Source organism: Streptomyces sp. NPDC050147 (assembly GCF_040660195.1).
In the GTDB taxonomy this organism is placed as follows: Bacteria; Actinomycetota; Actinomycetes; order Streptomycetales; family Streptomycetaceae; genus Streptomyces.
Map to the genome: position 1 here is coordinate 1 of NZ_JBFALJ010000035.1, position 56753 is coordinate 56753.

51 protein-coding genes and 6 pseudogenes (1 of these 57 running past the window's edge) are annotated in these 56753 nt (G+C 68.9%); 23 read left to right on the forward strand and 34 right to left on the reverse strand.

What is annotated here, in order from left to right; translation table 11 throughout:
• Positions 1–266: 266 nt before the first annotated feature.
• A complete protein-coding gene (locus AB0I94_RS37470) occupies positions 267–686 on the reverse strand; it encodes an FKBP-type peptidyl-prolyl cis-trans isomerase (protein ID WP_363314271.1) in 420 nt (139 codons plus the stop codon).
• 452 nt (positions 687–1138) lie between these two features.
• Here AB0I94_RS37470 and AB0I94_RS37475 point away from each other — a divergent pair, with 452 nt between their 5' ends.
• A complete protein-coding gene (locus tag AB0I94_RS37475; protein ID WP_363314272.1) occupies positions 1139–1561 on the forward strand; it encodes an RICIN domain-containing protein in 423 nt (140 codons plus the stop codon).
• 121 nt (positions 1562–1682) lie between these two features.
• Here the strand turns inward: AB0I94_RS37475 and AB0I94_RS37480 are convergent, their stop codons facing one another.
• The 3 genes from AB0I94_RS37480 to AB0I94_RS37490 all read right to left on the reverse strand — a co-directional run bounded on the left by AB0I94_RS37480 (position 1683) and on the right by AB0I94_RS37490 (position 4071).
• Complete coding sequence (locus AB0I94_RS37480; protein WP_363314353.1) at positions 1683–2342, reverse strand: NAD(P)-binding domain-containing protein; 660 nt, start codon at positions 2340–2342, stop codon at positions 1683–1685.
• A gap of 117 nt (positions 2343–2459) precedes the next feature.
• On the reverse strand, positions 2460–3398 hold the full coding sequence (locus tag AB0I94_RS37485; protein WP_363314273.1) for an SDR family oxidoreductase: 939 nt from the start codon (positions 3396–3398) through the stop codon (positions 2460–2462).
• Between the two features lie 52 nt (positions 3399–3450).
• Positions 3451–4071: an NAD(P)-binding domain-containing protein gene (locus AB0I94_RS37490; RefSeq protein WP_363314274.1), complete on the reverse strand. Its 621-nt coding sequence runs from the start codon at positions 4069–4071 to the stop codon at positions 3451–3453.
• A gap of 282 nt (positions 4072–4353) precedes the next feature.
• Here AB0I94_RS37490 and AB0I94_RS37495 point away from each other — a divergent pair, with 282 nt between their 5' ends.
• Positions 4354–5265, forward strand: a complete 912-nt coding sequence (locus tag AB0I94_RS37495) for a LysR substrate-binding domain-containing protein (protein WP_363314275.1) — start codon at positions 4354–4356, stop codon at positions 5263–5265.
• A gap of 251 nt (positions 5266–5516) precedes the next feature.
• Here AB0I94_RS37495 and AB0I94_RS37500 read toward each other — a convergent pair whose 3' ends face one another.
• Together AB0I94_RS37500 and AB0I94_RS37505 are read right to left on the reverse strand one after the other, a co-directional pair.
• On the reverse strand, positions 5517–6254 hold the full coding sequence (locus AB0I94_RS37500) for a dienelactone hydrolase family protein (protein WP_363314276.1): 738 nt from the start codon (positions 6252–6254) through the stop codon (positions 5517–5519).
• Between the two features lie 464 nt (positions 6255–6718).
• The gene (locus tag AB0I94_RS37505) at positions 6719–7330 is read right to left on the reverse strand and encodes a helix-turn-helix domain-containing protein (RefSeq protein ID WP_363314277.1); all 612 of its coding nucleotides are present in this window, start codon (positions 7328–7330) and stop codon (positions 6719–6721) included.
• A gap of 144 nt (positions 7331–7474) precedes the next feature.
• Between AB0I94_RS37505 and AB0I94_RS37510 the strand changes: the two genes are divergently transcribed.
• Positions 7475–8209, forward strand: coding sequence for an SDR family oxidoreductase (locus tag AB0I94_RS37510; protein WP_363314278.1), 735 nt, complete (start codon positions 7475–7477; stop codon positions 8207–8209).
• A gap of 43 nt (positions 8210–8252) precedes the next feature.
• Positions 8253–8876, forward strand: coding sequence for an NAD(P)-binding domain-containing protein (locus AB0I94_RS37515; protein WP_363314279.1), 624 nt, complete (start codon positions 8253–8255; stop codon positions 8874–8876).
• 357 nt (positions 8877–9233) lie between these two features.
• Here the strand turns inward: AB0I94_RS37515 and AB0I94_RS37520 are convergent, their stop codons facing one another.
• Together AB0I94_RS37520 and AB0I94_RS37525 are read right to left on the reverse strand one after the other, a co-directional pair.
• Positions 9234–10100 carry an LLM class flavin-dependent oxidoreductase gene (locus tag AB0I94_RS37520; protein ID WP_363314280.1) on the reverse strand — a complete coding sequence of 289 codons (867 nt, stop codon included), beginning with the start codon at positions 10098–10100 and terminating at the stop codon, positions 9234–9236.
• 264 nt (positions 10101–10364) lie between these two features.
• Positions 10365–11204: a patatin-like phospholipase family protein gene (locus AB0I94_RS37525; protein WP_363314281.1), complete on the reverse strand. Its 840-nt coding sequence runs from the start codon at positions 11202–11204 to the stop codon at positions 10365–10367.
• Between the two features lie 207 nt (positions 11205–11411).
• Between AB0I94_RS37525 and AB0I94_RS37530 the strand changes: the two genes are divergently transcribed.
• Positions 11412–11699, forward strand: a complete 288-nt coding sequence (locus AB0I94_RS37530; protein ID WP_363314282.1) for a LuxR C-terminal-related transcriptional regulator — start codon at positions 11412–11414, stop codon at positions 11697–11699.
• A 455-nt stretch (positions 11700–12154) separates the two neighbouring features.
• The gene (locus tag AB0I94_RS37535; RefSeq protein WP_363314283.1) at positions 12155–12817 is read left to right on the forward strand and encodes a hypothetical protein; all 663 of its coding nucleotides are present in this window, start codon (positions 12155–12157) and stop codon (positions 12815–12817) included.
• Between the two features lie 304 nt (positions 12818–13121).
• Here the strand turns inward: AB0I94_RS37535 and AB0I94_RS37540 are convergent, their stop codons facing one another.
• The gene (locus AB0I94_RS37540) at positions 13122–13994 is read right to left on the reverse strand and encodes a hypothetical protein (RefSeq protein WP_363314284.1); all 873 of its coding nucleotides are present in this window, start codon (positions 13992–13994) and stop codon (positions 13122–13124) included.
• Between the two features lie 132 nt (positions 13995–14126).
• A complete protein-coding gene (locus AB0I94_RS37545) occupies positions 14127–14630 on the reverse strand; it encodes an SRPBCC family protein (protein WP_363314285.1) in 504 nt (167 codons plus the stop codon).
• A gap of 64 nt (positions 14631–14694) precedes the next feature.
• Here AB0I94_RS37545 and AB0I94_RS37550 point away from each other — a divergent pair, with 64 nt between their 5' ends.
• Entirely contained in the window at positions 14695–15306 is a 612-nt protein-coding gene (locus tag AB0I94_RS37550) for a TetR/AcrR family transcriptional regulator (RefSeq protein ID WP_363314286.1), read from the forward strand.
• A 165-nt stretch (positions 15307–15471) separates the two neighbouring features.
• Here the strand turns inward: AB0I94_RS37550 and yicI are convergent, their stop codons facing one another.
• Positions 15472–17709 carry an alpha-xylosidase gene (yicI, locus tag AB0I94_RS37555; RefSeq protein ID WP_363314287.1) on the reverse strand — a complete coding sequence of 746 codons (2238 nt, stop codon included), beginning with the start codon at positions 17707–17709 and terminating at the stop codon, positions 15472–15474.
• A gap of 340 nt (positions 17710–18049) precedes the next feature.
• On the opposite strand from yicI, the gene xylA reads away from it, so the two are divergent.
• The 5 genes from xylA (at position 18050) to AB0I94_RS37580 (ending at position 23845) form a co-directional block, all read left to right on the forward strand.
• Positions 18050–19219 carry a xylose isomerase gene (xylA, locus tag AB0I94_RS37560; protein WP_363314354.1) on the forward strand — a complete coding sequence of 390 codons (1170 nt, stop codon included), beginning with the start codon at positions 18050–18052 and terminating at the stop codon, positions 19217–19219.
• Between the two features lie 202 nt (positions 19220–19421).
• Complete coding sequence (locus AB0I94_RS37565) at positions 19422–20609, forward strand: sugar ABC transporter substrate-binding protein (RefSeq protein ID WP_363314355.1); 1188 nt, start codon at positions 19422–19424, stop codon at positions 20607–20609.
• Between the two features lie 10 nt (positions 20610–20619).
• Positions 20620–21576 carry a sugar ABC transporter permease gene (locus AB0I94_RS37570; RefSeq protein WP_363314288.1) on the forward strand — a complete coding sequence of 319 codons (957 nt, stop codon included), beginning with the start codon at positions 20620–20622 and terminating at the stop codon, positions 21574–21576.
• A gap of 5 nt (positions 21577–21581) precedes the next feature.
• Complete coding sequence (locus tag AB0I94_RS37575) at positions 21582–22439, forward strand: carbohydrate ABC transporter permease (RefSeq protein ID WP_363314289.1); 858 nt, start codon at positions 21582–21584, stop codon at positions 22437–22439.
• Between the two features lie 26 nt (positions 22440–22465).
• Positions 22466–23845 (forward strand): GH1 family beta-glucosidase, encoded by a 1380-nt coding sequence (locus tag AB0I94_RS37580; protein ID WP_363314290.1) that lies wholly within the window; start codon positions 22466–22468, stop codon positions 23843–23845.
• A gap of 60 nt (positions 23846–23905) precedes the next feature.
• Here the strand turns inward: AB0I94_RS37580 and AB0I94_RS37585 are convergent, their stop codons facing one another.
• Both AB0I94_RS37585 and AB0I94_RS37590 read right to left on the reverse strand, forming a co-directional pair.
• Positions 23906–25150: an ROK family transcriptional regulator gene (locus AB0I94_RS37585; RefSeq protein ID WP_363314291.1), complete on the reverse strand. Its 1245-nt coding sequence runs from the start codon at positions 25148–25150 to the stop codon at positions 23906–23908.
• Between the two features lie 250 nt (positions 25151–25400).
• Positions 25401–26516: an AI-2E family transporter gene (locus AB0I94_RS37590; protein ID WP_363314292.1), complete on the reverse strand. Its 1116-nt coding sequence runs from the start codon at positions 26514–26516 to the stop codon at positions 25401–25403.
• A gap of 179 nt (positions 26517–26695) precedes the next feature.
• Here AB0I94_RS37590 and AB0I94_RS37595 point away from each other — a divergent pair, with 179 nt between their 5' ends.
• Complete coding sequence (locus AB0I94_RS37595; protein WP_363314293.1) at positions 26696–27196, forward strand: DUF2975 domain-containing protein; 501 nt, start codon at positions 26696–26698, stop codon at positions 27194–27196.
• On the forward strand, positions 27196–27447 hold the full coding sequence (locus AB0I94_RS37600) for a helix-turn-helix transcriptional regulator (RefSeq protein WP_363314294.1): 252 nt from the start codon (positions 27196–27198) through the stop codon (positions 27445–27447). Before AB0I94_RS37595 ends, AB0I94_RS37600 begins: the two co-directional genes overlap by 1 nt.
• Before the next feature lie 43 nt (positions 27448–27490).
• On the opposite strand, the pseudogene AB0I94_RS37605 reads toward AB0I94_RS37600, so the two are convergent.
• From AB0I94_RS37605 to ureA, 4 genes and pseudogenes are all read right to left on the reverse strand, one after another.
• Positions 27491–27904 (reverse strand): annotated as a pseudogene (locus tag AB0I94_RS37605) (lipase family protein); the annotation flags it as partial.
• 402 nt (positions 27905–28306) lie between these two features.
• Positions 28307–29569: a M20 family metallopeptidase gene (locus AB0I94_RS37610; protein ID WP_363314295.1), complete on the reverse strand. Its 1263-nt coding sequence runs from the start codon at positions 29567–29569 to the stop codon at positions 28307–28309.
• A complete protein-coding gene (locus AB0I94_RS37615; protein WP_363314296.1) occupies positions 29566–30123 on the reverse strand; it encodes a hypothetical protein in 558 nt (185 codons plus the stop codon). Before AB0I94_RS37615 ends, AB0I94_RS37610 begins: the two co-directional genes overlap by 4 nt.
• Positions 30124–30125: 2 nt before the next feature.
• Positions 30126–30371, reverse strand: a pseudogene (gene ureA, locus AB0I94_RS37620) (urease subunit gamma); the annotation flags it as partial.
• Positions 30372–30732: 361 nt separating this feature from the next.
• On the opposite strand from ureA, the pseudogene AB0I94_RS37625 reads away from it, so the two are divergent.
• Positions 30733–31329: pseudogene (locus tag AB0I94_RS37625) on the forward strand (amidohydrolase family protein); the annotation flags it as partial.
• A gap of 216 nt (positions 31330–31545) precedes the next feature.
• Here the strand turns inward: AB0I94_RS37625 and AB0I94_RS37630 are convergent.
• Positions 31546–32332 (reverse strand): annotated as a pseudogene (locus tag AB0I94_RS37630) (SAM-dependent methyltransferase).
• A 498-nt stretch (positions 32333–32830) separates the two neighbouring features.
• Positions 32831–33586, reverse strand: a complete 756-nt coding sequence (locus tag AB0I94_RS37635) for an SDR family oxidoreductase (protein WP_363314297.1) — start codon at positions 33584–33586, stop codon at positions 32831–32833.
• Between the two features lie 128 nt (positions 33587–33714).
• On the opposite strand from AB0I94_RS37635, the gene AB0I94_RS37640 reads away from it, so the two are divergent.
• From AB0I94_RS37640 to AB0I94_RS37655, 4 genes are all read left to right on the forward strand, one after another.
• The gene (locus AB0I94_RS37640; RefSeq protein ID WP_363314298.1) at positions 33715–34149 is read left to right on the forward strand and encodes an Rrf2 family transcriptional regulator; all 435 of its coding nucleotides are present in this window, start codon (positions 33715–33717) and stop codon (positions 34147–34149) included.
• Between the two features lie 441 nt (positions 34150–34590).
• Entirely contained in the window at positions 34591–36108 is a 1518-nt protein-coding gene (locus AB0I94_RS37645; protein ID WP_363314299.1) for a hypothetical protein, read from the forward strand.
• Positions 36109–36123: 15 nt separating this feature from the next.
• Positions 36124–37251, forward strand: coding sequence for a hypothetical protein (locus tag AB0I94_RS37650; protein ID WP_363314300.1), 1128 nt, complete (start codon positions 36124–36126; stop codon positions 37249–37251).
• Between the two features lie 4 nt (positions 37252–37255).
• Positions 37256–37885 carry a TetR/AcrR family transcriptional regulator gene (locus tag AB0I94_RS37655; protein ID WP_363314301.1) on the forward strand — a complete coding sequence of 210 codons (630 nt, stop codon included), beginning with the start codon at positions 37256–37258 and terminating at the stop codon, positions 37883–37885.
• Here AB0I94_RS37655 and AB0I94_RS37660 read toward each other — a convergent pair.
• Positions 37872–38048 (reverse strand): hypothetical protein, encoded by a 177-nt coding sequence (locus AB0I94_RS37660; protein WP_363314302.1) that lies wholly within the window; start codon positions 38046–38048, stop codon positions 37872–37874. The two genes, AB0I94_RS37655 and AB0I94_RS37660, sit on opposite strands and share 14 nt — an antisense overlap.
• Positions 38049–38344: 296 nt before the next feature.
• Here AB0I94_RS37660 and AB0I94_RS37665 point away from each other — a divergent pair, with 296 nt between their 5' ends.
• From AB0I94_RS37665 to AB0I94_RS37675, 3 genes and pseudogenes are all read left to right on the forward strand, one after another.
• The gene (locus AB0I94_RS37665) at positions 38345–39568 is read left to right on the forward strand and encodes an acetylhydrolase (RefSeq protein WP_363314303.1); all 1224 of its coding nucleotides are present in this window, start codon (positions 38345–38347) and stop codon (positions 39566–39568) included.
• A 965-nt stretch (positions 39569–40533) separates the two neighbouring features.
• The gene (locus AB0I94_RS37670; RefSeq protein ID WP_363314304.1) at positions 40534–41694 is read left to right on the forward strand and encodes an alkaline phosphatase PhoX; all 1161 of its coding nucleotides are present in this window, start codon (positions 40534–40536) and stop codon (positions 41692–41694) included.
• Positions 41695–41751: 57 nt separating this feature from the next.
• Positions 41752–42141 (forward strand): annotated as a pseudogene (locus AB0I94_RS37675) (DUF488 domain-containing protein); the annotation flags it as partial.
• A 332-nt stretch (positions 42142–42473) separates the two neighbouring features.
• Here AB0I94_RS37675 and AB0I94_RS37680 read toward each other — a convergent pair.
• The 12 genes and pseudogenes from AB0I94_RS37680 to AB0I94_RS37735 all read right to left on the reverse strand — a co-directional run bounded on the left by AB0I94_RS37680 (position 42474) and on the right by AB0I94_RS37735 (position 53850).
• Complete coding sequence (locus AB0I94_RS37680; RefSeq protein ID WP_363314305.1) at positions 42474–42869, reverse strand: DUF2267 domain-containing protein; 396 nt, start codon at positions 42867–42869, stop codon at positions 42474–42476.
• A gap of 90 nt (positions 42870–42959) precedes the next feature.
• Complete coding sequence (locus AB0I94_RS37685) at positions 42960–43391, reverse strand: Hsp20/alpha crystallin family protein (protein ID WP_363314306.1); 432 nt, start codon at positions 43389–43391, stop codon at positions 42960–42962.
• A 299-nt stretch (positions 43392–43690) separates the two neighbouring features.
• A complete protein-coding gene (locus tag AB0I94_RS37690; RefSeq protein ID WP_363314307.1) occupies positions 43691–44239 on the reverse strand; it encodes a phosphatase PAP2 family protein in 549 nt (182 codons plus the stop codon).
• 70 nt (positions 44240–44309) lie between these two features.
• Positions 44310–44498: pseudogene (locus AB0I94_RS37695) on the reverse strand (ribonuclease BN); the annotation flags it as partial.
• Between the two features lie 22 nt (positions 44499–44520).
• Complete coding sequence (locus AB0I94_RS37700; protein WP_363314308.1) at positions 44521–45396, reverse strand: ABC transporter permease subunit; 876 nt, start codon at positions 45394–45396, stop codon at positions 44521–44523.
• Complete coding sequence (locus AB0I94_RS37705) at positions 45393–46067, reverse strand: amino acid ABC transporter permease (protein ID WP_363314356.1); 675 nt, start codon at positions 46065–46067, stop codon at positions 45393–45395. Before AB0I94_RS37705 ends, AB0I94_RS37700 begins: the two co-directional genes overlap by 4 nt.
• A gap of 46 nt (positions 46068–46113) precedes the next feature.
• Positions 46114–46938, reverse strand: a complete 825-nt coding sequence (locus tag AB0I94_RS37710; RefSeq protein WP_363314309.1) for a glutamate ABC transporter substrate-binding protein — start codon at positions 46936–46938, stop codon at positions 46114–46116.
• Positions 46939–47357: 419 nt separating this feature from the next.
• Positions 47358–48992: an ABC transporter substrate-binding protein gene (locus AB0I94_RS37715; RefSeq protein WP_363314310.1), complete on the reverse strand. Its 1635-nt coding sequence runs from the start codon at positions 48990–48992 to the stop codon at positions 47358–47360.
• Positions 48979–51033: an ATP-binding protein gene (locus tag AB0I94_RS37720; RefSeq protein WP_363314311.1), complete on the reverse strand. Its 2055-nt coding sequence runs from the start codon at positions 51031–51033 to the stop codon at positions 48979–48981. Before AB0I94_RS37720 ends, AB0I94_RS37715 begins: the two co-directional genes overlap by 14 nt.
• Before the next feature lie 25 nt (positions 51034–51058).
• Entirely contained in the window at positions 51059–51925 is an 867-nt protein-coding gene (locus AB0I94_RS37725; protein ID WP_363314312.1) for a hypothetical protein, read from the reverse strand.
• Positions 51926–52566: 641 nt separating this feature from the next.
• Positions 52567–53013, reverse strand: coding sequence for a hypothetical protein (locus tag AB0I94_RS37730; RefSeq protein ID WP_363314313.1), 447 nt, complete (start codon positions 53011–53013; stop codon positions 52567–52569).
• Positions 53014–53313: 300 nt separating this feature from the next.
• Positions 53314–53850, reverse strand: coding sequence for a dihydrofolate reductase family protein (locus AB0I94_RS37735; RefSeq protein ID WP_363314314.1), 537 nt, complete (start codon positions 53848–53850; stop codon positions 53314–53316).
• Positions 53851–53896: 46 nt separating this feature from the next.
• On the opposite strand from AB0I94_RS37735, the gene AB0I94_RS37740 reads away from it, so the two are divergent.
• Complete coding sequence (locus AB0I94_RS37740; protein WP_363314315.1) at positions 53897–54391, forward strand: hypothetical protein; 495 nt, start codon at positions 53897–53899, stop codon at positions 54389–54391.
• Between the two features lie 372 nt (positions 54392–54763).
• Here the strand turns inward: AB0I94_RS37740 and AB0I94_RS37745 are convergent, their stop codons facing one another.
• Positions 54764–55882 (reverse strand): acyl-CoA desaturase, encoded by a 1119-nt coding sequence (locus AB0I94_RS37745; protein WP_363314316.1) that lies wholly within the window; start codon positions 55880–55882, stop codon positions 54764–54766.
• Positions 55883–55889: 7 nt separating this feature from the next.
• Positions 55890–56753 carry the 3' portion of a ferredoxin reductase gene (locus AB0I94_RS37750; protein WP_363314317.1) on the reverse strand. 192 nt of this gene lie beyond the right edge of the window, so 864 of the gene's 1056 nt are visible here — the last part of the coding sequence; its start codon lies beyond the right edge, outside the window; its stop codon occupies positions 55890–55892.

A 56753-nucleotide genomic window follows, 5' to 3' on the forward strand; every position in this document is an offset into this window, starting at 1 on the left:
CTCCGCCAGATCCAGTACCGCAGCAACCTCATCGACGGATGCCTCGCCGAAACCGGCCTCATCTTGACGACATCACGCCAACAAGGTCAGTAGTGGGGAATGCACGGCGCAGGCGCCTGCGAAGAGACGGCCGGTTGAGCGGGCAGCGGCGCGGGGGGCGCCGGCTACCGGCGCCCCTCCACCTCTTCCGCGGTGCTCGAAGGGGCCCCGAGCAGCTGACCGGGGTTGCGCACACCGGACAGCCAGGACCGCCAGGAGCGCCACGTTCAGGCCGAGCCAGTCGAGCCGGGCCGCGCTGCGGCGGTCCCGTCCACGACCGAGAGCAGGTCCACGACGAAGATCAGCGTCGAGCCCGGGGGGATCAACGCAGAGGGTGACTGCCTGCCATAACCGAGACGCGGGGGGACGATGATCTCGCGTCGGCCGCCGACCTTCATGCCCCGCACTCCCCGGTCCCAGCCCTTGATGGCCCTGCCACCGCCGACGGCGAACTTGAACGGCCGATCCTGCTCCCAGGAGGAGTCGAACTCCCTTCCGGACGCGAAAGTGACTCCTACGTAGTGAACGCGGACGACCGTGCCTGGCCGGGCTTCGGCTCCGTCCCCCACCACGAGGTCCCGGATCGTCAGCTCGGAGGGCGCGTCACCCTCTGGAACCTTGATGGTGGGCTTCGTCAGTTCGCTCATCACGGTCCCATCGTTCGCCACCGGAGTCCCTCTCACGGGCCGCCCGGCCACATGGACATTCCATGCGCCAGGCGATCACGCTACCGGCAATGCCCGTGCTCCGAGGTGACCCCGATGTCACTTCCAGGGGAGACGCCGGCCCGGCGGGCAGGCCGGCCTGCTGGCCGCGTTCCGGCCAGAGGGTGACCCGGCCCGGTGGCCGACGGCTGGATCGCAGGGCCGGGCGCCGTCTTGACGGGTGGCCTGCCGTGCAGACGAGCAAGGATCGGCGATTCGGCCCCCTTTACCGCAATGATGGCGTGATTGAACCGCTATTTCCCTTGATTACCGGCCACGTTGCATAAGGAATGGATGACCGTAAGTGCCTGTTACGGGACGAGTGGGAGGCATTTAGGGTGAAGGTGCTCGATCGGAACGGACATCCGCATACCCGCCCTCATCTGGAGAATTCCATGGCACTTCTGCCCGACGGCGAGTACCTGATCAAGAACCCCGAGACGGACCTCTACATCGACCTGTTCAACGGCAGCCCCGAGCAGAACACCCCGATTGTGGGTCTCCCGCTGACCAAGGAGCCCAACCAGAAGTGGAAGATCACCACCTCCAACGGCATCAACGAGTTCATCATCAAGAGCTCGGTGAGCGGCGAGGCCTTCCTGGGTCTGAGCGTCATCAGGATCTTCCCGCCGAGGATCGCGGCCGAGCCGATCCCCGTCCGCTGGTCGATCGAGCCGGTGGGCGATGGCCAGTACCGGGTCGCGTTCCCGTTCGCGGACGGTGTGGTCTCCCTGCCCGAGGGCCGTCCGGGCACCCAGCTGTTCAACGAGCCGTTCCACGGCAGCCCGATGCAGTTCTGGCAGTTCATCCAGGCCTGACCGGCTTGATCGACCCTTGAGGTATGGCGCGGGCACGCCCCCAACCGGGCGGCGTGACCGCGCCGTTCGCCTGCGCCGACCGACGCGTGCTGATCCTGCCGATATGCGCCACGCCACTCGGTTACCGCGTCGCGGTGGCCAGCGCCGTGCGGATGGCGTCCTCGCCGGCCGGTTGACCCATCTCGTTCGAGGTCGGCCCGTACGGAGTCCCCCACACCGGCGTGTCCGTCGCCTGCCGCCAGCTATGGGCCAGCGATCCCGCGTCCACCACGCTGTACCCGATGGATTCGATGAATTCGGTCACCGCCGCCTTCGCCGGAGCGGAGTCTCCGGCGATCGGCAGGTAGGAACGGTCGGCCGTCCCCGCGGGGCGGGCGAGGGACAGCAGGTGCTTGAAGAAGATGTTGTTGAACGCTTTCACGAGCAGGGCGTCCGGGAGGTAACGCAGCAGCAGCTCGCTCGACGTGAGCGACTTGCTGTCGAGTTCGGGGATATGCCCGTCACGCTGGGGGCCGTAGTTGCACGTGTCGATGACCGTCTTCCCTGCCAGCGGCGCGGCGGGCAAGTCGGGGAAGGCGTTGACCGGCACCGTGACCACGATGATGTCACCGGCCGCCGCGGCCTCCCCGCTCGTCGCCGCGGATGCCCGCGGCCCCAGTTCCGCGACCGCGTCCGCGAGCGTTTCGGGACCGCGCGAGTTGCTGAGCACGACCTGGTGCCCGGCCGCGACGGCGAGCCGCGCGAGGGTACTGCCGATGTATCCGCTTCCGATGAATCCCACAGTCGTCATATTCTCAGCGTCCTCGAGCAGAGCTGAACCCTTGCCATTCGCCGGGCTCGTTGCGATTCGCGTCCCTGTTGTGATTCGGGCCCCTGTTGCAATCGAGGGTCCCTGCCGTCAGCCGGCGGGGAAGTAATGGCCGTTGTCCAGATCGGCGAGCAGGCCGGGCTGAGCGGGTTCCCAGCCGAGGGTTTGCCGAGTGATGAGATTGGACGCCGGGTAGTTCTGCGTGACTATGTTCGCGAGGAACCCGAAGTATCCCGGCACCATCAGTACGTCCGCGGGAATACTCACGACGGGCAGGCCCAGACGGCCGCCCATGGCCTCGGCGATCTCGCGGAACGGGATGGCCCCGTCCCCGACCGCGTGCCAGTACTTGCCGGCCGGGCCCTTCTCCAGCGCCAAGCGGAACAAGGAGCCGACATCGCGGGTGTGCACGGCGTTCCACAGGTTCGCGCCGTCTCCGGGGTAGCCGACGACGCCCTTCTCCTTCGCGAGCGCGATCAGCGTGGGGAGGAAGCCGGTACGGTCGCTCGTGCTGTGCGCGATGTTGGCAATCCGCACGACCGAAGACCGCACTCCCTGCTCGGCGAGGCCGATCACGGCGGTTTCCACGACGTTACGAGCCCGCAGGGTGCCCTTGTACGCATCGCCGCCGGGAAGGGCCGGGTCCTCCTCGGTGGCCGGCCGGCCCAGGTGCTGACCGGGCGAGCCAATGCTCCCGGCTGCGACCAGCGGCTTTCCGGTTCCCGCCAGTGCCTCGCCGTACGCGAGTACGACCGAGAGCTCCGCGGCGGCCACGGCGTCGATCCCGCCGGACGGAAGCAGGTCTTGCCTGTGCGCGACGTGGATGACGCCGTCGGAGTCCGCGGCCGCCTCCTTGAGCCCGTCGAGATCCTGGAGGTCGCCGCGGCGCACCTTCGCGCCGAGCGCGGACAGCGCCGCCGCGGCCGTGTCCGATCGGGCCAGGCCGGTGACCTCGTGCCCGGCGGCGATGAGCTCGGGGACGATGTTCGAACCGGAATGGCCGGTCCCGCCAGTGACGAAAACGCGCATGTTACTGGTCCTTGTGATTGATGTGGCGCGAGAAGTGGTGGTGTGGACGCGCTCAGGCAGAAGTGTTGACGCCGAGGGTGAAGTTGAAGCTCCCCGCGCCATAGCGGCCCAGGCCGATCATCACCAGGCCCGTTCCCTCCAGCCAGCGCGCCATTCCCAGGGGGCCGGTGTCCATCGGCCGCAGCCCGAGGCTCTTGATGAATGCCGACACAGTCGCCTTGGCCTCGGCGTCGTCGCCGGCGATGAGCACGTCCAGCGGGTTGCCCTGCGCCAGCATGTGACCGAAGACGGTGTTGAAGGCCTTCACGACGTGCGCGCCTGCGGGGGCGACCTTGGCGATCTCCTGCGCGCCGGAACTGCCGTCGGGGGTGACAAGGCTCTGGGAATCGGGGGAGACGGGGTTGGTGACGTCGATGATGACCTTGCCGTGCAGTGCGTCCCCGTACTCGCTCACCACCGCCGCCGCGCCGGCGTACGGCACGGCGAGAATCACGATGTCCCCGGTCGGGGCGGCGCCGGCCGCTCCGACAGTGGCGCCGCCGAGCGCGGCCGCCCATTCCTTGGCCTTGGCCGGGTCACGGCCGATGATCTCCACTGCGTTGCCGCCGGCGAGTGCCCGCTCGGCCAGGGCGCCGGCCATGTTCCCCAAGCCGATAATGCTGATGCTGCTCATTGGTGTGCCTGCTCTCTGGTGCTGAATAGGACGCCGTGCCTACCCCGTCGTTGTCACGGTCGCGTCGTCGGCGCCGTCGAATGACGCGACGGACGGCGCTCAATTCCGGATGTGCTCATTCTGGGCCTGAGCCCTGCCATCAAGTTCCGATGTCGAATTCGCGTGCCGAATTACTGCGGCCCCGCTGGGTACCAATTCAGGTTGTCATCGGCCGGAGTTGGTGTCCAAGACCTCTTTTAGCCGTGGTGATACCTTGCAGGCATCACCGGACCGGGAGGCGCCATGGATCTGGACCTGCGCAAACTGCGTTACTTCGTTGCCGTGGCCGACCAGTTGCACTTCAGCCGCGCCGCCGATGAGCTACATATCGCGCAGCCGGTGCTCAGCCGGCAGATCCGCGCACTCGAGCAGGATCTCGGCGCCTCGCTGTTCACCAGGGATCGCCACGGCGTAGCGCTGACCGACGCGGGCCGACAACTGCTGGCCGACGCCGGCCCGTTGCTCGCCTCGACCCATGCGGTCCGCCGCCGGGTGACCGCGGCCGCCCGCGGCGACCGGCGGCTGATGGTCGGTTTCCGGGCCGGCATCCCGGTCATCCCGGCGGCGCGGGCGTTCGAGGGCCGGCACCCGGACGTGGTCGTGGACGTGCAGCGGATCGAAGGGGACGACCAGGCTGCGATGCTGCTCGACGGCCGCATCGACGTCGGCTATGTACGGCTGCCCATCGACGAGGCCGGTCTGCGCGTCACTCCGCTGTACACCGAGCCGCGGGTAGCGGTACTGCCCGCCGGACACCGGTTGGCCGGCAAGGAGGAGCTCACCGAGGCCGACTTGGCCGGCGAACCGCTGGTCTGGCACGGTGACCCGAGCACGCAGCCCACCAAGCGCCCGCACCCTGATGCCGGGTACCCGGTGCGCGGGGTGGACGAGACGCTCGAGCATGTCGCGGCCGGACGGGGCATCTCCTTCCTGGCCCGTTCGGCGTCCGTGTTCTTCTCGCATCCAGACGTCGTCTATGTGCCCATCCCGGAACTGGCGCCCGACCAGGTGTGCCTCGCGGTGGCGGCATCGCACACCTCGCTGGTAGTGGATGACTTCGTCACCGCGGCTCAGTCGACGGCCGAGATCACGGCAGAGTGTGGGAACTATGAGATGTGGCAGCGTGGAGGCGAGGCCGCCGCAAGGCACGCTTGAGCAGTTCGGCCCGACCCCGGTCATCATGCGCTGAAGAGTGAAAGGGCCTGAGTGGCCTGAACGGCCATACGAAATGGTGCTGTTGCGGCTGACCTCTGAGCACTCCGAGGCGATGCTCACCCCCGCCTCGATCACGCTCAGGACCCGCAGACTCACCCGGCCCGCCGTCCAGCCCAACCCATCCCTGCTCCGATGCTTGCCGGGTCAGTGCATGACACCGGCCAAGCCTGGTGCCGGCATGTTTGCCCGGGTCATGCCCCCAGATCCTCCGTCACGGGCAGGCACTCGGCGAGCAGGTCGACGACGTCGCGCCAGGCTCGCTGCGCGTGCTGTGGGTGGTAGCCGACGCCGGGGACAGTGGGGTGGTCGACCGGCGGATGGTGGAAGGCGTGCAAGGCGCCGCCGTAGACCGTGAGGCGCCAGTCGACGCCCGCGTCCTGCATCTCAGTGGTGAACGCGTCCCGTTGCGCGGGCGGCATGATCGGGTCTTCCGACCCGACCCCGGCCCACACCGGGCAGCGAATGCGTGCTGCCTCGCCCGGTCGACCCGTGGTAGTTGCGTTGACTGTGCCGATCGCACGCAGGTTGGCGCCGTCGCGCCCGAGTTCCAGCCCGACGGCGCCCCCGGTGCCGTAGCCGACGGCGGCGATCCGGTCGGGGTCGGTCCGCGGTTCGGTGCGCAACACGTCGAGCGCCGCATGGCCGATGCCCCGCATCCGGTCGGGATCAGCGAGCAGTGGCATGCAACGGGCCAGCATCTCTTGGGGGTCGCTCAAATAGCGCCCGCCGTGAAGGTCGAAGGCCAGCGCTACATACCCCAGCTCGGCGAGTGCATCGGCCCGGCGGCGCTCGACGTCGCTGAGCCCCGTGCCCTCTGGTCCGAGCAGCACCGCGGGTCGGCGGTCGACACCGGCCGGGAGCGCGAGGTGCCCGATCATCGTCAGACCGTCGGCCGGATACTCGACCGTACGCGTCGTAATCGTCGTCATGAGACGGGACTGTAGTGATCGTCGAGCCCGGTCCGGCCGCTGTTCTGCCGTTGGCAGAGCAGCGCGGGTATCCCCCTGAGATACGGCGAGGGCTCACAAGAACGGTCACAAACCTCGTCCTCGCGGCAGCTATACATCCCGTTGCCCCTTTGACCCGCAACTTCAGAACCTCTGTCAGCTGCGTACGAGTTCTTCACGCGCCACCGCGTACGGACGTACGTGATCAGCCGTCTGTTCGAACCGGCGGCGCGTCAGCGCCCTGGGCGGAGACGACGGCCTCGCACTCCCGCGACCTTCGAGGGTCGCCCTTCTCCCTGGCGGCTTCTGCCGCGGCGTTCAACAGGCGGGCGGGGCGGCCAGTTCCGTAAAGGCCTGCAATGCAAGGGGCCGGGCCGCTGGTACCGCGTACGAGCGGGTGCAGTCGCGTGACCGGTGCGCGTCCAGCCCGGCTGCGGAGTGCCAGGTCAACTCGGCACTTCCTCCCGTCGCCGGTCATCGCCGGCTGTGGCGGGGATGGCGTTGTCGATGAGGACGGCGGCGATGGCGGCTGCGGTGGGGAAGGCGTCGGCGTCGAGGACCCGGGTGCGGGCCGCGGCGCCGTCGATGAGCAGCGCGAGCTGCTCGCCGAGTTGTTCAGGGGCGGCGGCGCCGGCTTCGCGGGCGGTGTCGGCGAGACGCGCGGCGACGGCCTTCTTGTAGTCGCGTGCGTACCGGGATGCGGGGTGCTGGGAGTCGTGGAGTTCGACGGCGGCGGCGATGTACGGGCACAGGGGAGTGGTGGGAGGGATGTCGAAGGCGGCGAGGAGGCGTTCACGGGGCGTGAGGTCGGTGCGGTCGAACACGCCGGACAGCACGGAGGGGTCGAACCCGCGCAGGTACTCGGCGACGAGTTCGTCCTTGCCGCCGAAGTGCTGGTAGGCCGTCCGCTTGGACACCTCGGCCGCCGCGCAGAGCTGGTCCATGCCGGTGCGGTTGATGCCCTGCTCGCGGAACAGCTGCTGGGACGCGCTGAGGATGCGCTCGCGGGCGCCCCGGCCGCGGCGGCGGCCCGTGGGGCCCTTCTCCAACTCCGTCATGGGCTCAGCGTACCGCAGCCGGGTAACGACCGGTGTACATAGCTTGCGTCCCGGCTGTCCGCCCCGTACGTTAAGCACACAGGGCGGTGTACTTAGCATCGTCACCCCAGGTACACACGGCACCAACGACCCAAGGGAATGACCATGGGAAAGCTTGACGGCAAGGTCGCGGTCATCACCGGCGGCACCACCGGCATGGCGCTGGCCGGCGCGAAGCTGTTCGTCGACGAGGGGGCGCACGTCTTCATCACCGGCCGCCGACAGGACGCCCTGGACGAGGCCGTGAAGCAGATCGGCCGCAACGTCACCGGCGTCCAGGGCGACGCCGCCGATCTGGACGACTTGGACCGCCTGTACGACACGGTCAAGCGGGAGAAGGGCAGCCTGGACGTGCTGTGGGCCAGCGCCGGCGGCGGCGAGCCCGCCCCCCTCGGCGAGATCACTGAGGCTCAGTTCGACACCTGGTTCGGCCTCAACGCCCGCGGCACCCTGTTCACCGTCCAGAAGGCCCTCCCGCTCTTCAACGACGGCGGCTCCATCCTCATGACCGGCTCCAACGCCTCCCTCGGCGCCTTCCCCGGCTGGAGCGTCTACGCCGGCAGCAAGGCCGTCCAGCAGGCGTGGGCCCGAACCTGGCTCAACGAACTCAAGGACCGCCGCATCCGTGTCAACGTCCTGACCCCCGGCCAGGTCGCCACCGCCAAGCAGGCAGAACTCTTCGACGAGGCCACCAAGCGTCAGTTCGAGTCCCTCATCCCCCGCGGAAAGATGGGCCGCCCCGACGAAATAGCCACCGCCGCCCTCTTCCTCGCCTCCGACGACTCCAGCTACGTCAACGGCATGGAACTCGTCGCCGACGGCGGCACCACCGCCGTCTGAACCGAACAACACACAACTAGGGCAACCAGGGACAGGACACCTCATGAGCAGCATCAGCATTATCGGCACCGGGAACATGGCCCGCACCATCGGCGCGCGGGCGGTGGCGGGCGGCAACACCGTCGAGGTCATGGGCCGCGATCAGTCCAAGGCCGCCGACCTGGCCAAGGCTCTCGGCGGCGGCGCCACGACAGGAGAATGGGGCACTGCCCCGGCCGGGGACATCGTCATCGTGGCCCTGCTGCACGACGGCGTCGTGCCGGTCGTCGTCCAGTACGGAGACGCACTCGCGGGCAAGGTCATCGTCGACATCAGCAACCCCTTCAATTCCACGTTCGACGGGCTGGCCCACCGCGAGGAGACTTCCATCGCGCAGGAAGTCGCCAAGGCCGCCCCGGCCGGCGCCAGCGTGGTGAAGGCGTTCAACACCGTCTTCCGCCATGTCCTGGAGAAGGGCCGACCCGACGTCTTTATCGCCGGCGACGACGCGCAGGCCAAGGCTAGTGTCGAGGCGTTCGTCGAGAGCCTCGGGCTGCGCCCGCTGGACGTCGGCGGCCTGAAGATGGCGCACTGGCTGGAAGGGGCGGGTGTGGTCACGGTGGGCCTGGCCAACCACGGGGTGGGGAACTTGGACTTCGCCCTCAGCATCACCCGACTTCCCGTCTGAAACTGACGGTTGGCGAATCACCGTAAGGACTCGTCACGTGAGGCCGTGACGAGTCGGCGGGGTAGCCGTGGGGAGCCGGAGGGGTGGCCGTCCGTCCTGCACGTCCTTCTCGAAAACGAAGGTCACTCCGTCAGGTCGATGGCTGCTCCGTTCAGTCGTGCTTTGGTCGCCTCCAGTCCCCGGTCCACCGAACGCCAGTTTGCGAAGACGGTTGAGGTTCGCGCGTCGTTGCTTCCAGCCTTCGGGCGAACCCAGTTGGGTGCCGGTTGGGTGTAGCTCGTCTGCGGGGAGATGCCTGAGTTCTGCCACCGACCCTCGGTAGCCAGACAGGCACCTGCGCCTTGGTGTGGGGCGCGCCTAATCGAGTACCGGTGGTCCTGCCTCGATGCGCCGCAGCACCGGAGCCAGGCAGTCCACATCAGGGCCAGGGTCGAGTTGCCTTTCGTCCCACCAGGTAGCGCCCGCGTCGCGCAGCGGGCCGATCACATCCTTGGCCTTGGCAGCGTCCGCCGGAGTGGCGCCGCCGACCACGAGGTCGAAGGGGCGCTGGGTGTCGCCTTCACGATGACCGCGCACATAGGTGATCAACTCCCGCACGTCCTCGCGCTCCGGCGGGTATCCATGCAGGGCGTTCTTGAACAGAGGCACCGCGCCGTCCCACCGCGCGGCCCGACGCATGGGCGGACGGTTCGGCCAGAACCCCCCGATCCACACCGGCGGCCGGGGCCGCTGCACGGTGGCGGGCTGCAGGCTCACGTTCCGCGCCCGGTAGTGCCGACCGTGATGGTCGACGGCCTCGCCCGTCCAGAACCGCCCGAGCAGCTCCAGCCCTTCGTCCAGTCGCTCGGCGAGCACACGTGGATCCGTGGAGTCACCGAAGCTGCCGTACTCGTCCTCGACCGGCCCACCCAGCCCCGCGGCGAAGACGACCCTGCCTCCGCTGAGGTTGTCCAAGGTGGCTACTTGCCGCGCGAGTTGCTGCGGCCGATAACGAGCCACCGGAGTGAGCAGCGTTCCCACCCGGATCCGTGACGTCGCGAGCGCGGCCGCGGTCAGCAGCATCCACGCGTCCCCGAAGGGCCGCCCCGAGTACCCCCGGTAATGGACGTGATCCCAGACGAAGAGCCCGTCCCACCCGGACTCCTCGGCCGCCGCCGCTACGGTTGCCACGTTTCGGGGGTCGGCGAAGTCACCGAAGTTCGGGATATTGATCGAGAAGCGCATCAAGGCATCGTGGGCCACTCCACCTCTCCAGGCAACGGATTATGCGCGGCCACACTGTGGAATCCATCGGTGCCTCCGGCTGCGGGATGAACAGCCACGCGGACTTGTCCGCCATGCCGCACAGACACTGTCCATCGTTGCGGCGGTCCACCAGGCACTGCAGCAGCGTCCGGGATCGCTCGGACAGGGGCCGTGTGATCCCTTCCAGCAGGTCCGGCCGGTCAGCAGTTCAGCGAGCCTGGGCGCGGTGTCAGCTCCCACACGTCATCCCTGCCAGGCGTCGGCCGCCGAAGGGGCCAGTGCGCTGGCCTGGGCGTGGCCCGCGCGGGCGGCAGCTGGTCGGCGCGTGTCGTCCGTCATATTGCGGCCCATGATGCGGCGCGCAGCGCGGTCCGGCGACAGCAAGGTGACGCGCGCCCCCTCGTCGGACAGTTCCGCGGCCTGCTGCGAGGCGCTCGGATGCGGCCCGACTGCCTGGGGGAGCGGCACAATCGCCAGCACCCGGCGATATCCGCGTGCAAGCTGGAGGTTGGCAGTCGAACGACTGCCACCATCAATCCAGCGCCTACCCGCTACGGAAACTGGTGGCCATACGACGGGCACGGCGCAGCTCGCCGCGACCGCTTCGAGGAGGGTCACTCCCGAGTGCGAGTCGAACAGCTTGAGTTGTCCGGTCTGCGCGTCGACCGCGGTGATCCGCAGCTCCCGCTCGGGCCAGTCACGGACGTCGCCCAGAAGCGGGCCGATCGTATCGAAGTCGTCCGACTCTGGACCGGTCCGGGCGCGTAGCGCTGTCCGGGCGAGGCGTTCGATGGACCGCTGGGGATCGCGGGATCCGAGCGCCGCCCAGAGGAAGCGCGCCGTCTGACGCGCCGTCACCGGCAGACGGACCGCGTCTGCTCCGGAGAGTTGGCGCTCGTACAAATCTGCAGCCGGGACGCCGGCCAGGAGCCGGGATCCGAAGACGGCACCACCGGAGGTGCCGATCACGACGTCGGCGCCGCGGAGATCGATCCCAGCCTCGGTGAACCCGGCTAGGGCCCCCGCCAACCAGGCTCCCCCCACCGGTCCGCCGCCTCCGAGCACGAGTGCGGTGTCGGACACGCTTCTCCCCCCCCATGAACGACCGCGGACGTCGCGCCCGCAGGAGAACGAACCGGAGAGTAATCCCCGGTTCCTCGCTCGACGATAGCAGCCGTTCTGGGGAGTACTCCCCAGAACGTGGGGTGGGAAGAGGGAGAGAGGAGGGAGGCATGATGGGCGCCCGTCCCCGGTGGAGCGCCGCGCTGCGCTGCGCGACCGGAAGCTGAGGTGACCCGCCGCCTAATCCGCCGCTTCAGGGAGGACGACGACGGCCCCTCCGCCGGGCGGCAGCGCCGCCGCGCCGAGGCCCGCAGCCGCCTGGAGGCCCTGATGGAGAAGGAGCGTGAGGTCCTGATCCCTCTGAGCGGCGGCCTGTCCGACACCGGCGTCGCCGCGGCCCTGCACGTGAGCGAGGCCACCGCGAAGACCCACCTCAGCTGGGTCCAATCGAAGCTCTCCCTCACCAACTGGGCCCAGGCGGCGACCCTGGCGCACCATGCGGGGCTCGTGAAGTAGGGACTTCTTCGGCCATCCAGCGATAGCGGTGTCCCCGGCGGGCTCTTTGGTGCTCGTCTGCCACCGCGTCCTGTTCGACGGATTCCTCAAGGGCGTCAAGCTCTCCGACTCCTGGCTCAGCATCCGCGCTGGCTCTCCAGCACGAGGACGGCCTGGTGCCCAGCGACGACCAGAACGTGCACGACCATCCGTCCTGGCGCTTCGACGATCAGCAGCATCCCATGCGCGCCCCCTCCCGCAAGGCCGCTGGTCCAGGAGACCGAATCGAAAGTGGCATCCACAGGCCAGCGCGCAGGCAAGGCACCACGGGACTACCTCGGGCGGCTCGTCATCACCTTCCGAGCCAGCCTCGGCTTCACCGCGAACGGGTCCTCGGACGATGCCCGGGTACGAGACCTCGGGCCGGTTCCGGTTTGACGTAGAGCAAGATTTACCCGGTGATGTGGGCAGCGGACGTGAGCACCGATGGTGCCGATGTGTGGTACGAGCGGCTGGGTTGGGCGTACGGGCTGATAGCAAGTGATCCGGCTGAGCGGGCTGAGGCGCTTCGTCGTCTGGCTGTGGCAGAGAGGAACACCCAGGACGCGTGGGATCGGTTCACCAAGACGTGGCGACGGAGGTTCTCGCTGGGGCGGATGGCGGCGAGCAGGAACTACGAGAAGGTTCGGCGGTATTCGCTGCCCGACGGGTTGTGGGACCGGCCGGCCGGTTCAGACATCGTCACCTGGCCGGGTCTTCCCTATGTGCTGCTCTTCCTGGAGTGGGAGGCCAGATATCCGCAGGAGTGGACACGGCACGCCAAGGCATGGGGCGCGAAGGAGAGCCTTCTTCGCGATGTGGCTGTCGCTCACCACGATGAGACAGTCAGAACCAAGCTTGTGGACCTGATCGAGATCGTTGTCCAGCGGCCTTACCGCTGCAAGGATCGCGAGTACGTGCGGGTGGCCCGGGCTGTGGACAGTGACGACCTGCGCGGCAGGCTTGAAACGGCCGCCCGTTCGGACAACCCCTGGGCGCGGCGCCATGCCGGGTATGTGCTCTGGCTCCTGGACCACCCGGAGGTGCCGAATACGCGTCACGTCTGGCGGATCTGGCTGGCGTCCGCGTTCAGCGAGTAAGCGCTGGCTGGAACCAACCGAGGGGGCGGGTCGAAGGGTTGGTGTGACGGTCCTCGAGGGTACTCACGCTGCTCAGGCTGGTGCTCCCGGAGTTCTGCGAGAAGTGCCCAGGGTGTTGGCGGCGGCAGCCTGGCGTGGAGGGCATGGGCCATTGGCGACGCGGGGGAGCGGGCCAGGGCCCCGGCGTCCCGCCGACAACCATGCACGAGGTCGCTTGAGGTACGTACGACGGCGGCGGGTCCGGGCGTGTGTCACCACGCATCTGGGCCTGCCGTCGTCCTCATCGTCGCCGCGCGCGTGCGATTCAGGTTTGCGTCATCGGATGGATCGTCTTCGCGGGCAGCTTCAAGCCGCTGCAGCCGTGGGTACGGCTCTGCTCGGCGGCGAACTTCAGGAGCAGGGGCCGCAGTTGGGCGCCCGTCACGTATCGCTCCGAGAGGTCGTTGGCCCGGGGGACGGTGTGGGCCCGGAAGCTGGCGGCCTCGCCGTCGCACTGGGCGGTGGCGCGTCCCAGGGCCTCGGCCATCAGCGGGCCCTGGACGCTGCGGTCGGACGGATAGTCGACGTTGGCGGCGAGCAGCGTCTCGAACGGCTCGTCGGTCCAGTCGCCGTACCAGCCGGAGAACTCGACGACCGGCGCACCGCCCTTGCCCTTCGCGGGGTCGACCAGGGCGCAGCTGGTGATCGGCATGTCACCGGCCGAGCGCTCAGCGAACTCCCAGGGCCTGCCCGACGGGTTCCTCGGCAGCTGGACATCGGCCAGCCAGCCGCACTCCTTCGTCCCTGCGGCCTCAGGCAATGGGCGGCTCTCCAGCTCGGCCGCGCGCTCGGGCAACGGCAGCCGCTTCGCCCCGCAACCGGACGTCTCTGAGGCCGCGTTGGCGGCGGACGCGGCGATGCGCAGGGGGGCGGGACTGGGCTCACCGCTGGTCCTGGGACCGATGACTCTGGTCAGTAGCCGCCGCGGGCGGCCGAGTTCGTCACGCCCGAGCTTGGGGCACTTCTGCAGGATCACGGGGCCGAACTGGTCCGCGAAGCCGGGGGTTCCGTCGGGAAGTACATAGTTCGGCTCCACCGGAATGGTGAAGGACATGTCAAGCTCGCGACCGATCCCGGCGTCATCCGACATCACCTCGACGGAGAGGGCCACGCCCTGCTCTCCCACCAGGAAGTGCATACGGCACGGACCGTCGCGACGCGGCTGCGTGAGCAGAACGCCTTGCCACCGTCTGTGTGGTCGTAGGTGGCCGGGGAAGCGGGCGACGAGCCACGCGGCGCGCCAACGCGGCGCGGCCTGACGCGACCTGGACTATTCGCTGCGCGCGAACCTGCGTTCGAGCGCATGGAGCAGGCGTACGTACGGACTCCAGCGGGCCGGGCGTGTCAGCGTGCCCGTGCAGGCGAGCTCGGCGCGGTCCAGGCTGTCCTCCAGGCAGGCGTCGTGCATCGGGCGATAGGCCACGGGCCAGGTCAGGCGCGCCAGACCGCTGGTCTTCATCGCGAGGGTGTGCCGCAACGCGGTGCGTTCTTCATCGACGGGCAGCACCGTGAACTCGTGGAAGCCGTGAAACCCTCGCGGCCCGCTGAAGGTGAAGCGGACCCAGGTCCCGGGCACGTACGCGGTGACCGTGTAGCGGACCGGGCCGTGGCCGCCCGTCGCGCCGACCGCCAGTGGACGGTCGAACTCCATTGCGGTCCATGTGGGGTGCGGCCAGAGCCGGTCCGTCACGCCGCCGGACAGGCTGTCGATGAGCGCGCCCACCTCACTCCCCTTGGTGGCCAGCAGGCGCTCGTGCACGTTGTAGACGCCCATGCGTCCTCCCCCTCAAATCTATTAGAGGCCAGTCTCTAATAATGTGGAGGGTACTCTCTTATTCATGGCGAGACCACCCCGCTTCGACACCGCCCAGATCCTCGACGCCGCCGTCCGGCTGGCCGCCTCTGCCGGGCCGGCAGGCGTGACCATGTCCGCCGTCGCCCAGGCGATCAGCGCACCGAGCGGGTCCATGTACCACCGCTTCCCCGGCCGTACGGCACTGCTCGCCGAGGTGTGGCTGCGTACCGTGGAGCGTTTCCAGGAGGGGTACTTCGCCGCGCTGGGCAGCGCCTCCGACCCGCGCCGGGCAGCACGCGCGGCCGCCCGGCATGTCGTCTCCTGGAGTCGCGCCCACCCACAAGAGGCCTCGCTCCTCCTCTACGGCGCTGAGGAGTTCGGCCGCGCCGACTGGTCCGAGGAACACAAGGAGCGCGCCGACCTGGGCAACCAGCGCGTGTTCGGCGCCCTCGACTCCCTCATCGAAGCCCTCGGCGCGGCGGGCCCCCAAGACCATGAGCGCATCACCCTGGCCCTCATCGACCTGCCGCTGTCCCTGGTCCGCCGCCATCTGCGCGCCGGGCAGCCGCTCCCGCCGCACGCGGAGGACCTCACCGAGGAATGCGTGGCGGCTCTGTTGGCTGCCGCCCAGCCCCGTGGCCGCGGGGACCGGTAGGCCTTCGCCTCACCACCAGCCACACCACACCTCCACCTGAATCAGCCACCCGCGAAGTGATGGAACGCAGGTCGGGCACCCGCGGCGCCACGCATGAGCCGAGGGAGCCCGACCCGCCCCGTGATGCCCCCGACAGAGACGGGGGCCTCAACCTGGGCCCCGGCCTTACAGCTCGGCCGACACCACCGTGCGTGGAGTGCTGTGCCCTTCCGGCGGGGTGACGGTCACCGTCGTGCCCGTCGCCTCGCGCGTCACCTGGTACGCGGCGGCAGGGCGGCCGGCGTGGTCGGGGACGGTGACCGTCACCTGGTGTGCGTCGGGGGTGACGAGCAGGGTGAGGCCGTCGAGCCAGTCCCCGTCGGGACGTTGGGTGTCGGAGCCGAGCGGGAGGACCGCTCCTGGGCGGACGTACAGGGGCAGGCTGTCGAAGCCGTGCCTCTCGCGGCGCCAGGCCGGGCCCTGGACGTGTTCGCCGGTCAGGAGGTGGGTCCAGGTGCCCTCGGGCAGGTAGTACTCGACGTCTCCCTCGGAGGTGAAGACGGGGGCGACCAGCAGGTCGGGGCCGAGCATGTACTGCCGGTCCAGGCCGCGGGCGGTGGGGTCCTCGGGGAACTCGAGGAGCATGGGCCGCATCAGCGGCACGCCGGTGTGGTGTGCTTCGGCCGCGGCGCCGTACAGGTAGGGCATGAGCCGGTGCTTGAGCCGCGTGAACCGCCGTGTCACGTCGACGGCTTCGTCACCGAACTGCCACGGCACCCGGTAGGAGCTGGAGCCGTGCAGGCGGCTGTGGGAGGAGAGCAGGCCGAAGGCGAGCCAGCGTTTGAAGACCGCCGGGTCCGGGGTGCCCTCGAAGCCGCCGATGTCGTGCGACCAGAAGCCGAAGCCCGACAACGACAGTGACAGGCCACCGCGCAGCGACTCCGCCATCGCTCCGAACGACGACCAGCAGTCGCCGCCCCAGTGCACCGGGTACTGCTGGCCGCCCGCCGTCGCCGAACGCGCGAACAGGATGGCCTCGCCCGTGCCACGTTCCTTTTCCAGGAGCTCGAAGACAGTGCGGTTGTACAGGTGCGTGTAGTAGTTGTGCATACGCTCCGGGTCGGAGCCGTCGTGCCACACCACGTCGGTGGGGATGCGCTCGCCGAAGTCGGTCTTGAAGCAGTCCACGCCCTGGTCGAGCAGTACCTTCAGCTTCCCCTGGAACCAGGCGCAGGCCTCGGGATTCGTGAAGTCGACGAGCGCCATGCCCGCCTGCCACAGGTCCCACTGCCAGAGGTCGCCGTTCGCCCGCTTCACCAGATATCCCGCGGCGGCGGCCTCGTCGAACAGGGCGGACTTCTGCGCGATGTACGGGTTGATCCACACGGAGATCTTCAGGCCCCGCCCCTTGAGCCGGGCCAGCATGCCCTCGGGGTCGGGGAAGACATCCGGATCCCACTCGAAGTCCGACCACTGGTACTCGCGCATCCAGAAGCAGTCGAAGTGGAAGACGCTCAGCGGGATGTCCCGCTCGGCCATACCGTCGACGAACGACGTCACCGTCTCCTCGTCGTACTGCGTGGTGAACGAGGTGGTGAGCCACAGTCCGAACGACCACGCCGGCGGCAGCGCCGGGCGGCCGGTGAGCGCGGTGTAGCGGCGCAGGACGTCTTTGGGCGTCGGGCCGGCGACGATGTAGTACTCCAGCGTCTGGTCCTCGACGCTGAACTGCATCTGGCCGACCGCCTCCGAGCCGATCTCGTAGCTCACCTTGCCGGGGTGGTTGACGAACACGCCGTATGCGCCGGTGGGGGAGACGTGCAGGCTGAACGGGACGTTCTTGTACGCCTGTTCGCTGCTCGTGCCGCCGTCGGCCTGCCACATGTCCACGACTTGGCCGTTCTTGACGAACGGCGTGAAGCGCTCGCCCAGGCCGTAGACCTGTTCGCCGACGCCGAGCGCCAGCCGCCCGGCCATGTGGTGCGCGTCGTCGGCGGTGGTGAAGAAGGCCGTGCCCTTGCGGCCCGCCGATGTCATCTCCCTGCCGTCCGTGTCACGGAAGGACAGCGCCCAGGGCGCGGCCTGGTCCAGTCGTGCGGTGAGGGGCCCGCTGATCAGCTCGATGATGTCGCCGTCGCGGCGCACTCGGCCGACTCCGGTGTCGGCGCCCGGCAGGCCGAAGTCCGGGCCGAGGTGGCGTTTGCCCGCCAGGTGTGTGGTGCGGACGCCGATGACGCCCTCGGCGGGGGAGAAGCAGTCGACGGTCAGCAGAGGGGAGTTGAGGGTGTCGCCGCGGCGCTCGACGCGCTTGATCGCGGCGTGGGCGGTGAAGCGGTCGGCTTCGGCTCGGACACTGCGGACCTCGGTCGCGTACGAGGCCTCGACCCCGTCGCGCATGAGCCAGAAGCCGTCGGTGAACTTCATGATCTTCCTCAGGGTGGTGCGGGGGCGGCAGTTCGGGTCGGAGGAGCCGTCGGACTTCCCCTGCCGATGACGACGCTGGTCGGTGGCGTGGAGCCCCTCAAGAGCCCCTCAACTGGCTTGCGATCTTGAAGGGGAAGTAGCTGCGCGTGCCATTTGACCGTACAGAAAACAAAACGGCAAGGGTCCTTCTCTCATGCGATCGCGGAAGCGCTTCGATTCTTGATAGCGCCAGGTAGTGACGCTTTTGCAGGGTGTGAAGTTGGCTCCAGGGTCTAGCGTCGAAGCGCTTGGTGGCGTATTAGTCATGTCAGAAAACAAACTCGCAGCAAAGGGCCGCACCATGTCCGACCGCTTCACCCCCACCCCCGAGGACACGTTCACGTTCGGTCTGTGGACCGTCGGTTGGCGGGGTAACGACCCCTTCGGCGACGCCCCCCGCCCCGCACTCGACCCCGTCGACTCCGTACGCCGGCTCGCCGAACTCGGTGCGTACGGCGTGACGTTCCACGACGATGACCTGATCCCCTTCGGTGCCTCCGACGCCGAGCGGGAGGCCATCGTCAAGCGGTTCCGCGCCGCCCTCGACGAGACCGGGCTCGCCGTACCGATGGCCACCACGAACCTGTTCACGCACCCCGTCTTCAAGGACGGCGGGTTCACCGCCAACGACCGCGACGTACGCCGCTTCGCGCTGCGCAAGACCATCCGCAACATCGACCTGGCGGTGGAACTGGGCGCCACGACGTACGTCGCCTGGGGCGGTCGTGAGGGCGCGGAGTCCGGCGGCGCCAAGGATGTGCGCGCCGCGCTCGACCGGATGAAGGAGGCCTTCGACCTGCTCGGCCAGTACGTCGTCGAGCAGGGCTACGACCTCAGTTTCGCGATCGAACCCAAGCCGAACGAACCGCGCGGCGACATCCTCCTGCCGACCATCGGTCACGCCCTGGCCTTCATCGAGCGCCTGGAGCGCCCCGAACTCGTGGGAGTCAACCCGGAGGTCGGCCACGAGCAGATGGCGGGCCTGAACTTCCCGCACGGCATCGCTCAGGCGCTGTGGGCGGGCAAGCTCTTCCACATCGATCTCAACGGCCAGACCGGCATCAAGTACGACCAGGACCTGCGCTTCGGCGCCGGCGACGTGCGCCAGGCGTTCTGGCTCGTCGACCTTCTCGAGAGCGCCGGCTACCAGGGGCCCCGCCACTTCGACTTCAAGCCGGCGCGCACCGACGGTGTCGACGGCGTGTGGGAGTCCGCGAAGAACTGCATGCGCAACTACCTGATCCTCAAGGAGCGTTCAGCCGCGTTCCGGACCGACCCCCAGGTGCGGCAGGCGCTGCGCGACTCCCGCCTCGACCAGCTCGCACAGCCCACCGCCGCAGCGGGCCTGGCCGAGCTCCTGGCCGACAAGAGCGCGTACGAGGACTACGACGTGAACGCCGCCGCCGAGCGCTCCATGGCCTTCGAACGCCTCGACCAGCTCGCCATGGAGCACCTGCTCGGCGTGCGCTGACCCCCACACCCCGCGATCGAGCCCGTACGGCCGAGGCCGGAGCCGTACCGGGAACTGCGAACACACCCGGCGGGACACGGGCGTCCCGCCGGCCGGCCACCCCTCCCAGGCAAGGGCAACCACCGTGACAGCAGCACACATACCGCAGCGCGCGCGTGTCAGGCGCCGCCGCGACGGTCGGCGGGCGACGGTCCCGCTCACCGTGGTCTCCGCGCTCGTGGCCACCGCGGCGCTCGCCGGCTGCGGCCAGCAGCGCGACGACGACGTCTACACCGTCCTCAACTCGTCGACCGACGACTCGTATCACGGCTGGGACGCCGCCACCCTGTCCCGCTGCAGCAAACGGCTCGGTATCACCATCGAGCAGCAGAGCGTGCCGGCCGCACAGGTCATGACGAAGTCACTGCGCATGGCGTCGTCGAAGTCACTGCCGGACGTCATCCAGTTCGACGCCTCCGAGATGCCGACGTTCGCCGAGGCCGGCGGACTGATCGACCTGCGCACGCTGGGCCTGTCCACCCGGGACATACCGCGGGGCATCGTCGACTTCGGCTCCTACAAGGGCACGTACTACGGGGCCGCGCGCACGGTGAACACGCTCGCCCTGTTCTACAACAAGGACACCTTGAAGAAGGCGGGCCTCCAAGTGCCCACCACGTGGGACGAGATGCGGCGGGCCGCCAAGAAGCTCACCCAGGGCAAGCAGTACGGGATCGCGCTGAGCGCGGGCGGCGCGGAGGACGGCGTCTTCCAGTTCACGCCGTTCATGTGGTCCAACGGCGGGGACGAGTCGCACCTCGCGAGCAAGCAGGTCGCCCAGGCGCTCGACTACTGGAAGGGCCTCATCAAGGACGGCTCCCTGTCCAAGTCGACCGTCAACTGGACCCAGGCCGACGTCAACGACCAGTTCATGGCGGGCAACGCCGCAATGATGATCAACGGTCCGTGGCAGGTCGAGACCCTCAACACCAAGAAGAACCTGGACTGGGGCATCGCCCAGATCCCCGTGCCGAAGGCGGGGGACGACTCCGTCGGACCGCTCGGCGGCGCCGTGCTGACCGTGCCCAAGACGGGTGACAGCGCACGCGAGAAGACCGCCGCGAAGATCATCGGCTGTATGGCAGGAGAGAAGGAGCAGATCACCTACGCGCGCAACAGCTGGATGGTCCCGGCCAACGAGAAGGCCGCCGCCCTCTGGCGCAAGGAAGTGCCCGAACTCGGCGCACTGGCCGACCAGGTGGCCACCGCGCGCTCGCGCACGGCCAAGGTCGGCGCGCGTTGGCCGTCCGTGTCGCTAGCCCTGCAGAGCGCCTTCCAGTCCGCCCTCACCGGGCAGTCCAGCGAGGCCGCGCTCCAGCGCGCCCAGCAGCGCGCCACGAGCGGGGAGTGACGTGACGAACATGACGACCACCACAGCCTCGGCGACCGCGCCCGCCGCCCGCCCGACGACCACCGTCAAGAAGCCGGACCCGGCACGTGCCCGGCGCCGCCGCAGGCTCTCGCAATGGGGCTTCATCGCGCCCGCGGTCATCTTCATGGTGCTCTTCTTCGGCTACCCGCTCGTGCGCAACGTCCTGATGAGCTTCCAGGACTTCTCGCCCTCCACCTTCTTCGACGGCAAGGCCCCCTTCAACGGCACCGACAACTGGAGCAAGGTCTTCCAGGACGACCTGTTCGGCAAGGCGCTGTGGCACACCGTCGTCTTCACGATCGGTTCCCTGATCGGCCAGTTCGGCATCGGCCTCGCGCTCGCCGTCTTCTTCACCAAGAAATTCCCGCTCAACGGCGTGCTGCGCTCCCTGATCCTGCTGCCCTGGCTCGTCCCGATGGTCGTCTCCGGCATCGTGTGGCGCCGCATCCTGGACCAGGACACCGGCGTCCTCAACTCCTTCCTCGACACCTTCGGTGCCGACGGCGCCACACCCTGGCTGACCAGCCCCGGCATGGCCCTGTTCTCCGTCATCATGGTGAACATCTGGATCGGCATCCCCTTCAACATGGTGATCCTGTACGGAGGCCTCCAGGAGGTCCCCAAGGAGTTGTACGAGGCCGCGTCCCTGGACGGCGCGTCCGCCTGGCGCACGTTCCGCTCGATCACCCTGCCGCTGCTGAAGCCGGTCATCACCGTCGTGCTGGTCCTCGGCTTCATGTCGACGGTCAAGATCCTCGACCTGATCCTCGCCCTGACCGACGGCGGCCCCGCCGACTCCACCCAGACCCTGGGCACCCTCACCTACCAGAACTCCTTCGTGCAGCTGGACTTCGGCGCAGGCGCCGTCGTCGGCAACGTCCTCATCCTGATCTCCGCCGTCTTCGCGGTGTTCTACCTGCGGGCCAACCGCTCCGAGGGGAAGTGACCCGCATGGCGACCACCACCATCACCGAGGCACCTGCCGCCCAGCCGCCTGTCACCAGGGCGCAGCGCCGCTGGGGCGCCACCGTCGTCGGCGTACTCATCCTGTGCGTGATGCTCTTCCCGCTCTACTGGATGCTCAACACGGCTCTGCAACCCAAGTCGGGCCTCCTGGAGGTCTCGCCCGTCCCGCACGGGGTGGACCTGTCCGGCTTCACCTCCGCGATCCGCGAGCAGGGCGGCCACCTGCTCACCTCTCTCGCCGTCGCCTTCGGAGCCGTCACCATCTGCCTCGCGATCGCCGCCCCCGCCGCCTACGGGCTCGCCCAGTTCCGCCTCCGCGGTACCCGCACCATCGTCTTCGGCACGCTCATCACCCAGATGGTGCCGGGCATCGTCATCGCCAACGCGCTCTACAGCGCGTACGTCGATCTCGGCCTGGTCAACTCCTACTTCGGCCTCATGCTCGCCGACGCCTCGCTCGGCATCCCCTTCGCCATCGTCCTGATGCGCTCCTTCATGGTGGCCATCCCCAAGGAGGTCATCGAGGCGGCCGAGGTCGACGGCGCGGGCCGGCTGCGCACCTTCGTGCAGGTCGTGCTCCCGATGAGCCGCAACTCCCTGATCACCGCGGGCCTGTTCTCCTTCCTGTACGCGTGGAGCGACTTCATGTTCGCGCTCACGCTCAACACCACCGACGACGTCAAGCCGGTCACCCTCGGCATCTACCAGTACATCGGCGCGCACGTCGGCGACTGGGGCTCCGTCATGGCCGCATCCGTCCTGTCCGCGATCCCGGCGGCGGTGCTGCTCGTGCTCGCCCAGAAGTACATCGCCGCCGGCATCACCGGCGGATCCGTCAAGTAAGCCACGTACGCCAAGTAAGGCCATCCATGAGTGACTTGCCCGTCTTTCCCTCCGGCTTCGTCTTCGGCGCGGCCACCGCCTCGTACCAGATCGAGGGCGCCGCGCGCGAGGACGGCCGCGGCCCCTCCATCTGGGACACCTACTGCCACACCCCCGGCCGCGTCGACGGCGGCGACACCGGTGACGTGGCCTGCGACCACTACCACCGCTACCCCGAGGACGTGGCTCTGCTGCGCGACCTGGGAGTCGACTCGTACCGCTTCTCCCTCGCCTGGCCCCGCATCCAGCCCACCGGGTCCGGCCCCGCCAACACCAAGGGCCTGGACTTCTACTCGCGGCTCGTCGACGAACTCCTCGCCGCCGGCATCGAGCCGGCCGCCACCCTTTACCACTGGGACCTGCCGCAGGCCCTGGAAGACCAGGGCGGCTGGCGCGTGCGCGAGACCGCCGAACGCTTCGGCGAGTACACCCAGATCGTCGCCGAGCACCTCGCCGACCGTGTACACCGCTGGATCACCCTCAACGAGCCATGGTGCAGCGCGTTCCTCGGCTACTCCGTCGGCCGCCACGCACCCGGCGCCCAGGAAGGCACCGGCGCCTTGGCCGCCGCACACCACCTGCTCGTCGGCCACGGCCTGGCGATGAAGGCGCTGCGCGCGGCCGGCGTCCGGGAGGCCGGCATCACCCTCAACCTCGACCGCAACGTGCCCGCGAGCGACACGCCCGCCGACCGCGCGGCCGCCGTACGTGCCGACACCCAGCACAACCTGGTGTGGACGGAGCCGCTCCTCGCGGGCCGCTATCCGGCGACCGAGCAGGACACCTGGGGTGAGCTGATCACGCGCCAGGACTTCCGCCGCGACGGGGACCTCGATCTGATCGCCCAGCCGCTGGACTTCCTCGGCGTCAACTACTACCGGCCGATCGTGGTCGCCGACGCCCCCTACCGCGAGCCCGACCCCGCCCATCGCGTCGCCACGGACAACCGCTACCGGGAGACGGCCTACCCGGACGTGCGGCGCACGGCCATGAACTGGCCCGTGGTGCCCGAGTCCTTCACCGACCTGCTGACCGCCCTGAAGGACACCTACGGCCAGGCTCTGCCGCCGATCCACATCACCGAGAACGGCTCGGCCGAGCACGATGCGGTGGACCGGGACGGCGGTGTCCACGACACGGACCGCGTCGCCTACCTGCACAGCCACCTGACGGCTCTGCGCGCCGCCATGGACGCGGGCGTCGACGTACGCGGCTACTACGTCTGGTCGCTGCTCGACAACTTCGAATGGGCCCTTGGCTATGCCAAGCGGTTCGGGATCGTACGCGTCGACTACGACACTCAGCAGCGCACCCCGAAGGACAGCTACCACTGGTACCGGAAGCTGATCGCGGCACACAGGCCCTGACACCGTCCCTTGGCGCGCGGCGGACCGACACTGCCACTGCCAGGCCCCCCGGGCCCGGTGTCAGTCCGCCACGCGCTCCACGTATGCCGCCGGGTCCGCAAGGACCTCGCGCACCACGTGCGCGGCCGCACCCCGCGCAGCGTCACCGGACGAGGACGAGGCCCGCAGCCGCTTGCTGCCCGGCGTCCACAGGCCCGACACCACACGGGCGGTCAACTCCTCGTCGGCGGCGGGGGCGAGCCACGGCATGAGGTCACGGAAGACACCGCCGAGGATCACCGCATCCGGGTCGATCAGGTTCACCGCGCCCGAGAGCACCCGGCCCAGCCGGCGCCCAGCCTCCTCGATCGCGTACCGGGCCCGCGGCTCGCCCTCGCGCGCCCGGCGCTCCAGCTCCGCGAGCCCGGTCAGCCCCGCGCCCTCGTCGATGTCCGCCGCCCGCAACAGCGCCGCCTGTCCCGCGTACTGCTCCAGACAGCCCCGCGCTCCGCAGCGGCACTCGGGGCCGTCCGGCTCCACCACCACATGCCCGATCTCACCCGCGAACCCGTGCGCGCCCCGCAGGAGTTGGCCGTTCAGCACCAGGGCGCCGCCGATACCGATCTCGCCGGTCAGGTAGATGAAACTGGTCACGCGGTCGTCGCCGTCGCCGAACCACAGCTCGGCCATCGCCGCCAGGTTCGCCTCGTTGTCGGCGCTGACCGGCAGTGCGCGGTGCGTGGGACGCAGCGCCGTCAACGCCTGCGCGAACAGTCCCTCCACGGCCACCCGGTTCCAGCCCAGGTTCGGTGCCTGCCGCACCGAACCGCCGGAGACCAGGGCGGGCAGGGCCAGTTCGGCACCGACGGGGCGGAGCTTCTGCTCCGTGGCGGACTCGATGGCCCGGGACGCGAGCCGAGCCGCCTGGGCCAGAACCGTGGCGGGCGGCGCACCCCGGTTGTCGGTGCGCTCCACCAGGCGTACGCGGTCGGTGCCGGCGAGGTCGATGACGCACACCGTCACGTAGTCGATGTTGATCTCGACCCCGAGCCCGGCGGGCCCGGTCCGCGCCACCTGCAGCGCCGTGCCCGGCCGTCCCGCCTGACCGCTGAACGTCTTGCCCCACTCGGTGAGGAACCCCTCGGTGAGGAGCTGATCCACGAGCGAGGACACCGCGGCACGGGTCAGCCCCACCCGCGCGGCGACCCCGGCGCGCGTCGTCTCACCCGCGTCATGGACCGTGCGCAGCACCAGGCTCAGGTTGTGCCGCCGTACGGTCGCCTTGTCGGCCTTGGACGGCGCGGCGGACGGATCGTTGCTGTTCATCGTGGGTCCGACCCTATGCGAAGGGCGGCGACGGCCTGCACTGCCGTGGGTGTGCCTCGGGGTGAGCCGGGCCATGACTCACCACGACGTGGACGGCGAGCAGCGCCCGGATTCCGATCGGATCCCGGGCGCTGCTGGAATCGGGCTTACGCCTTCTCGCCGCACGTGGTCCAAGCGCCGGGTAGGGGCGACCTGTCAGAACGCGCGACGACGACGGTGTGCGCGAGAGGGCTGCGACAGGAGGGCGGGGCTACGTCGGGACCGCCGTGCCCGGGTGCGTGTCGTCGGTCTCCGGCTCCTGCGGCGGGTCGCTGAGCTGCTCGCGCAGATAGTTCCAGACCACCGCGATCAGCGCGGCTGCCGGTACCGCGAGCAGGCTGCCCACGACTCCGGCCAGGTTCGCGCCCAGCGTGACCGCCAGCAGGATCACTGCCGCGTGCAGACCCAGCCCGCGGCTCTGGATCATCGGCTGGAACACGTTGCCCTCGAGTTGCTGCACCACGACGATGATCGCCAGCACGATCAGCGCGTCCGTCAGACCGTTGGACACCAACGCGATGAGCACGGCCACCAAACCGGCGAACAAGGCACCCACGATCGGCACGAACGCGGATACGAAGGTCAGCACCGCCAGCGGGAGCACGAGGGGCACATCCAGGATCCACAGGCCCGCACCGATGAAGACCGCGTCGAGCAGGCCGACGAAGGCCTGGGAACGCACGAACGCGCCCAGAGTGTTCCAGCTGCGCGCCGCCACGATCGGGATGTCATGGGCGAGCCGGCCGGGGAGCTGACGGGCGAGCCACGGAAGGAACCGCGGGCCGTCCTTGAGGAAGAAGAACATCAGGAAGAGCGACAGGACCGCGGTGACCAGACCGTTCAACACGGTGCTCACTCCTGTGAACAAGGCGGTGAGCATGCTGCCGACGCTGTCCTTGATGCGGGCTACCGCCGAGTCGGCTCCGTTCGAGATCTGGGCGTCGTCGATGTTCAGGGGCGGTCCGGCGGCCCACTCGCGCAGTTTCTCGATGCCGTCGGCCACGCCGTCGGACAGTTCGCCGGACTGGGACGCCACCGGCACCGCGATCAGTGCCACGATGCCCGCAGCGACCAGAAGGAACAGCACGGTCACCACCGAGGCGGCCAGGGCGGGGGACCACCCGCGTCGGCGCAGGAAGTGGGCCATCGGCCAGGTCAGCGTGGTGAGCAAGAGGCCCACTATGAGCGGCCAGATGACCGACCACATGCGCCCCAGTACCCACAGGGCCACCGCGGCAGCCACCAGAACCAGTAGCAACTCGACGGAGACGCGGGCCGATCTGCGGAGCGCGGCGGCGGTTTTCGTGGAACTCAGCGTGGCAGACATGGGGGACACCCTATTGATACTTCGGTCTCCCTCCGGAGCCGCCGGGTAGTGGCGTCACTGCGTCACTCGGTGACCGTTTCGAGAGGTGGGCTCTTCGGCGTAGCGCACGGCCAACGTCAGCACTCTTCATCTATCGAAAAACGATGGGTTACTATCGAGCATCGATAGAAGGAGATGTCATGGGGAAGTCGACCGTGCTCGCGCTACGTGCCGTGATCGTGGCGCTGCTTGCTGGTTCCGTGCTTGTGCAGGCGGTACTGGTACCGCTGCTCGCCCGCGACCTGGACGGACTGAACAAGGACGTCGCGGACCTGCCTCGTACGCCGATCCTGCTGATCGTCGTGCTGGGGGTTCTGTGCGCCGAGGTCGTCCTCGTCTGCGTGTGGCAGCTCGTGACGAAGGTTCGTCACGGGACGGTGTTCTCCCCTTCCGCCTTCCGGCAGGTGGACATCGTGACCGGCGCCTTCGCTGCGGCGGCACTCCTCCTCTGGACGCTCGGTGCCGTCCTGGCGCCGGGCGAGGCCGTCGCACCAGGCGTCGTCCTCCTGATCGGCGGCATCGGCCTGGCCGTGCTCGGAGTCGCACTCGTCGTCCTCGTGCTGCGCACACTGCTTGCCCAGGCTGTCGCACGCGACGTCGAGGCGGCGCAGATGCAGGCGGAGTTGGACGAGGTGATCTGATGCCGATTGCCGTTGACATCGACGTGATGCTGGCCAGGCGGAAGATGTCCGTGGGCGAGCTCGCCGAACGTGTCGGGATCACCCCGGCCAACCTGGCGGTCCTCAAGAACGGGCGTGCCAAGGCAGTGCGCTTCTCAACGCTCGCCGCGCTCTGCGAAGTTCTCGACTGCCAGCCGGGAGACCTGCTGCGCTGGGAGGCGGCCGACGAGCCGGACGGGCTGCCCACTCAGGACGTTCCGGCAGCCACCTAGCGGCCGGAGGAGCACGTCGCCACCAGCGCGGGCTGTGGGTCGGTCAGTTCTGGTTCTTCTCGAGGGCGGCGATGTACTGCTTCATCAGGTGGTCGCGAACGCCGTCGGAGGCTGGGGCGAGCATGTCGGCGGTGTAGCCCTTCGCCCGGTCCAACAGGCCGCCGATCACCGGCATCCTGTCGCGGACGGCGCCTTCGGAGTCGATGTAACGCAAGGCGTTGACGTGGTGGAAGGCCGGCTCGGGCGGGAGCTGCGGGACGACATCGTTGTTGTTGACGAAGCGGTACATGCGCTTGGTGAAGGCGGTGTCGTAGGCGCGGGCCGGCGTGCGGTCGCAGGTGCGCGGTTGACCGAAGGTGTAAACGCCGTCGGCGGTGAGGTGGGGTTCCTCGAAATGCAGCCGTGCGCCGGCCAGCATGGCCAGCGCACCCCCGAGGCTGTGGCCGGTGAACCGCACCCCGGCCCCAGCGGGACCGGCTTCACCCACTACGGCTTCGGCGAAGCCCTCAACGGAGTCTGGCGACAGCTCAGAGCCACGATTGACGAGGTTCGCGACAACGAACAGACGCTGTGGAGGTCGGCGGCGTGGGCCATGCTCAATGCGTGGCCGATGCTGTAGTCGGTGGCAGCGTGGTCGATGACGGCAGTCGTCACGGCGACTCCTTCCAGCACGGTGGTCGGTCATCACCATCTGTCACCAATGGGCACGTACGGTAAACGCGGCCAGATGTGCGCCGCGGGGCAGCGGCCGACGGGGGCGCGGAAGGAGCGGCCACCGCGGCTCGAAGCTGCCCGGGGGCGAGCGCCGGCGCGTCGCGATCGCCTGCGCCGACCGCAGGGCCGGGAGCGCAACGGTTGGTCAGGTGCGGGATGCGAGGTGTGCGCAGGCGACAGCCGCATACAGGGCCGCGCCCGTGGCCATGGAGTCCTCGTCGAAGACGACGCGGTTGGAGTGGCAATCCGGGGTGTTCTCAGGACGCTCACCCGGTGGGCGGGCGCCGAGGAAGGCCATGGCGCCCGGGACGCGTTCGAGGACGTACGAGAAGTCCTCGGCGCCCATGACGGGTTCGGGCAAGTGGTGCACATCATCGGGGCCCAGGAGCGTGGAGGCGGTGCGGGTTACGGCGTCGGCGAACACCGGGTCGTTGACGACAGGCGGATAGCTCTCGGTCAGCTCGACCTCGGCGGTGGTCCCATGCGCTGCGGCCACATGGTGGGCGACGCGGGAAACACGCTCCCGAACCGCGGCTCGGGTCTGGGGGGACAGCGTGCGGAAGGTGCCCTCGATCCGGGCGCTTTCCGGGATGATGTTGGTGGTCGTGCCCGCTTCGATGCGGGCGACGGTGAGGACCGCCGGGTCGAAGACGTTCACGGTCCGCGTGATCATTGTCTGCAGGGCCTGCACGATCTCGCAGGCTACGGGGACCGGATCGCGGGCGAGATGGGGCGCGGAGGCGTGCCCCGCGGCGCCCCGTACGGTCACCTTCAGCACGTCAGCGGCGGCGAAGGTGGGTCCAGGGCGCAGGTGGATGGTGCCGGACTCGAACCGGGTCGTGATGTGCAGGGCGAATGCCGCCTCGACCGGGGGTCCGTCCGGCGGGGCGAGGACACCCTCGTCGATCATGCGCAGCGCTCCGCCGCCCGACTCCTCGGCGGGCTGGAACATGAACACCACCCGGCCCGCGAACCTTTCACGCAGCCCCGCCAGGAGGCGTGCCGCGGCGATGAGCATGGCGGTGTGCGTGTCGTGCCCGCAGGCGTGCATGGCCCCGGGCACCTCGGAGGCGAAGTCGAGCCCGGTGTCCTCCTGTTGCGGCAGGGCGTCCATGTCGGCGCGCAGCAGCACGCTCGGGCCCGCACCGGGCCGTGTCCCCTCGAGGGTGGCGACCACGGAGGTAAGGCCGTGGCCGTTGGTCACGGTGAGGCCGAGGTCCGACAGCGCTTCCCGCACGATGCGCTGGGTGCGGGGCAGATGTAGGCCCAGTTCGGGGTGGCGATGCAGGGCACGTCGGATGCGGACGGTAGCGGGGAGTGCGCTACGGGCTCCCTCCAGCACCCCGGCCAACAGGCCGTCAGGGGTGCCCTGTTGACCCTGGTCGTGGGAGCTTTCGTCCGCTGTCATCGGCCGGCCACGGTGTCGGCGAGGAGGCTTTCCAGGATTTCGGGGGCCCGATTGGGCAGGCCGAGGGCGAGGCGTTCGTCCAGGCCGCCGGGGTTGACGACATTGAACTCGAAGACGTAAGGGTGGGCCACATCGAGCCCTGCGAAGCGGATTCCGTGGTCCATCAGGCGAGCGCCGACGCGCAGGCACAGCTCGTGCTCGGCCTCGGTGAGGGTGGTGTCGGTGCAACGGGCACGGTGGGTGGCATTGCCGCGGTGCTCGTCCGGGGCGAGATGGTGCGCCTGCTGGGCCACGGGTCGGCCGGCCGCGATGATCACCCGTTTCTCCTCGGTGTGGGGGACGTACTCCTGAAGTGCGCAGTAGCGGTTGCGGAACCCCGCGAGACCGCCCTTGGTGAGCAGTTGGGTGGTCGCCGCGTTGCCGGTCATGGACTGGAGCAGGACGCGGTTGTTGGTGCAGCCGGGCCGAAGGACGTACACATCCGCGCCCGCGTCGTCGTCCGTCGGCTTGACGAGCCAGGTGGCGCCCGGGTCGGTCTGATAGGTGGCCCACAACTCACTTGCACGTTTTTGATCATCTCGGGGACGCCGTCCATCACCTCGCCGCGGCTGAACAACTGCCGGCCCGAGTCCATGATGTCGCTGACCGTCTTGCCGACACGCGCCTGCTCGAAGACATGCACCGACAACAGCGCCATTACTTCTGGGTAGTTGAGCAGCAGACCACTGTCGCGACGCCGCTGCGCCACGTCGGCTGCAACGTGGATCAGCAGGCGTTCCTGCTCGTGGGGGGTCAAGTGCACGCGGGATCATTTCTCTTGATCGGACACCAGGTGCGGCCGGGTATGCAGATCGGGAACACGGAAGGTCCGTCTCTCCTGGAGCGCCCGTCGCTCGTCGATCATTGGCAGGGGAAGCCGACAACATGCCCGGAGCACGGACCGCGTACACAATCAGGTGACTTGGGCGGGAGAGCAGGGCGTCTCTCCCCGTCATATGGCAGGGGAACGGCTCAGCGGCTCATGTTTCGAGGTGCTTTCGGCGGCTCGTCGCCCTCCTGGGCGCGGGAGGCCTCAGGCGGGTCCGGGCGCGGGTCTTCGCAGCCGTACGGGTCCATGGCTCCGTCAGCCGACCGCGCGACGGCGCGGGACAACCCGCCATCGGGTGGAGGCCACCAGGATGGCCGCCGAAGCCGATGTCGACGGCGTCGTCCATGTGTTCATGGACCAGCCGCACACCGCCTAGACCATCGCCCTCATCAAGGATGAGGGCACGTTCGTCATCCCCTTCGCCAGACTCAACGCCTCGATGACGGGGAGCACCGGCAGCGAACTCGCCGACGCCCCGCGGGTCGCCGTCGCCGCACGCCTCGACAGCAAGTGGGTCCAGACCCCGCGCTCCGGCTACGACCGTTACTCGCAGGGCGAGCTCGACGACGCGTACGACACCGTGCGCGCCCTGGACGCGGCCGGCATCGATGTGCTGGCAGGCATGGACGGCTCCATGCCTGAGACGTTCCTCGGGGCCTGGCACACGGAGCGAGCCTGCGCCACGAACTGCGGTACCTCGTGGCCGCCGACCTCACGCTCGCACGTGCCCTGCGCGCAGCCTCCGCGACAACAGCCCGCCGCTTCCGCCTCAGCGACCGAGGGGCCGCATCGCCGAGAGACTCCGCGCGACCTCCTGCTGGTCGGCGGCGACCCGACCACCGGCATCAGCGACACCCTCAACACCCGCGCCATCTGGCGCCGGGGCGCCCGCTGGCGGAATGACCGCAGTACCTCCCCGTGCTGTATCACGGCGACGAAGCCTTGCCACCGGACGCTCAATGTGGCAACCGCCCCTACTCGGTGGAGACCGGTCACGGAGGACCCTGGCGGAGCCGGTCTCCCACCGGCGGCGCCCCGCCCGCGTAGGTGTGGGCACGGTGCAGACAGATGTCTCCGTCTGCGCCGCTCCGGGCCAGACGGCGTCCGGTCAGGGCTTTACGGCCACTGCGCCGAACTGGGGGAGTGTGACGGGGGATTCCGGCTCCGCGCGCCACCGCGAGCATGAGACGAGGCCGGGCGGGAGGAGGTCCAGTCCTTCGAAGAATGCGCTGACCTCCGCGCGGCTTCGGGCGGTGATCGGCGGTGTGGCGTTTTCGTTCCAGAACTTCATGGCCGCGATGTTGCCCTCACCGCCGAGGTCGGTGTCGGTGGTCGGATGCGTCATGACGAGGTAGCTGCCGGAGCGCACCGAGGCCATGAGCCGGCGCACGATGTCCAGCGCCTCGCTCGTATCGAGGATGAAGTTGAGGATGCCCAGCATCATGACCGCGACGGGGCGCTCGAGGTCAAGCGTCGCTGAGGCGCCCTCGATGATGCCGTCCGGGTGGTGGACGTCGGCGTCGATGTAGTCGGTGGCTCCCTGCGGGGAGCCGACCAGCAGGCTGCGGGCGTGGACGAGCACGATGGGATCGTTGTCGACGTAGACGATGCGGGAAATCGGGCGCGATCCGCTGGGCGATCTCGTGGGTGTTGTCCAGGGTCGGCAATCCGGTGCCGATGTCCAGGAACTGCCGGACTCCGCAGTCGGCGGTCAGGGTTTGGACCGCGCGGCCCAGGAAGTCGCGATCCGCGCGGGCCACGTCCCGGATGACTGGAAACATCGTGGAGACCTGGTCACCGACCTGCTGGTCGACCTCATAGTGGTCTTTGCCGCCGATCCAGTAGTTCCACACCCGTGCGTTGTGCGCGACGCCGGTATTCAGCCTGCCCGACATGTCTGACGGGTGTTGGCTCCCACTCACGTCTTTTCCTCCCGCGCGCACGCCTGTGATGTCCAGGGTGCGCAGTCACCGTAACGACAATGGACCGTGCTGTCATTGTCAGGGTCGTGGATCACGGTGTCCGGGAGTTCGGCTGTTCCGAGCGAGAAGCGGATACAGCGCTGAGGCAGCGGTGTTGAACGACGCCCTGCACTTCGGGCGTCCCGGTGGACGTCCCGGTACGAAGAGAGCGTGGCAGCGACCTGCAGTGGCCCGTCAGTTGTGTTGAGTGATGTCCGATGTCGTTGACGTTGGTGGCGGTCGTGATGAGGTGCAGCATGGCGCCCTTGCCGTCGCAGGTCAGCTGGTGTGTGCCGCCGGTCGACCGGCGACGGACCGGTCGCGGCTCGCCCTCTTTCGCGCGAACGGGGGAGCCGTCCACGCACGCGCGGGTCGTTGGCGGTGCGCCCCGAAGGCGCGCATGTCCTTCGGGGCGCGCAACAGGGTGCCGTCTCAGGCGTTGTAGCCACCGTGGGCGTCAAGCACCGCGCCCGTGACGTACGACGCGGCGGGGCTCGCCAGGAAGGCGATCGCCGAGGCGATTTCTTCGGGGTGGCCCATGCGTTGCAGGGACAGTGAACTGACCAGAGCCTTGAGGGTCTCGGGGTTCGGCGGTTGCATGCCGCCCTCCATCAGTCCGGCCTCCACGACGTTGGCCGTGATGTTCCGGGGCCCGAGGTCGCGTGCGACCCCCATGGTGTACCGCTCTATCCCCGACTTGGTCGCCGAGTAGTCGGCAAGCCCGGGTGCACCGACTCGGGAGCCCAGTCCGGAACTCACCGTGATGATGCGGCCGCCCGTACGCAGCACTCGGGAGGCGGCCCGGATGACGGCGATCACGCCGAGGTAGTTGGTGGCGTGCATCCGGTCCAGTGCCTCGGTGTCGGCGTCCGGGTCGTCCACCGTGCGGCCCTGTCCCACCGAGATGGCCGCGTTGTTGACGAGTATGTCCAGGCCGCCGAAGTGCGTGACCACGTCGTCGATCAGTGCCGGCGCCCGGCTCGTGTCCGCCTGGTCGGACTGGAAGGCGACGGCCTTGGCTCCCTTGCCGTGCACCTCGTCGACGACGGCCTGCGCCGGCTTCGAGGAGCTGACGTAGGTGAAGGCGACGTCGGCGCCCTGCTCGGCCAGCAGTCGTACGGTCGCGGCTCCCAGTCCGCGCGACCCTCCGGTGACCAGGGCGACCTTGCCCGTAAGTGGCTTGCTCATTCTTCTCACCTCGTTGATTGATCCTGCCCCGCAGTCGCAACGTTAATTGTTACGACAGCCTGTCGCAACCTTCGCTGTTACGACTGTGCTGTCGTAACATGAAGCGTTGCGGCCGTAAGGAGGAGTCCATGAGCGCCAACAGCAGGCTCACCATTGCCGCCCACGCGCTGGCCTGGATCGGTCTCTACCAGCGTCAGGGCCATGAGGTCGCCACCTCCGAGCAGATCGCGACCAGCGCGAAGACCAACCCGGTGGTGATCAGGCGACTGCTCGGCGAGCTGCGCAGGGCCGGGCTCGTGGAGTCGCGGCGGGGCGTGGGTGCGGGCTGGTCGCTGGCGCGCGAGCTGGAGACGATGACCCTGCTCGACGTGTACGAGGCAGTGGAACCCGGGCCGTTGTTCGCCATGCACCGCACCGCTCCGGACCAGGACTGCGTGGTGGGTTATGGCATTCAGCCGGCGATGCAGGGCATCTACGAGGGCATCGAGGAGACTCTGAGGCGCGAGCTGAGCCGCGTCACGCTCGAGAACGTACTCCGAGACGTACTCGCGGCACCTCGCTAGCCTCCCCGTCACGCCCGGGCGTCACCAAGATCCCCATCCGTACTCAGCTTCGTACGCGGAGTCAGGTCGGATAACGCCCCGCGCCGCGAGCTGCTTGACCCGCTCGGCGGCCTTGTCGGGTCTCCCGACCGGCGTGGTCCCCCGCACTAACGCGACACGGCCCGCAGATTGAGGGTGCCTGCATCCCGAGGCTGGTGCGCCACCGCACCCCGCCGGCGCCGAACGCCGTGTTGTCAACGGCCGCCTCCGCGACAACAAACAGGGCAGCAGCATCGTCCTTCTCGCACGCCGGCGGGAGGTGGAGGGCCTGAAGTGGAAGCTTCGCCGATCTGCCACGTTGTCGGTATCTCGCGGAAAAGTCTGGTGTGTTGGGGCCGCCCCTGTTAACTTCCCCTCCCACTAATCATACATTCACGCATTGCGTGTATGAATGGAGTGATCATGCGGGGACAGAGGGCCGTGGTGCTCGGCGGCAGCGTGGCGGGGCTGTGCGCCGCGGGAGTGCTCGCCAGGCATTTCGACGAGGTGATCGTCCTGGAGCGGGACCGGCTGCCGCCCGGCGCGCAGCATCGGCGGGGTGTGCCGCAGAGCAAACACCCGCACTTTTTGCTCAACTCCGGGCGTCGCGCGATCGGTGAAATCTTCCCGGGGTTCGAGGAGAGGCTGATCGCCGCGGGCGGGATGCACCTGATGCCGTCGATGGACGCGGCGTACTGCGAGAGTGACGGCTGGGCCCCGCGCAAGACCGGGTCGATGACCATGATCTACAGCTCACGTGTTCTCATCGAGCGGGTCCTGCGAGACCATGTGCGCGCGCTGTCAGCCATCGAGATCCGCGAAGGCGTGACGGTCACCGGGCTGCGTTCCAGCGGGGGCGGCACCGCGCGCGGGCGCGTCGAAGGCGTGGAGTACCGCAGGGGCGATGAGGCGGCCCACCTCTCCGCCGACCTGGTCGTCGACGCCCTGGGGCGTGGCTCCTCGGTCGCCGACTGGCTGCACGCGGCGGGGTGGGCCATGCCGCCGGAGAAGACCCTGGATGCCAAGGTCACCTACACCTCGCGGTGGTACGACCTGCCTCCCGCCGACCGGCGTCCGGACTCATGGTGGTGGAAGCACTTGGTCGTCACCCCGGTCCCGGACACACGCGACAGCAGCGATCAGCCCGAGGAGCATGCCTTCCTCAGCAACTTCTTCCCGATCGAGGGGGATCGCGCCATCGTGTGCATGGGGTCGTGGGGCATCCGGATGCCGCGCGAGGCCGACACTTTCGAATCAGCGGTGGATCGCGTGCGGGCCACGTCCTTCGGGAAGGCGGCGCGTGCCTGCACGGCGACCTCCGAGGTGCACCTCACCCGTTCGACCGGCAACAAGTGGCGCCGCTTCGATCTGCTTGAACAGCCCCCGCTCGGGCTGGTCTGCGTCGGTGACTCGATCTGTGCGTTCAACCCCTTCTACGCCCAGGGAATGAGTTCGGCGGCCCGGTCCGCCCTCATCCTCGCCGACCTGCTCCAGGATCGCGACGTCCTCGACACCGCCTTCTTCCACGCGTTCCTCGCCCGGCAGAAGAAGTCCCTCGACGTGCCGTGGATGCTCGCGATGGCCCGTGACCAGGCCTATGACTTCGCGACCGGGAGTGAGGTCGTCGCAGCCTGGCGCCGCAAGCTGGCCGCGCGGTTCAGCTGGCCGGTCTTCAACGCCATCACCGCCGCCAGCCGCGAGGACGCCTATGTCGAGCGGACGTTCGCCCAGGTCTTCAACCTGGACACGTCGCTCCGACAGATGGCCACCGACCCGCGGTTCTGGTTCGGCATCGTGCGCTACAAGGTGCGTCAGCGGCTCGGACGCACGGTCATACCCGGCGGGTTCGACGATCAACAGGACCCACCCGGAACCGACTTCAGCAACCGCACCCGGACCGGCACCAAGCCGCCGGCCGCGACCGGCCTCGTCGACCACTGACCCGAGGAGCAAGCAATGGGCTACTCATGCGACGCGGCGGCCGAGCGCCTGGCGGAAAGGCTTGGCCACTCCTGTCACCACGCCGATCCCATCGTGGACTTCCGCAACCCCTTCGGCCTCGAGAACGCCACCATGCCGTTCCTCGAGCTGCTCGTCATCGGCGGCGCGGTGTTCGCCCTGATCCACGCGTGGCGGCGGTGGCGCCGCGACGGCGACCCGGTCAACATCTCGCTGTGGTTCGCCTCGATCGTCTACCTGGCGGTCATCGAGCCGCCGCTCTACTTCCCGGGCTGGTTCGGCCTGCAGGAGCACGTCGGGCTCATCTTCTCCCACAACGTGTTCACCGTGCAGTTCATGTACGACCGGCTGCCGCTCTACATCGTGGCCTTCTATCCGGCGCTGTCCCAGCTCGCCTACGAGGTGATCCGCGCCCTCGGCGTCTTCACACGGCGCGGGCCCCTGGCCGGCTCCCTGGCGGTCGCGTTCACCTGCCAGGCGTTCTACGAGATCTTCGATCAGCTCGGGCCCCAGCTGAAATGGTGGGCCTGGAACCCCGACAACGAGATGATCAACGCTCCCGCGCTCGCCTCGGTCCCGATGAACAGCATGTTCCTGTTCGCCTCGGTGTCGTTCGGCGCGATGACCTACCTCGTGGTCCGGCTGGTCGGCGCGAAGCCAGGGCGGGGCCCGCTCACCGGTCGGCAGATCAGCCTGCGCGCCCTTGTGGCCGGCGCTCTGACCCCTCTGGCGATGGCGGTCGCGGGCGTGCCGAGCAACCTCTTTCGCGGCGGGGACCAGCTCGGCATCCAGCAGACCATCCTCACCACCGAACTGGTACTGGTCTGGATCGTGGGCCTGGGGCTTCTCGCGGACGCCTGGCGCGCGCCCCGGGCAGGCCAACTACCCGTGGCGTCACTGCAGTTCGCGCGGATCTATCCGGCGCTGTATCTCGGCGTCCACCTCATTCTGTGGCTGATCGCCTTGCCGGCCTACCTCGCGGCGGCCGACGGCATCACCGAGCAGGGCACCCCTGTCGGCAGCCTCTGGTACACCGGGCTGTGCATGATCGCCGCAGTCGGGCTCATCGCGGCCGTACTGCACGCGACCACACCTCAAAGGACAGGTCAGCCTGTGCGATCCTAGGGCCATGGGGCACCACGGCTGGGGAGGCAGGCCTCCCGCATCGGACGCGGAGGCCCGCCAGCGCATCGTCGACGCGACCGCCCGCTGCATCGACCGGCACGGCGCCACGAAAACCACCCTGTCCGACGTCGCCGTCGAGCTCGGCGTCACCCGCCAGACCGTCTACCGCCACTTCGGCCGCATCAGCGACATCATCGGCGAAGTGGCGGCCCAGGGCGCCGAGTCGTTCGTCGACCTGATGATCGCGCACCTGCAGGGCATCACCGACCCGGCCGAGGCCGTGGTCGAAGGCATGGTTTTCTGTGTCCGGACCATCCCCGCCGAGCCTCGCCTGAGCCTGCTGCTGCAACTCGACGACACCACCGCCTTCGGCCGCGGCACCACTACGCAACAGACCATCGCCTACGGCGCCAGGATGCTGCGGCGATTTCCCGTCGACTGGACCACCGCCGGCATGAAGGAAGAAGACCTCAGGGGCCTCGCCGAGATCATCATGCGCCTTCTTGCGTCCCTGCTGCAGCACCCCGGCCAGCCGCCGCACGACGAAGAGGGGCTGCGCACCTTCCTCACCCGCTGGCTGGCCCCGGCCCTGTCCCCGGTCCGGCCCACCGACCAGCGGATCACACCTGCTTGAGGATCAGCTCCGACATCACCCTGATCTCGCCGTCGCCGTCGCCGTCGCCGCTGCTGTCGCTGTCGCCGTCGCCGTCGTCGGCCGTGTACGCGGGAGCGGTCTGGTGAGCGGGGGCCGGATCCATCCGTATGCGGGTTGGCGTCTCCGTGGTGCGGGGGGACAAGGCCGCGTCTCCGTGGGGCGGTGGGATAAAGCCGGGTCCGCGGCGCTGTCACCCACCGCAACCTCGGCCGCCGGCCTGAGCATGGCCGCGGGCCCGAGTGTGCGCGATGGTCTGGCGGCCGGCCCGGCGGCGCCGGCTCTGTCAGCCCCGGGGTGTAATCCCGTGGGTTGATGCGAGCGTGAGCGGTTGGTCGGTGGACCGATGCCGCGGGGGAGGGGTACGTGACAGCGTCACTTCTGTGTCCGCGAGTCGACCTGCGCGGCACGATTGACGGCCCGTCACCAGGGGGAGGACCCATGACCACCACGCCGTTCAACAGCCTCAAAGGCATGACGCGCCGCAGCATGATGACAGCCGCGCTGGCTGCCGGTACCGCCGTACCGCTGGCCGCCGTGGCCGGCCCCGCACGGGCCGCCGATCCGGACGCGGACACCCGCGCGGTGGAGCGGTTCAGGCTGCCCGCACCGAGCGGGCCGCACTCGGTGGGCACCATCCAGCTGCACCTCATCGACCGGTCGCGTCCGGACGTCATCGCGGGCCCCGGGCGCTTCCGTGAGCTGATGGCCACTGTCTGGTACCCCGCCCGGGACGCCCAGCAGTATCCGGTGGCGCCTTGGATGCCAGCCGGCGCGTTTCGCGTGTTCCTCACCGACGCGGGGTTGAGCGAGCTGGCTGACCGGGGACCGCTGACGGCCGGCCGGGTGGGTGCTCCGGTGCGACGCACGGCCCGAGGCCTGCCCGTCGTGGTGTTCTCGCACGGAGCGCACAGCCACCAGGGCGACCACACGATCATGGTCCAGGAGCTCGCCAGCCACGGCTACGCGGTGGTGACGGTGGCCCACCAGTACGACACCTACACCGAGTTCCCTGATGGCCGCATCGCTGTTCCGCTGGACGACCGCCAGGCGCCTACGTTGCCCGGGGACTTCGCCGCTGACCTGCGCTTCGTCCTGGACTGCGTCGAGCAGCTCGCCGCCGGCCGCAATCCCGATGCCGACCGCAAGGAGCTGCCGGCCGGGCTGCTCGGTTCCCTCGACACGCGGCGCGTGGGCGCGTTCGGCTGGTCGAAGGGCGGGACGGCCACCGCCTGTGCCACGCTCGCGGACAAGCGCATCCGGGCCGGGCTGAGCCTGGACGGCCCGATGCAGATGAAACCGCCGCTGACCGGCGACTTGGACCGGCCGTTCATGATGATGTCCGCCGTGTTCACCCGGGCAACCGATCCCGAGGCCGCCGCGTTCTGGTCGCACCTGCGGGGCTGGCGGCTGGACATTCAGGCCCAAGGCGCCGCCCACGTCTCCTACGGCGACAACGAGGCGCTGTTCCCACAGGTGGCGAAGGTGCTGGGGTGGAGCGAGTCCCAGTTGCAGGACGTGATCGGCACCCTCGATCCCCATCAGGCGGTGAGAATCCAGCAGGCGTATCCGCTCGCGTTCTTCGACCAGCATCTGCGCCACCGCCGCAGGCGTCTGCTCGAAGGGCCCTCTCCGGCCTTCCCCGCAGTGACCTTCCTCGCGTGAGGGCCCCAGGCCGCGCCACCGCTCTCCCGCGCAAGCCGTGCACCGCCGGCGTCTTGCTCGGGCCCGTCGCCGTAGGCGGGCAGAGGCGCTGTGAGGTGGCGTGGTCCGCGGTCCGTGCTGGGAGTTGGCCTGCGGTGGCCCGCCCGGGCAGTGGCGCTGGTCAGGTCCCGCGGGGGGAGGGCAGTCGGTTTCTACCACTCGAGCGAGATGGTTGCGCCGAGGCGCGGCAGCGACTGTGATGCTGTAGATCCACGCCTGCTCTCCAGGATGGCCAGGCCGCCTGGGCGGTCATCCGCCGAGACCACCGTGCCGGCCTGAGCGGATTCGGTTGCCGCGCGAGCTGCACCGTGACCGGCGTGTTGGAGCAGCGGTGCGGTATTCCCGGCGAGGGTGGCCTCCTCGCTGGGGTCTATGGCGAGCGAGCTTCCAGCGGGCCTTGAAGGTGACCCACGCGAGAAGCGGCCATTGGGCGCGCACGGTCGGCTGCGACGGCAACCAGACCGACGGCAACCACACAGAGGGCATACGCACCCACGGACGCGCGCCCTCGCTCACTGAACCTCTTCAGGGGTGCTTCTCCAGGGCGAGGGCGACCTGGGGTGTGGACGGTCGGCGCGCACTCGATGGGGCGACAGCTCCCGGCCGCAGTGTCGTTCGAAGTGAGCATCACCCGGAAGAGTTCCTGCGCCGCTACCCGCGTCTGGACTCCGTGCAAGTCGACGCCGCTCACCAGCGGCTCGATCAAGCGCTGGCCCCCTTCGCGCGCCAGCCGCAGACCGTCGCCCACAGGCGAGGCGGCAGGTTCTGGCCAAGGATGCGACGCAACAGGCCGACAGCAGACGCTTCCACTTCATCGGTTGTTGATGCACCGTCAATCCGGGACTCTTAGGTTCCGGGAGCGCCCCTCGCGACCCCGCCGCCCGACCGGTGCGGCAGGGACGGCCACGAACCCCTGGAGTGATCAAGTGGAACGTCGTAGTTTCCTGCGTGGAGCAGTCGTCGGCGGCACAGCAGCGGCATTCGGCTACACGCTCATGCAGGGCGCGGCCTACGCGGCGCCGGCACAGAAAGGCCCCGGCCCGTACGGAGCGCTCGGCACGGCGGACTCCAACGGCATCCAGCTGCCCAGCGGCTTCACCAGCCGGGTGATCGCCCGGTCCGGCCAGAAGGTGGGCTCCACCACCTACACCTGGCACAACGCCCCCGACGGCGGTGCCTGTTTCGCCGACGGCGCGGGGTGGATCTACGTCTCCAACTCGGAGATCTCCTCCACCGGCGGAGCGGGCGCGATCAAGTTCAACTCGACAGGCTCGATCACCGGCTCGTACCGGATCCTTTCCAACACCAACCGCAACTGCGCCGGCGGAGCGACCCCCTGGAACACCTGGCTGTCCTGCGAGGAGGTCAGCACCGGCTACGTCTACGAGACCGACCCGTGGGGCGTGAAAACCGCCGTGCGCCGCGATGCCATGGGCCGCTTCAACCATGAGGCGGCAGCCGCCGACCCGGTCCGCAAGGTGATCTACCTGACGGAGGACGCGTCGGACGGCTGCTTCTATCGGTTCGTTCCGTCCACGTGGGGCAACTTGTCGGCGGGCACGCTCCAGGTCCTCAAGGCCGGATCGGCCACCTCCGGCAGCTTCACCTGGGCCACCGTGCCCGACCCGGACGGCTCGCCCACCCCGACCCGCGACCAAGTCTCCGGCGCCAAGTTGTTCAACGGCGGAGAGGGCTGCCACTACGCCAACGACACCGTCTGGTTCACCACCAAGGGCGATGGCCGCGTCTGGCAGCTCAACGTGGCCGCCGGCACCTATGAGCTGGCCTACGACGACTCCCTGGTCGTCGGTGGCGGAGCCCCGCTGACCGGCGTCGACAACGTCACCGGCTCATCCTCCGGCGACCTGTACGTCGCGGAGGACGGCGGGAACATGGAGATCTGCATCATCACGCCGGACGACGTGGTCGCGACGTTCCTGCGGATCGCCGGCCAGTCCTCCTCGGAGATCTGCGGCCCGGCCTTCTCGCCGGATGGCAAGCGCCTGTACTTCTCCAGCCAGCGGGGTACGAGCGGCAGCTCGTCCGGCGGCATCACCTACGAAGTCACAGGTCCCTTCCGCAGCTGACCGCCCTACTGTCAGAGCCGCGCAGCCGGCCGCGACGCATCCGCCGCCACATTCGGCATCGTCGATGCACTTCCCTCTGATATCGGATATCGGTGGATTCCGAAGCTTGGGGGCCGACGTCACACCCCCAAGGGCGTCCCGAGCGTGAACGGTGCCTGGCGGGTCAAAGCCTTCCGGGACTACGCCGACTACATGGCGACCGCTGACTTCCGGAAAGGGCTAAACGAATTGATCGAACTGGCCGAACACGAACGGCCGGCGATCATGTGCAGTGAGGCGGTGCCGTGGCGCTGCCACCGCCGGCTGATCACCGATGCACTTCTCGTCGAGGGAACGGAGGTCGTGCACATCATGTCACCCACGAGCGCGAAGCCCGCGGTCCTGAACCAGGACGTGCAAGTCCAAGACGGACACCTGATCTATCCGCCGCGCCCAGAACCGACATGAGTCTCAACAGGCACTCCTGTCGACACCTTCCCCCAACCGTGAAGTAGGCGTGCCCCGAATCTTCTCCTGCGACGGTTGCATCACCGTGGACGGAGGGACGCTGCATCGCTGCCGGCGCACCGCCCCCATCCACGATGCCGAGGGACACACCCGCTTTCGGCACGCCTCCGCCCGCTCCTTGGAGCGATATGCCCGCCCCGGCATCGACGTGGTCGCCCGGCATGCCGCCTGCTGAGGCCGCGCCGCACGTCGTCGGACGTGGCATCACTCGCCTGCGGCTGGCGACGAGCTTTCCTATGCCTGGGTGCCGGGTGCGGCACGCCCGATCTTGCTCAGGCGGGCAGAGGGCGGCCGAAGAGGAGGTCGTAGCCAGCGGGGAGTTGGAGCAGGATCTGCCCCGTCAGGTCCTCGCCTGCCGTGTCGGCGACGGTGGACAGCACGGCGCTGACGTCCCAGGTCGCGGTCCGCTCGGTGGCGCCCTCGATCCAGGCGGCGGTCGCGCGGACGAACCGCTCTGGGGGCAGCGGCTCGGCGCTCTGCAGGGGGTTGAGCAGGATCAGGGCGAAGCTCTCAGGCAGGCGTGCCGCGAGCTGGGCGCGGACTTCGCCGACCAGGTGCGCGCCGAGCAGGGCGAGCACCACGCGGGCCGCACGATCGGCTTCCTCCGGAGTGCCGTACTCGCCGCGCTCCTTCACGCGCTCGAGGAACGCTTCGTGTCGCAGAGTCATCAGCCACCCCTCTTCGTTCTGTCCACGGAGGTGCGGAGGACGAGGAAGGGGGAGAGCAGGTGCCTGTCCTCCGCACCAGCCAGGCCGGTGTCAGCCGGAGATCTCCTTGCGCCCGGAGCCGACGCCGATGGAGATCTTGCGGGGCCTGGCGCGCTCGGTGATCGGGATGCGCAGGGTGAGCACGCCCGCGTCGTAGTCGGCCTGGATGTGCTCGGTGTCAAGGGTGTCGGCGAGCACGATCTGGCGGGAGAAGATGCCCAGCGGCCGCTCGGACAGCTCCATCTGCACGTCGTCGGCCTTGGCCACAGGCCGACGCTCGGCCTTGACGGTGAGCATGTTCCGCTCGACGTCGATGTCGATCGCGTCCGCGGTGACGCCGGGGATGTCAAAGGCCACCACGTACTCGTTGTCCTCGCGGTAGGCGTCCATCGGCATCGCCGACGGCTTCGACCAGGTGCCCGGGCCCGTCAGCTGCTGCGCCAGCCGGTCCAGCTCACGGAAGGGGTCGGTGCGCATCAACATCGTGAAAACACCTCCAGCAGATTCAGACTGTTGCTGCCAATGCGCTTCACTAACACGATTGTAACACGTCATCCAATGGATGACAACCCTAGATGTCATCGACACGATGACAGCCCGGGGGCTGTGCGGCCGTCCCGGCACTACCGGCATCGCCAGCACCACCGGCACCACCGGCGAGCAGCGCGTGAAGTCCACCCGCCAGGCCAGGACCGCCGAACGCTCCACCGCCACCCGGGTCCGTACCAACGCCGCGACCTCGTACCGGTCGGCGCGTACGGGAGCGCATCGAGGGGCGGCCGCTAGAGCCAGTGGCGCAGGATCAGGCGCGGGGTGCGGTGAGTGAGCCAGGCGCTGGCCAGGCCGATCGCGGCACCGGCGGCCACGTCGCTGGGGTAGTGGGCGCCGCTTTGCACGCGTTCGATGGCCAACATGGCCGCCGGTACCGCACACAGGGCACCGGCCAGCGGCCATGCCGGGGCGACGGCGGCGGTGAAGGCGACCGCGGCGGCAGTGTGCCCGGAGGGAAAGGAGGACGAGTCGGGACGGTCCTCGGCCTCGTCGTGCGGGAACCACTCCTTGGGGGGCCGGGGGCGATCGGCCAGCTGTTTGCACACGCCGTTGGAGACCAGTTGCGCCACCGCCACAGCGGCCATGCCCGCGACGGCGGCCTTGCGCCCGCGCCAGCCGCCCAGCCAGGCCATCGTGGCGGCCGCGCCGCACCACAGCTTGGTCCCCTCCGCCGTCTCCTCCACTGCGGACAGCGTCCGGTGAAGGCCGGGGGAGGCACTGGCAGCAAGCTGCTTGGCCAGGCTCTGGTCTGTCTTACGAATCCCTGCCAGCAAACTCATATCCTGCAAGTATCCCAAAGATCACCGGCTATGCCCGGCGATGCCAGCTCCGACGCGGCCCTGCGGCGGTTCAGGTTTCGTCCAGACGGCGCCGGTCTTCCGCGTCCCATTTCCGAATGTCCCGGGGCTGGGTGCACGGCTCGGCCTCCGGCGGATGCCCACCGCCGATGGCACGCTGCCTTATGGACTCCGCGTCGACCTCCAGGCCCAGCAGGATCGCCAGGTCGGAGATCCACAGCCAGACCAGAAGACTCAGTAAGCGTCGCGTTCCCTGCGGGGGGTCATGTGGGTGTGCTTGTCTGTGCGGCGTTCACCACGACAGCGCCGGTGCCCTTCCTGCCGCGCCTCACGTGTCGCTCGATGCGTACTGCGAGCGAGGTGAGCAGGACGTTGAGGGCGACGAAGAGCAGGGCGACGACGGTGAGGGACGCGATGGTGTTGGCTCCGTAGTTCGCGGAGATCAGCCGTACCTGCTGGAGGAGTTCCCCGAAGGCCAGCATCTCGCCGCCCAGAGCGGTGTCTTTGACGATGACCACGAGTTGTGTGGTGAGGGCGGGGAGCATCGCGGTCACGGCTTGGGGCAGCAGCACGGACCTCATGACCTGGCCCTTGCGCATTCCGATGGCGTGCGCGGCGTCGCTCTGGCCGCGGGGCAGGGCCAGAATCCCTGCCCTGACGATCTCGGCGAGTACCGCGGAGTTGAATACGACGAGCCCGCTCACCACCGCGTACAGCGGCCGCTGTTGAGGCTCGACGTTGCTGAAGCGCGCGTACACCTCGTTGGCGAGCAGCATGAGCATCAGCACCGGAACGGCGCGGCAGCAGTCGATGACAGTCCCCGCACAGCGGCGCGTCAGGGCATGGTCGGAGAGGCGGGCGATGCCAAGGAGCGCACCGAGCGGCAGCGCCAGGACCAGGGCCAACGACGCGGCCTGCGCGGTGTGCGCGAGGCCGGGCAGCAGAAATTCTGTCCACACCCGGGGGTCGTCGGCGAACGGGCTCCACTTTTCGGCGGCCAGTTGATTCTTCTCGGCCATCCCTCGAAGCACCCACCAGCCCGCTCCCAGGAGAACGAGGAGAAAGAGGACGGAGCACAGGCGGTGGCGCCGCCGGGCGCGCGGTCCGGGGGCGTCATACAGGACGGAGAGCTCGTTCACCGTCTGACAGCCACCTTGCGGCTCACCCGACCGAGCAGGAGGCCCAGGGGCAGGGTGAGACAGAGGAATCCGAAGGCGAAGACCGAGAAGACGGCGAAGACGGCATGGCTCTCGTTCTCCATCATCTCCTTCATCAGCAGCGCGGCCTCGCTGACCCCGATGGCGGCGGCCACCGTGGTGTTCTTGGTCAGCGACATCAGCACGGTGGCCAGTGGGTTCACCACCGTGCGAAACGCCTGCGGCAGTACCACGTGCGCCAGGACTTGGCGGAAGCTCAGCCCGAGGGAGCGGGCCGCCTCGGCCTCCCCGGCGGGCACGCTGTTGATGCCGGCGCGCAGCGTTTCGCAGACGAAGGCTGCCGTGTAGCCGGCCAGGCCGAGCACCGCAAGGCGAAATCCGCTCTCCTTGGCGGTGCCGCCGCCCAGCGTGACGCCCATGGTCTGGTGCAGGCCCAGCGACGTGCCCACGATGATCACGGTCAGTGGTGTATTGCGCACGACGTGGACGTACACGGCGGCAGCAGCGCGCATCACGGGCACGGGGCTGACCCGCAGAGCGGCGAGGACCGTGCCCCACACCAGTGCGCCGACGGCCGAGAAGAGCGCGAGTTGCAACGTCACCCCGAACGCGCCGAACAGGTTGTAGCGTTCCAGATCGAGGAAGTCGGGCAACAACGCGGTGGTGCGGGGCGACTCTGCGGCGGGGAGCACCAGGGGCTCAGCCGGTCTCGGTGATCTTCGGCGCGGGCTCGTAGTTGAATCTGGCCGGACCGAAGTGCTTGCGCACAGCCCGCTCCCAGGCGCCGTCGGAGACCATCTTCCGCAACGCCTTGTTGACCTTGTCTCGCAACGCGGTGTCGCTCTTCGCGACGCCGATGCCATAGCGTTCGTCGCTGAGCCGCAGGCCCGTCAGCTTGAACTTGCCGCGGTGCTCGCGCTGCGCGGCGAACCCGGCCAAGACCGCGTCGTCGTTGGTCAGCGCGTCCACCGCCTTGTTCTCCAGGCCCGTCAGACACTCGGTGGGAGAACTGAACTCCTGCAGATCGGCTCGGGGTGCGAGCTTGGTCTTGACGTTCTGCGCAGAGGTGGAGCCGGTCACCGAGCAGAGCTTCCTGGAGTTCAGGTCACTGGCTTCCTTGATGCTCGTGTCGTCGGCGCGGACCAGCAGATCCTGGTGCGCGAGGAAGTACGGTCCCGCGAACGCGATCTTGCGCTTACGCTGCTCGGTGATCGAATAGCTGGCGACGACCAGCTCCACATCACCGCGCACCAACAGATTCTCGCGCTCGGCCGGCACGGTCGGCTGCCACCTGATGCGATCCGCCGGAGTCCCCAACTGCCGGGCGACATAGGTGGCCACGTCGATGTCGAAGCCGCGGTAAGTGCCGTCCGGGCCCTTGAGCCCGATACCGGGAACATCGTCACGGACGGCGATGGTCATCCCGTCCCCGCCCTGCCCGCCGTCCGACCCGCCGCACGCTGCGAGCCCGGCCAGGCCGAGGACAACAGCAGTTGCTCCAGCGACACTTCTGCACAGCCTCATACGGTCTCCCCTACGCGACGTGACCCAGCCTGTGCGGTCCGGCACCCAAGTGCCGTAAAGCGGCTAATGTCTCACGGACACCCTGGGGCCACAACGCCGCAAATGAGACACGAGCCCCGCCACGTGCGCCCCGTGGGGGGCCGCCTCCATGTGGGAACTCAAGTACGAAAGCATGGGCACCATGCTGTGTTGCCGGTCTGGGGCGGGGCGCGGACATCGCATGCCGACGCTGTCGGCGGTCTTCGAAAGGCAAGCGTCGCCGACAGCCGGGCAGCACGACGGGTGGATGTTCGGAAAGGCTTGTCCAGCCGCGCGTACACGGACGCCCGCCGCCGCAACTGCCGGCCCGCCGTCGCACGCCGCACACCGCTCGGTGGGTGACACAGACTTGCGCCCGGCGAGACCGTCGCCCACGCACCTCACCCCGGGCAGGAGCCACCCTTGCCCGGACTGGTCCGGAACGCCTTCGGTGGGCTGTAGCCCTTCGCCCGCGGGTACTCGATGACCGGAACGGGCTTGCAGACGGGCCAGTTGCCGTTCCCCGAGGTGTACCCGAATTCGCCGCCGGCGCCCCGCACGCAGTCTCCGCAGTCGCCGTCGGTCCCCACCTTCATGTTGCTGATGTTGCTGTTGACGTCGTACTTGGAGGGCAGCTGGCCTTTGTTGTCCTCGTCATCCGTGAACTGGGTGACGGCCTCGATCAGGACCTGGAAGGCGTCGTAATGCATGATCGCGTAGCCGTCGTCGAGGTCGGTCCCTTTGATGTCCGCCTCCTTGGCGATGGTGGTGGCGAATGTCTGGAACTGCCCGGGAGCGCCTTGGCCAAGGCTCCACGAAGGGTTGTCCGTGGGCGCCGCGTTGAGCGTGACGACGTTGGCTTCCGCCATCGCCTTGCGCATGTCCTCGCTGGTGAGCCGCGAGGTGAGCCCGGTGGAGACACGGAGGATCCGGATGGGCGTCTTGTTCTTGTCCTTGCGGGCCTGGCAGTCGCCGTCCTTGGCGATGGCCTCCACCAGCTCGGGCAGGTCCCAGTCCCGGCCCGCCACGAACACCGTGTCCGCGCCCGACTCGCACAGGCTCGAGGCGGCGGGCGCCATGGTGGCGGGTGCTCCCTCGTAAGGGCCCATGGTGCCGACGTACGACTTGTCCCGGACCGTGAGCTCGTACTTCGTGCCGAAGCGCTTGAGGAGCTCCGCCTTGGTGTTGGTGACGTAGTCGTCCTGGGCGCGCGAGTCCCAGACGAGGAAGCCCTTGCCGTTGCCCGGCTCGTCCTTGAGGTAACGGGCAAGAGCCATCACGGAGTTGCGGTTGTTGGGGGCCGTCTTGAAAAAGGTCCTGGCCTCGATGGTGGGGGAGCTGAGGACGCCGCTGACCGCCGGGATGTTCTTGGCGGACAGGGCGCTCGCCGCGTCCTGCGTGTCCTGCTCGCTGTTGGGCAGCCCCATCACGCCCACCAGCGGCGAGTCGTCCTCCGACTGTTTCCCGCCGCCGCTGAGCTTCGCTGCCGCGTCCACGGCGGGCTGCCACAGGTCCAGGTCGGTGCCGATGTTACCGAGCAGCATCTGGAAGTTGACGCCGCTGCTGGCGCGGTTGGCGTTGCGCTGCGCGGCATAGGCGCCCGCCAGGCTGCGCTCGACGAGCGGGGCGGTCATCGCCCCGGACTTGGAGGTGTTGAAAGGGAGCAGCAGGGCGACTTTCACGTACGGCTTCTTGTCGGCGTCGCCCTTGGGGCTCTCCCAGACGTCGCGTACCCGCTCGTTCTCCTCGGCGATGCGCTTGACCAGCCGGGCGAATTCCTTGCCGGGTCCGTCCTCGCCCGGCTTGAAGACCGGAACCTGTGCCGTCGCGTCCACGAGGCCGACGCACTCGCCTTCCTTCTCCACGAGCCCGTCCTGGCAGTCGCTCTTGGTGAGGATCGGCACGACAATTCCTGCCGTGGCCCCCAGCAGGGCCAGGGCCACGAACCCCGCGATCCACCGGCCCAGGATCCGCTCCCCGCGCCTGAGCTCGCGCCCTCTGACGAAGGGGCGGACGAAAATGTCAGTGAAGCTCACCTTGGCTCCCTTCAGAGCCGAGCACCGGTAAGGCAGAGGATGGGGTGCGTAGCTCGCGCAGGTCGTCGTGCCACTCCTGGGCGGCGTCGAAGAGCGTGCCGGCACCCGTGGCATGCCGGCCCGACAGAAGCTCGAGGTCGAACCGGATCCGGTCGCACAGCTTCTCGTCCGGCGAGGTCAGCGGATCGGCGGCCAGCCACACCGCATGCAGCAGACGGCGTATGGAGCGCAACACGTCGTCCTCGGCCGACTGCGTGCCGCTCTTCCCGCTGGCCTTGTCCCAGCAATCCTCCGTCCAGGCGGCACGGGGCGGTGGATGCGGTGCCGAAGCCACGTGCCACAGATCGCGCAGCCACTGCTCCGCGGTGTCCGGCGACGTGAACCGCTCGTAAAGGCGCGTCACCACATGCCCGGCGTCGCCGCCCGCGAGCGCGTGGTGCAGGGCGTCGATGGGTTGCCGGGCGCTGGCGTGGTAGTCGTGGAGCAGCTGATGGAGGCCGTACCAGGTCGGGGCCGACGGCGTGGATTGCGCCCGCCGGCGGCGCAGTTCGAGCACGAGGACAGCCCGCAGGAACGGGTCGGTGACGAATGGCCGCGGCGCCTGCGCACCGTACTCGGCGCGCAGATGGCCCCGGGCGGTTTCCACGGCCATGCGATCCGGGGCGGTGGACAGGTACTCGGCGGCCAGGGCGCGTGCTGCGGCGTTGTCCTGGGCAACGGAGAACAGGGTCAGATTGCGGCGCAGTTCCGGGTCGGGTACGAGTCGCGCCGCGATCTGCCGGGTCACCGACTGCCCGTCCAGTTGCAGCGCGCCCACATCGAGCCCCGGCGTGGCCGCGCTGTGCGGATGGGCTTGCACCGCCTCGGTCAGGAGCCCGCATCCCAGGGGCGACCCTTGGGTGAACCGGCGCACCACACGAGGCAGTTCACCCCGCAGCGACGGGGCGGCGTCACTCAGCATGGCCACGATGTCGTCACGCTCGAGCGGCGGCAGTTCGACCGTGATGAGCCCGGCCGACGGGGTCCCGGTCTCCGGTCGTCGCCAGTCGGCCGCCCCGCCCGCGACCTGCTCCAGGTTGCGTTCCGTCGCATCAGGCCGCGAGCGATGACGGGCGCTGCCGCGCGCGGCGGCCACCACGATCAGTGGATCACGGGCGCCCTTCGCCCGGTGGGTGAGGAGTTGGTTCAGCAGGAGGGTGCCCGGCGTGGACTGCACGTTGTCGAGCAGGAGCAGTGGGCGTGGCGGCCGGTTGAAGCGCATCCAGCGGGTGCCATAGCGGGCCCGCAGATCCTCCAGGAGCGCCGCGGCAAGGCTGGCCTCGGCCACCCGTCGCAGGTCGTCGCCCTGGTGGAAGGCGCGGGAGAGCGCGAACAGGGGCGCCTCCCCACGGCGGACCCCGGGCCGTTCCGCGTAGAAGGACAGTACGCCGTCCGCCTGCCCCTTCTTCGTCAGATACCGCCCGGTGAACAGCTCCACCGAGGCGTCCACGACCGGTTTGAGCTCCTCCCGGTCGAGGACATTGGGCAGGCCGGCGTTCACGTCCCGCACCCAGCTGCCCGCGGCGGTAGTGCTCTCATCGGCGAGGCCGCACCCGGTGAGCAGCCGCCGCACCCGGCCCTGGGCGGCCTCCTGCTCCTTCGCGTCGCCGAACCGCCAGGCGCAAACGGCCACGAGCCCGGTCCACAGGCGCGGCAACTGCAGCCGCTTCCGCTCACCGGCGACCGGGGCGCAGAGTCCGCGGGCGGCGTCGATCAGGAAGTCGGCGCCCGGCGAGGTGTTGGCGACGAGGGCCTCGCCGGAGGCAGATTCGCGCGCCTGCGCGCAGTCCACCTGAGCCACCGGAATACGGGTGCGATACGAGCGGTACAGCTTGTCGAGGACCGCGGTGCGGCCACTGCCGTGCGGCCCGGTGAGGAGCAGCGCGGGCGGGTCGTCCCGGTGTACCTGCTCGACGTCCTCGTGCTCGTGTTTGCGGCGGCACCCCACCAGGCGTGGCACCAGGTCGTCGAGGAGGACGTCCCGCCCGTACAGTCTGCTCACGCTCGTCCTCTCCACTCCGTGGCTCTCAGCCGCCGAGCAGTCTCGTCAGGGTCGGTCCTATGGTCTGTAACAGAGCTTGTGCCGCTCTGGAGTTGGGGGCTGCTGACAGCTGGTCACGGATGCGGGCGGCGAGGGTACGGGTCTGAGGACTCGGCCCCGCGGGGTCCTCGTCGCTGCGCAAGTCCCGGTCCGCCCGGATGAGGTGGGCGATCTGCTCGGGGTCCAGGTTGAGGCCGGTCTCTTGGTTTACCGTCTCGATGTTTCCGTACAGGACGTTGACGTTGCCCGTGATCGGGCCGCCGAACGTGATGTGGCCCGGGGCCGGTTCCCGCGCCACGTACGCCGATACGTCGCTGCCGCCTTCGGTGGCGCAGTGCCGCCCGCGCTCGGTCAGCCCGGCTCGGGCCTCGATCGCCTCCCCCGCGAGCGTGAGCAGCCCGACCCTCCGCAGATAGCGTGCGCTGCCTTCGACGTCGCCCTGACTGAGCACCCGACCGTGGAACCAGGCCTGTTCAGCGATGAAGAACTCCTTGAGGCGCGGGTGGCGCCCGGAGCGGTTCTCCTCGTATGCCCACGCGATCAGGGCGTTCTCGGTGTACCGCTTGATCGCGACCGGGTCCCCCAGCTGTGCGACCAGTTGATCTGCCTGTGCAAGCCCCGCCATGGTGAGTTCCGTGTCCGGCGGCGGCCGCTCCCCGTCCTCCTGGATCCGCACGAGCCCTCTCTCTTGGAGCACTTCGATGAGAGCGGCGACACCCAGTGCGGGCTTGTTCTGCTGCAGTCCGAACTCGCCGGTCGGCACAGGTACATCGATCTGTCGGCCGCACTGCTCGTGGAGCCACAGCAGCAGCCGTACTTCATAGCGGCCAAGTGAGCCCGTGTGGTGCGTCATCGTGAGCCCAACCCCCGTTGGCGCAGCGGCATGATGCGAAGTGTGTGAGCAATCGAATCTACATCCGATGCGGGTCTGTCACCAGGTTCAGGCATGGCCCCGCTACCCCATAACTCCTTCGCTGCGTCGCAGAGACCGGGCTGTGGGCGCCGCCCCTGGCACGCGACGCCCACGTCCCGCGCCCGGCCTCCACTGGCGCCGGAGGGCGCGTCCACGGCGGCAGCTCGACGTAGCCCCGCCCGACGGTTGACGCCGTCCAGGACGATGGCAGCTCCCGGCCCTGGATGATGCGGTCGTCGCTGGGGTGCGTCGGGTGGGGTTCCCCTAGTCGTCCCGGAGAATCGCAGCCCTGGTCGAAGCGTCCAACGCGCGCGACGCCCGTCAGGTCCCCTTTGCTCAGGGCGAACTCGTCGAGCCTTAGCACCCGAGGCGTCTCCGCAGGCGGGTCGGGCTGGCTGATGGCCAGGGACAGCATGGTCGTCCCGCTGACCGGAGTCGGTAGCGGCAGCTTCGAAGCGAGTCGTTCGCCCGCTTGGTCGGCCAGCGCCCGACCTCGGCCCCGCGCGCGTGGGCACACGCGCGGGGCGGTCCCGGTCGGATCGGACGGCCGGACCGCCTCACACCCCTCGTCGAGCCGCGTCTCAGCGGCTGTCCCCGGCAGTCGCCGGTTCCGCCGCCGGTGCGGCCTCAGCGGCCTCACCGGCCTCCTCTTCGTCGGCACCGCCCGCCGGGACGTGGCGCAGCAGCACCATCGCGGCGACGGCCATTACCGCCACAATCACGCCTGCGACACCGCTCGCGAGGTTCAGCCCGTTGGTGAACGCCTCCCGGGCCTGCTCCAGGACCTGAGGGCCCACCACGTCGGAGACGGCGTCGGTACCGGCGAGCGTGTCGCGCACCGTGCTCGCGACCGACGCCGGAAGATCCTGCGGCAGGGCCTCGCCGATCTCGTCCCGGTAGACGGCGGTGACGACACTGCCCAGGCCGGCGATGCCCAGCGCGATACCGAACTCCATGGCCGTCTCCGACATCGCCGCTGCCGAACCGGCGGTGACGTCGACCGGATCACGCGGGTGGTACGGGAGCACCTGGACGAGGACGTCTATCGGAGCGCATATCGGCGCGGCAATGGGCTGACGCCCGAAGAGGCGCTGTCCGCGGACCCCGGTTGAGGCGGGTCTTCGACGACCACGTGGCAGGGAACGGCCCTCCGTTCCTCTTCCAGCTCGCAGACCTTCTTGCGCAGAGCGCAGCAGAGGGGATGTCACATCCCCCACCAGCTACCAGTGGTTCGTCAAATCGGGCGGTGGTGTGGGTTGACGGCCGGGTCAGGTTGCTCGTGGGCCGGTGGCGAGGGCCTGACAGGAGGCCAGTAGTTGCGACCGTGCCTACTTGCGCACGTGGAAGCGCAGCATGGTGACCCCGCCCGACTGGATGTTGCTGAACGGTTCCAGGCCGATCCGGTCGAGGCCTGGCGGAGCGAAGCGGACGCCGTCGCCGAGCAGCACCGGCAGCACGTACACCAGGATCTCGTCGACGAGGCCGCGCTGCAGGCACTGGGCGGCCACGTCGGCGCCGAGGATCTCCAGGTTCTTGGCGTCGGCGGCGCGGCGCGCCGTGGCCACGGCTTCCTCGATGTCGCAGGTGAGGAAGGTGACGTTGGGGTCCGGCTCGTCGGGCGGACGGTGGGTGAGGACGAACTGCGCCCCGCCGTCGTAGTCGGTGTTCTCGTCGGACATGCGCTTGCCGACCTCGTACGTGCCCCGGCCGATGAGCATGGCGCCCGTGGCCGCCATGACCTCCGGGAATGTCGCCGAGGTCATGTGCTCGAAGATCCAGTCCATCGTGTGGCCGGGACCGGCGATGTACCCATCGAGGGACATCACCCTGTTCACGACCACTTTGCCGGTGTTCGCATCCGTCATGCGTCTTCTCCAAGCAGGTGGAGGGCCGGGGTCGCATCATAGGTCGGTGAGCAACGTCTTCTCCGGCGGTAGTCACGACCTGGACCTGTCCAACGGCGCCACCGAGGTGTTCATCGACGTGCTGATGCTCGCCGTGTCCGATCTCGCCTCCGAGGACTGGGACTTCCGCTTCGCGGCGCTGCTGACCCTGCAGGACCAGAACGTCATGGGGCGCGGCGCCGTCGGGTTCGACCTGGCGGAGTTCGACTGGGGTGCGACGGAGCGGGAACGCGCCCGCGCGAAGGACTTCGTGCTGCGTGCCACAGCACTCGCGGCGAGCGGACATCGCTGGAGCGAGCTGGGCTACCACCCGCCCCGCGTGCATGACTACCTGCACCGCTTCACGACCATGGTGGCGTCCTGCACCCCGCCCGCCGACAGCAGCGCCGCACGCGGCTTCCCCGGCCCGGACGAGGCCGCGATGGCCTCGTGCGTGCGCCACCGCATTCTCAGCGCGCTCCCGCTCTGGGACGGCTGCTTCCTCTGCAATCGGCCGCTCTAGAGTCCGTCTTCGAACGGTTGTTTCCCAGAGCAGGAACGAGGCGAGAGAGACCGCCGCTTCGTCGGCCGAGGGCATGACCGTCCGGTTCGTCCGCCCGCACGGTCCCCATTTTCGGCCCGTGGCGGCGGCGTGCTGGTGGGCGCGGACGATGGTGGAGTCGCTCTGGACCAGCCAGTCGATGTCGCCGGCCGCGGACCATGCCGTTGATCATCTGGCGCACCTCCAGGCAGCGCAGCCGGGCGCCGGGCTGCCCGGGTCCTGTGTCGTACGGTCTGATGCGGCGGCCGCCCACCGTCCGCAACGAATCTCACCGAGCCGAACCCGGCGGTGCCGCCGGTAGGGCGGCCGGGAGATCGGAACCAATGCCGGGAATCAGGCGGCGACGAGCTCCTGCTCGCGCTGCGGCGTTTTGACCTTGGGCTTCTTGTTCGGCAGCGAGAGCCGGAAGACCTTGTGCCACGCGGAGAACACCTGCTTGGGCAGCGGGCCGGTGACGTACTCCAGCTCGTACTTTTCGAACAGCGCGCGCACCTTCACCGCGACCTCGGCGTACCGGTTGCTCGGCAGGTCCGGGAACAGGTGGTGCTCGATCTGGTGCGACAGGTTGCCGGTCATGAAGTGCATGGCCTTGCTGCCGCTGATGTTCGCCGAACCCATCATCTGGCGCAGGTACCACTGGCCGCGCGTCTCGCCCTTGATCGACCGGCGTTCGAAGACCTGTACGCCCTCGGGAAAGTGCCCGCACATGATCACCGAGTGGGTCCAGAGGTTGCGGACCAGGTTTGCGGTGAACGTGGCGCCGAGCGTGGGGAGGAAGGACGGGCCCGAAAGGAGCGGGTGGATCACGTAGTCCTTCAGCACCTGCTTGCGGATCTTGCGGCCCACGGCCTTGGCCCGCGCGCGGAACTCCGGGTTCTTGCGGCGCGCCTTGTCGAGGTTCTTGCCGAGCTCCAGGTCGTACGCCGCGATGCCGTACTCGAAGAAGCAGGCGTTGATGAAGTTCCACAGCGGCTGGCCGAGGTACAACGGGTGCCACTTCTGGTCCTCATCGACGCGCATGATGCCGTAGCCGAGGTCGTTGTCCTTGCCGATCACGTTGGTGTACGTGTGGTGCAGCTCGTTGTGCGAGTGCTTCCACTGCTCGGACGGCGAGACGTGATCCCACTCCCAGGTGGTGGAGTGAATCTTCGGGTCCCGCATCCAGTCCCACTGGCCGTGCAGGATGTTGTGGCCGATCTCCATGTTGTCCATGATCTTCGCCACGGAGAGCCCGGCGGTGCCGAGCAGCCACGCGGGCGGGAAGATCGAGAACAGCAGTACGCCCCTGCTGACCAGCTCGAGCTTGCGCTGCGCCGCGATGACCTTACGGATGTAGGCGGCGTCTTTCTCGCCGCGGTCGGCGATCACCTCGTCGCGGATCGCGTCCAGTTCGCGGCCTAGCTCCTCGATCTGCTCCGCGGTCAGGTGGGCGGTGGGGTCGATGGCGGTCAAAGTGCTCCTACCGTTCGATGTCGCAGGGGCCCGCCGCGGCGGACACGCAGGTCTGGATGAGGACGCCCGGCTCGGCTTCGGTGATCTCGCCGGTGCGCAGGTCGCGGACGGCGCCCGCTTTGAGCGGCGTGACGCAGCCGAAGCAGATGCCCATGCGGCACCCGGAGGGCATGAGTACGCCGGCCTCCTCGCCGATGTCCAGCAACGGCGTGGCACCGTCCGCGTCGACGGTCTTGCCGGTGGCGCTGAACGTGACCTCGCCGCCGTCGCCGGCGACGACGATGCTGGGGCGGAAGCGTTCGGTGTGCAGGCGCTCTGGGACGCCGTGCTCGCTCCAGTGCTTTTCGGCGGCGTCGAGCAGGCCCGCGGGCCCGCAAGCCCAGGTCTCGCGCTCGGCCCAGTCGGGCACGAGTTCGTCGAGACGGGTGATGTCGAGCATGCCGTCGGTGTCGGTGTGCACCTCGGTGAGCCGCAGCTTCTTGTCCGCGACCAGGTCGTGCAGTTCGTCGCGGAAGATCACGTCGTGCGGCTGCGGCGCGCAGTGGACCATGTCGACGTCGTCGAACTCGGTGTCGCGCAGCATGCCCATCACGGGCGTGATGCCGCTGCCGGCCGTCAGGTAGAGCACCTTGGCGGGCTTGGCCTGCGGCAGCACGAAGTCACCGGTCGGCTGGTCGAGATGGATCAGCGTGCCCGTTTTCACCCTGCGGACCAGGTGGTTGCTGACCTTGCCGTCCGGGATCGCCTTCACAGTGATCGTGATGCGGCCGTCCCGGCGGTTTGTCGGCGAGGTGAGGGAGTAGGCACGCCACAGGCGCACCCCGTCGACGTCGACCCCGATCCGTACGTACTGACCGGCTGTGTGGCCGCG

Coding starts and splice junctions, on each gene's coding strand:
- AB0I94_RS37470 (WP_363314271.1), bottom strand. CDS start 686: ATGAGCGAACTGACGAAGCCCACCATCAAGGTTCCAGAGGGTGACGCG.
- AB0I94_RS37475 (WP_363314272.1), top strand. CDS start 1,139: ATGGCACTTCTGCCCGACGGCGAGTACCTGATCAAGAACCCCGAGACG.
- AB0I94_RS37485 (WP_363314273.1), bottom strand. CDS start 3,398: ATGCGCGTTTTCGTCACTGGCGGGACCGGCCATTCCGGTTCGAACATC.
- AB0I94_RS37490 (WP_363314274.1), bottom strand. CDS start 4,071: ATGAGCAGCATCAGCATTATCGGCTTGGGGAACATGGCCGGCGCCCTG.
- AB0I94_RS37495 (WP_363314275.1), top strand. CDS start 4,354: ATGGATCTGGACCTGCGCAAACTGCGTTACTTCGTTGCCGTGGCCGAC.
- AB0I94_RS37500 (WP_363314276.1), bottom strand. CDS start 6,254: ATGACGACGATTACGACGCGTACGGTCGAGTATCCGGCCGACGGTCTG.
- AB0I94_RS37505 (WP_363314277.1), bottom strand. CDS start 7,330: ATGACGGAGTTGGAGAAGGGCCCCACGGGCCGCCGCCGCGGCCGGGGC.
- AB0I94_RS37510 (WP_363314278.1), top strand. CDS start 7,475: ATGGGAAAGCTTGACGGCAAGGTCGCGGTCATCACCGGCGGCACCACC.
- AB0I94_RS37515 (WP_363314279.1), top strand. CDS start 8,253: ATGAGCAGCATCAGCATTATCGGCACCGGGAACATGGCCCGCACCATC.
- AB0I94_RS37520 (WP_363314280.1), bottom strand. CDS start 10,100: ATGCGCTTCTCGATCAATATCCCGAACTTCGGTGACTTCGCCGACCCC.
- AB0I94_RS37540 (WP_363314284.1), bottom strand. CDS start 13,994: ATGCACTTCCTGGTGGGAGAGCAGGGCGTGGCCCTCTCCGTCGAGGTG.
- AB0I94_RS37545 (WP_363314285.1), bottom strand. CDS start 14,630: ATGGGCGTCTACAACGTGCACGAGCGCCTGCTGGCCACCAAGGGGAGT.
- AB0I94_RS37550 (WP_363314286.1), top strand. CDS start 14,695: ATGGCGAGACCACCCCGCTTCGACACCGCCCAGATCCTCGACGCCGCC.
- yicI (WP_363314287.1), bottom strand. CDS start 17,709: ATGAAGTTCACCGACGGCTTCTGGCTCATGCGCGACGGGGTCGAGGCC.
- xylA (WP_363314354.1), top strand. CDS start 18,050: ATGTCCGACCGCTTCACCCCCACCCCCGAGGACACGTTCACGTTCGGT.
- AB0I94_RS37570 (WP_363314288.1), top strand. CDS start 20,620: ATGACGACCACCACAGCCTCGGCGACCGCGCCCGCCGCCCGCCCGACG.
- AB0I94_RS37575 (WP_363314289.1), top strand. CDS start 21,582: ATGGCGACCACCACCATCACCGAGGCACCTGCCGCCCAGCCGCCTGTC.
- AB0I94_RS37580 (WP_363314290.1), top strand. CDS start 22,466: ATGAGTGACTTGCCCGTCTTTCCCTCCGGCTTCGTCTTCGGCGCGGCC.
- AB0I94_RS37585 (WP_363314291.1), bottom strand. CDS start 25,150: ATGAACAGCAACGATCCGTCCGCCGCGCCGTCCAAGGCCGACAAGGCG.
- AB0I94_RS37590 (WP_363314292.1), bottom strand. CDS start 26,516: ATGTCTGCCACGCTGAGTTCCACGAAAACCGCCGCCGCGCTCCGCAGA.
- AB0I94_RS37595 (WP_363314293.1), top strand. CDS start 26,696: ATGGGGAAGTCGACCGTGCTCGCGCTACGTGCCGTGATCGTGGCGCTG.
- AB0I94_RS37600 (WP_363314294.1), top strand. CDS start 27,196: ATGCCGATTGCCGTTGACATCGACGTGATGCTGGCCAGGCGGAAGATG.
- AB0I94_RS37610 (WP_363314295.1), bottom strand. CDS start 29,569: ATGACAGCGGACGAAAGCTCCCACGACCAGGGTCAACAGGGCACCCCT.
- AB0I94_RS37635 (WP_363314297.1), bottom strand. CDS start 33,586: ATGAGCAAGCCACTTACGGGCAAGGTCGCCCTGGTCACCGGAGGGTCG.
- AB0I94_RS37640 (WP_363314298.1), top strand. CDS start 33,715: ATGAGCGCCAACAGCAGGCTCACCATTGCCGCCCACGCGCTGGCCTGG.
- AB0I94_RS37645 (WP_363314299.1), top strand. CDS start 34,591: ATGCGGGGACAGAGGGCCGTGGTGCTCGGCGGCAGCGTGGCGGGGCTG.
- AB0I94_RS37650 (WP_363314300.1), top strand. CDS start 36,124: ATGGGCTACTCATGCGACGCGGCGGCCGAGCGCCTGGCGGAAAGGCTT.
- AB0I94_RS37655 (WP_363314301.1), top strand. CDS start 37,256: ATGGGGCACCACGGCTGGGGAGGCAGGCCTCCCGCATCGGACGCGGAG.
- AB0I94_RS37665 (WP_363314303.1), top strand. CDS start 38,345: ATGACCACCACGCCGTTCAACAGCCTCAAAGGCATGACGCGCCGCAGC.
- AB0I94_RS37680 (WP_363314305.1), bottom strand. CDS start 42,869: ATGACTCTGCGACACGAAGCGTTCCTCGAGCGCGTGAAGGAGCGCGGC.
- AB0I94_RS37685 (WP_363314306.1), bottom strand. CDS start 43,391: ATGTTGATGCGCACCGACCCCTTCCGTGAGCTGGACCGGCTGGCGCAG.
- AB0I94_RS37690 (WP_363314307.1), bottom strand. CDS start 44,239: ATGAGTTTGCTGGCAGGGATTCGTAAGACAGACCAGAGCCTGGCCAAG.
- AB0I94_RS37710 (WP_363314309.1), bottom strand. CDS start 46,938: ATGAGGCTGTGCAGAAGTGTCGCTGGAGCAACTGCTGTTGTCCTCGGC.
- AB0I94_RS37725 (WP_363314312.1), bottom strand. CDS start 51,925: ATGACGCACCACACGGGCTCACTTGGCCGCTATGAAGTACGGCTGCTG.
- AB0I94_RS37735 (WP_363314314.1), bottom strand. CDS start 53,850: ATGACGGATGCGAACACCGGCAAAGTGGTCGTGAACAGGGTGATGTCC.